The organism is Bacteroidota bacterium (genome assembly GCA_016721765.1).
In the GTDB taxonomy this organism is placed as follows: Bacteria; Bacteroidota; Bacteroidia; order UBA4408; family UBA4408; genus UBA4408.
The window spans coordinates 57,672-115,342 of the sequence record JADKHO010000002.1 but is presented as its reverse complement, the minus strand read 5'-3'; the positions used below and the strand labels follow the sequence as shown (position 1 = coordinate 115,342).

Here is a 57,671-nt window from a genome sequence, read left to right as displayed (position 1 = left end):
AAGTAATGCATCTTTTCGATAAGGAAGGATTTGAATACTTGCCTGGCGAATCTGTTATCATTCCTTCCAACACCGGTATGAAAATAGATTTTCCAGAAGCAACGCTTGACAATCCCACTCAGTGCCTTGCACTTGCAATCGATAATAAAAAAATAAACGATACTTTAAGTTTCCTAAATGAAAAATATCCAAAAGAAGGTGACAACAATTTTTGGCAATTGGATGAGTCGAATTTCTTTTTTCAAAACGATGAAGAAATGGCGCATGTGATCAATAAAATTATAGGTATTTGCCAAAGCACTTCCATCTTTAAAGATACCTTGGCCGATTTGTCGCTTCAGGAATTATTAGTAAAAATTGTTCAATCTCAAACATTGAAGGGGATTCAAGATGAAAAGGATACAAGCAAGAGCACACAATTAATGCAGACAATAACCTTGATTCGTGCGAATATTTCCAACAAAATGGATTTGAAATTAATTGCGAAACAAATCGGATTGAGCACCTCATCGCTCTATCGTATGTTTAAAAACGAATTGGGAATTAGCCCGATAGAATTTATAATGTTGGAGAAAATTAAAGTTGCCAAACAGTATTTAAAAAACAAAGATATCTACATCAAAAATGTTTCTTACGAGGCAGGATTTGAGGACAGCAATTATTTTATCCGCATTTTTAAACACTACGAAGGAATTACTCCCAAGCAATACCAGCAATTGTTGCAGCATAATTGAATGGCTATTCCTCCAAAAATGTTAGGGGTTCCAAATTGGCTAGTTCATCCGGTGTAAACATCCTCGATTGTGTAATAAAGCGCAAGCCCATTGGTATCTCTAACGAAAAACTGGATCCTCTCCCGGGTAAAACATGTATGCTTAGGCAGGTGTATTTCCAATATTCGAATTGATCTTTACTCATCCAAAATTCGCAATCATCAACCGTTCCAAGGCATACATCGCTGTTGCCAATAATAAAATCACCTTTTTCAAAACACATGGGCTGGGAACCATCACAGCAACCGCCACTTTGATGAAACATCAATTGGCCAAATTTTAGTTTGAGATTCCGAATTACTTCAATGGCTTCAGGTGTAGCCGTTACACGTGCAATCATACTGGAGGTATAAAAACAAACCGAACGAATTTTCTTCGAATCGGTTTGTTTATTGTTTATGTGCTTAAAAGAAACCTAGTTTCTTCTTGTCATAAGAGATCAACATATTTTTTGTTTGACGGTAATGGCCCAACATCATCAAGTGATTTTCTCTTCCGAAACCTGATTTTTTATATCCGCCGAAAGGCGCATGAGCCGGATAAGCATGGTAACAATTTACCCATACACGACCTGCTTGAATAGCACGTGGTACCTGATACAATTCATGTGCATCTCTGGTCCATACTCCTGCTCCTAATCCATACAAAGTATCGTTAGCAATGGCAATGGCTTCCTCTGTTGTTTTAAAAGTAGTAACGCAAACCACCGGTCCAAAAATTTCTTCTTGAAAGATGCGCATTTTATTATTCCCTTTAAATAAGGTAGGTTGGATGTAATAGCCACCTGCTAACTCTCCTTCCATTTTTTGAACTGCGCCACCGCAAAGCAATTCAGCTCCTTCTTCCTTTCCTAATTTTAAATAGGATTGAATTTTTTCATACTGATCGTTTGAAGCTTGTGCACCCATCATCGTTGTCATTTCTAATGGATTCCCCATTTTAATAGCTTTGGTGCGTTCAATCACCTTGCTCATAAACTTCTCGTAAATGGATTCATGCACTAAAATGCGCGATGGACAAGTACACACCTCTCCTTGATTCACTGCGAAAAGTACTGCGCCTTCTATGGCTTTATCAAAAAAATCATCATCCGCATCCGCAACCGATGGAAAGAAAATATTCGGAGATTTTCCACCTAACTCCATGGTTACAGGAATTAAATTCTCAGATGCATATTGCATAATTAATCTTCCTGTTGTTGTTTCACCTGTAAAGGAAACCTTTGATATACGCGGCGATTGAGCCAATGGCTTGCCTGCTTCCGGACCAAATCCTGTTATAATATTTACAACACCTGCCGGAATTACATCTTGCAATAATTCCATCAAACACATAATGGAGGTAGGTGTTTGCTCTGCCGGTTTCATCACCACACAACATCCTGCAGCCAATGCGGGCGCTAGTTTCCAAACAGCCATCAGTAAAGGAAAATTCCAAGGTATAATTTGTCCAACTACACCTAAGGGTTCATGCATCACAATGCTCACAGTGTTTGAATCATGCTCTGATATAGTTCCCTCCTCGGCTCTAATTACACCTGCAAAATAGCGGAAATGATCAATGCACAAAGGCAAATCCACATGCACCGATTCGCGCAGGGGTTTTCCATTATCAATCGTTTCAATTACAGCGAGCGTCTGTAAATTGGCTTCCATCACATCTGCTATTTTATTTAAAATACTCGATCGAAAGGCAGCTGAAGTTTTGCTCCAGGTTGCGAATGCAATATGGGCTGCATCCAAAGCTAACTCCACATCTTCCTTACCCGATCGTGCAGCTTTTGTAAAGACTTTGCCGTCGATAGGACTGATGTTTTCGAAATACTCCTTTTTAACCGGAGCTACAAATTTTCCGCCTATGAAATTATCATAAAACGGTTTAAATGAAGGTTTTTGATTTGACATTTGAATGGGTTTTAATTTGTGAATTGCAATACTATTTTTTTACTGCATTTAACAATAGCACGAATCATTCAAATGATAGCATTCAGAATAATATCTCAAAACTGGCCAAACATAAATTATACAAACTGCAAGCTGCATATTCACGGTCAGGCTTCATTACTAGTGTTCAAATAGCTTAGGTTCTAATTTGAAAAGAATCTTAACTTAGTTTAGTTTTTAGATTTGCTTTCAACATTACAAAATATAAAATCATGAAAAAAAATTTCTTCTTCACTACTGCGCTCATCTGTTCGTTTTTCATTGGGTTTTCGGTCAATAAACTCATCAACACTTCCCCCGAAGCAATGCCCAAGCGGGTAACCGGAATTGGCGGCGTATTTTTTAAAAGCAAAAATCCTGCTTTGATGCGCGAATGGTATAAAACACATCTTGGCTTAAATACCAATAAATATGGAACCACATTTGAATGGTATCAAGGTGCAGATTCAACTAAAAAGGGCTATACCCAATGGAGCCTCTTTTCAGAAAAGACCAGCTACTTTGAACCCTGCAAAAAAGATTTCATGATTAATTACCGTGTCGAAAACATGCTTTCATTGGTTGAAAATTTGAAGAAAGAAGGCGTTACCATTACCGATACCATTGAGTCTTTTAACTACGGTAAGTTTGTTCACATCCTAGATATGGAAGGAAATAAAATTGAACTGTGGGAGCCTAATGATATTGAATATGGCAAATTTGAAGGCGGTACAACAAAATAAAATATATGATTTATATCAGCCTGATTTAACGTTCGAATAGTAACCTTTGATAAAAAGAAATTATGAATCAAACACATGTTCATTTACTAATTACCCACTTACCTATTTTTGGTTCGTTTTTAGGAGCCCTTGTCCTATTGCATGGATTATATTCCAAGAGCAACTCCACGATTACGGCCGCTTACAATGTTTTTATTTTAGCTGCAATTGGTGCCGGTATAGCCTACTTTACAGGCGAAGCTGCTGAAGAATCTGTTGAACATCTTCAAGGAATATCAAAGCGTTTAATTCATGAACATGAAGAATCAGCGCTTGTTTCTTTAATAGGATTAATTGTGCTGGGAGTTGCGGCACTCATAGGCTTGTTTTTAAACATAAGTAAAGCTCCTTTGAGCGGTGCTTTTTCAAAAGTTGTGCTTGTTATTGCATTACTAAGTTTTGTGCTCATTGCCCGAACCGGTTATATGGGTGGCCAAATTCGTCATAGTGAAGTAAGCGGCAATACAATTGAAGCTGCACCATTACAAGATGCGCAAGAGGAACATGAGGATTAATTTTTGCCATGCTTCTGCCAAGCAACTTATTTCACAGCACTAATTACAATGGAGTGATTGCAATCATTTCTTAGTATGATGCAAGTCAGAAAACAAAACAAATGTGTCATCTATTTTCGTATAAAAATCTATTAAAATGAATCATCAACAGTTATATGAAGAGTTAGGTAAATTGCTTTACGCCATTAGCAATGCAGATGGTGAAATTCACGACAAGGAAATTTCTTCCGTGCACAGTATAGTAATGAAAGATTTTGTCCCTTACGAAGAGCAAACCGACAAAGCCGGAATCAACGATGCATTTTATACTGAATTTGAAGTAGAAGCGCTTACTGAAGAAGATGCAGATGTTGAAAATGCTTTTGCATCCTTTATCGATTTTTTGAAAAAAAATGCAAAAGAAGTTAATCCAACTTTGAAATTATCGGTTATGGCTGCGGCTCAGCATGTGGCTGAATCCTACAAGGGAATAAACCGTGTTGAAAAATATTACCTCACTAAATTAAAGCAGGAATTGGATAGTATTTGATTTTATAGCAATCGCTGGAATACAATTATCTTCTTACCAATTTCCCTGTCCATACCTGAGCAGGAGTTTCAATGTATAGGAAGTAAAATCCGCAAGAAATTGCGGCTAAATTAAGTTTGGTATTTTCTTCTTCTGCAAAACTTTCTAGCGTGAGTTCACCCAATGAATTAAAAATACGGATGATTGATTTCTTTGGTGAGCGAATCGTTAACTCAGCTTCAGTGGGATTGGGATATACTTCAATTTCATTAAATGTCAGGGGTTTATAAAGCGATGTTATCTTAATACTGTTTGAAGTATCTGAATAACAGCCATCTTTTACCACCTGTACCGAGTAATTGCCTGTTTTATTTACACTATAACTCGCACCAATTGCTGCATTGATAGGAATTCCGTTCAACATCCATACATTTCCTGTCGCGAAATTTGAAAACAATGTATTTTCATAAAGATGAATCACAGGTGTCTGAATGGCTGGCTGAACATGAAGTTGCACCTGAGTGGACAATGCTTGTGCAGCAGCATCAATAATGCTTACAGTATAATTCGCGCTCACCGAAGGTGCAAGCGAAATTACCGGCCCTGAATTGCCATTGCTCCAAGTGTAGCTAATTGGCTCGGTTCCACCAAGTACATGCACAAAAGCCTGCACACTATCCCCAGCACAAATTGGACTTTTATTGTAGGTTATTGCCTCTACATAGGGAAACAAATTCATTTCTAAAATGGCACGTTTCCATACTCCGCCACCATTTTCAATATGTCCTCCAGAACCCAAATATACATTGGTTTGATTATTAGTAATCGCTGTAATGTTATAATTCATCAATCCTAAATTTTCCTTCCTCCAGGTTTGGCCCTCGTCCCGAGAAATTGATAATCCATGTTCAGCAATACCAGCCAAAACATTCGGTCCCATAGTATGAATACTCAATATTCGGGCATTACTTATACCAATATTTAAGGGAAACCAGCTTGCCCCGAAATCAACAGATTTATATAGCCCAAAATTTCTCGTACCAGCATATAAATTATTTTCAAATCGAGCGAGAGATAAAATGCTAGTATCCGGTAAACCGATGGAAACAGATTTCCAGTTTTTTCCATAATCCGAAGACAGTAACATACCGCTAGAATTTGAAGCCGCAAATAAGAGGGAATCTATAAACTCTAATGCATTTATATTTTTCAGAGCAGGAGCTGTTGTATCTTGCTTCCAATATATTCCTGAGTTGCTTGAACTATAAAATCCATTCCCTTTGCTGGCTGCAAATACAAGTGTATCCTTCATAGCAAAAGCACTAACCGCATCTGATCCCGATGGCATGGAATATCTATATTCCCAATTAGCACCAAAATCCCGAGATAAATAAATGGCTCCATTATCCGCTGCAATCACAAGTGAATCATTGGCAATGAGACAATTCATATTACGAAGAAAATAATTCCAGTGTAACCCATTGTCTGTAGAGTTATGAACCAAGTAACCGGTTGCTGCAACCATTTTATCTTTATTGCAAACAAGTGATTTAATAGTCAAGTTATAGGTGTGTAAACCCGTATTTTGAATCCCACCCAAATTACTAAAACCATCGCTGCTTCCCACAAATACAGTTGAACCATTAGTGGCAATGCAACTTAAGTTCATAAAACCGCCACTGCCACAAAATGTCCAACTCCCTCCATTGTTATTCGAAACATAAATGCCATTCCAGTACGAAATTATATAAACAGCAGTTCCAACAAATACCATACTACCTAAGTATTGAGGAAGGCCGTTCATTGCCGATGTCCAGGTAGTCCCATTGTCTTGAGAAATAGATAAAAATCCACCGGAGCTTCCCTCTCCTGCAAAAAGGCGATTGCCATCTGCTCCTAAAACACTTATCGTTTTATTGTTGAAACCAAGGTAACTCCAGTTTGCGCCCTTATCATAGGATACATAAAGTCCATCCCAAGTACCGGCATACAAATTTATTCCATTATTTGCCATGCAATTAACATCCAAGTTCTGTAATCCGTTACTCAAGTTCCAGGAATTCCCCTTGTCAATTGTATAGTACACATCCGTTTCAGAGGTCGCGTTGTTCCGCACAGATGCTACAATGTTTGTTCCGATAGCCTGCAAAACATTCACACTACAATTTGCCGGTAATCCATTGTTTATTGCGCTGTAAGATGTGCCCCAATTATTCGAAAGAAACATTCCATTATACTTCCCGATAAATAAGGTTGAATCCAGAAATATAAGTGTGTTAATGCCGAAATTTCCTCCTGAAGCGTACATCCAACTGGCACCATTATTATTTGACAAATAAACTTGTTGCCCTATTAAAGCTGCAATTGTATTATTGCTAACCGCAATTTTAGAAACCTCCATGGAAATGAACTGAGAGGAAAGATAAGGTCCGGGAACCGACTTCCATTGCGCCTGCAAGCAATTTACATAAAATGATAAGCTAAAAAATAGAGCTAAAAACCCATTCTTCAATAAAGACCTTTCCAAATGAATACCATTGTTTTAGTCCGCAATAGCGGAAGGTTATTTTTCCAAACGTATAATCTTAAATCCAGTCTCTCCCAGTATTTTTAATAGATACATTCCATGCGGCAGATGCTACAACGATAAGCGGTATTCACCATCATCTGCTACTTCTTTAACTTCAAAAACTTTTTGCCCTTGCGTATCCATTACTTCTATAGCGATAATAACGTTATGCTCATACCTGATGGTAAAAATACCACTTTCTGATGGATTTTGGTAAACATTTACCTGGCTCCTATTCCCATCCTCTGTTTGCGTTACCATGACTCTGGCAACTGTATTCAATTTCCACTGATAGCTCAAATCTGCTCCTGTATTGATTGATAAAGAAATGCTTCCTCCTGCACAAACACTTGTTGCCGTTGAACTAATACTTGCTGTCGGTAAAGGATTCACTGTAATGCTTGCAGATGGACTAGTTGCTAAACAACCATTTCCATCAGTACTACTGTTGGTATAATTGGTACTTGCCCCTGTGTAAGGATTTGCAGCACTCCAACTACCACCCGCTGGTGTTCCACTTAACGCAATTGCTGTACCACTGCAGCCGCTAACATTTGAAAAATAGTGGTCGGACCACTAGCAGTCCGATCACTAATTAGCCGTTATGAATTTTTATTTGCGTAGTCAAATAACTTCATATATATTTGTAGCCAAATAACTTCATAATGAATTTAAGAAGAGATGTTTTTCAAGCAATAGCCGATCCTACGAGAAGATCGATTTTATTGCTATTAGCTGCTCAATCTATGACAGCCGGGGCAATCGCAGCCAATTTCGAAACGGCTCGTCCTACTATTTCCAAGCACATTCAAATACTTACGGAATGCGAACTTCTGCGGCAGGAACAATCCGGCCGCGAAATTTATTATCATTTTAATCCCGCCAAAATGAAGGAAGTTGCTGAATGGCTCACACCCTTTGCCAAATTGTGGGACGACAGGTTTAATAAATTAGAAAACCTGATGAAAAAATATAAATCAAAAAAATAAGCATGGAACTTAAAACTAAAATAAGGGCTAAGGAAGGTAAACAGGAATTATTTATTACGCGCGAATTTGATTTGCCTCTGCCCCTACTCTTTAAAGCCTACACCGAAGCTGAATTATTAGAGCAATGGATGGGCACCAAAGTGTTGCAACTCGAAAATAAAAAATTTGGCTGCTATCGATTTGAAACCACGGATCCTATGGGAAATAAACATGGTTTCAACGGCGTTATTCATGCGTTTTTACCAGAACAAAAAATCATCCGCACCTTTGAAATGGAAAATGCTAACATGGGTCCGCAACTAGAGTTTTTGGAATTTGAATCTAGCCCCAACGACCGCAGCATGCTCACCATGCACTTGGTATTTAAATCGATTGCTATCCGAGATCAACTGCTTAAACTGCCTTTTGCACAAGGTATTAATATGGCACATAATCGACTTCAAGAATTCGCAAATCAAAAAAAAGATTAGCATGGACAAAAAAGCTAACCTAATTTATTGGATTACAACTTGCTGGTCGGCATTAGGAATGCTATCTACCGGAATAGTTCAAGTTTTAAATCTTCCTGAAGAGGTACAAAAAATGGCACTACTAGGATTTCCCGCTTATTTTATCAGGTTGATTGGAATCTGGAAAATTGCCGGTGTGATTGTTATCTTGCTTCCGAAATTGGTCTTGATAAAGGAATGGGCCTATGCAGGATTTTTTTTCACCATGACTGGAGCTTTAGTTGCGCACTTTGTAAATGGAGATGCAGCAAAAGAATTTTTTGGTCCAAGCTTATTACTTGTATTGACAATGCTCTCCTGGTATTTTCGCCCGGCAGATAGAAAAATTAAACACTAAATTAAAAACCCAAATTACATGAATCCAAAAGTTGATTTTTACTTTAATAAAGACGGAAAGTGGCAAGAAGAGATAAAAAAAATGCGCACAATTGCTTTGGATTGTCAACTCACCGAAGAATTAAAATGGGGCGTTCCCTCCTATTCCCATAAGCATGGTAATATTGTTTTAATACATGTCTTTAAAGAGTATTGCGCCTATTTGTTTTTTAAAGGTGTTTTACTTAAGGACAGCAAGAAAATATTAATTCAGCAAACGCCCCAGGTACAGTCTGCGCGCCAGCTTCGTTTCTCCTCTTTAGCAGAAATTGTGAAGCTTGAAAAAACAATAAAAGCCTATATTTTTGAAGCCATTGAAGTTGAAAAAGCTGGTTTAAAAGTGCCTTTTAAGAAAACGGAAGATTTCCCAATGCCTGAAGAATTTGAACTGGAGTTAAAACGAAATCCAAACTTAAAAAAAGCATTCAAAGCTTTAACTCCCGGGCGTCAGCGTGGCTACCTGCTTTATTTTGCAGCAGCCAAACAAATCAAAACAAAAATTGCACGAATTGAAAAATACATTCCAATAATTCTTTCCGGGAAAGGATTGGATGATTGATGCCTTTGAAAAATTGAAATTAATTTTGCTAATTTTAAATTCATTAGCAATCATTAAACTGTCTTACTGTTTACTCCAACCTAAACTATGAGCAAATTAAGCCACAAAGAGAACCAATTCCTACCAGCACAAATTGAATCTTTCTTGAGTGTTTTAAGCACACGCTTTAATAAAAATCCCAATCGTCACAAAGGAATAGATTGGAAAGCAGTTGAAAAAAAACTGCGTGCTGCCCCCGAAAAATTAGGATCGCTAAGTGAAATGGAAAGGACCGGTGGTGAGCCGGATGTAATTGCTGACGTAAAAGATACCGGTGTTTTTCATTTTTATGATTGCTCTCCTGAAAGTCCAAGTGGGCGCAGAAGTTTTTGCTACGACCGCAAAGCCTTGGAAGAAAGAAAGGAACATAAACCCAAAAATAATGTTATCGATTGCGCGGATGAAATGGGTGTGGAACTTTTAAACGAAGAACAGTACCGCCATCTTCAACAATTTGGGAAATTTGATACCAAAACTTCCAGTTGGCTTAAAACGCCCGATGCTATCCGAAAACTGGATGGTGCACTCTTTGGCGATTATCGTTACGGCACTGTTTTCGTTTACCACAACGGCGTTCAGTCTTATTATGCAGCTCGTGGGTTTCGCGCCAGACTTGTTGTGTAAACTAATTCATAGAACCTAACGAGCATAGAATTTCAAAACTTCGGTCTACTTTTAAGATTTATTTTAATTCAAAACCGCTTGTATTAGTGTTTTTTTTGATGCGCAAAGTGGCTTTTCGAACCTACTTACATTAGCTGACTACATCTTATATGAATGAAATAATGTTAATCACAAAAATTAATTTTCATTGCGTTATTCTTCACTAGCTTTTAAATAGCAGTAAAAAGGGGAATCAAATAAATTGATCCATATACCTCTACTGCTTTAAAACAAATGAATAAATTAGCGAAAATTTTATTCCTATTCACTTAACATAAATTACGATGTCGCTAAAATTCAAAATTCAGCAAATTACCCTTATGATTAGTATACTCACCACTTTTAGTGCTTTTTCGCAATCATCTGATAAAACTGCTCGTTCTATTTATCAGGTTGGTTTAAACGTTCCGGTTGACTATGCAAAAGTAACTCCGCAAGCTATTGAAGCCTATGCGCAACAAACGATGCAAGAAGTAAATTCATTACTCAACACCATTAAGGAGCAAAAGACTCCCGGTTTTTCTAATGTGTTTGAGGCTATGGATGAAATTTATAACCGCATCAATACAACCAGCAACAATTGTTTCATGATGTATTGGGTATCGAGTGATTCGGTGATTCGTGCCAACGGTTTAGCCGGATATCAATTGCTGGATTCCCTCTCTACTGCCATGCTTTCGGACAAAGGTATTTACACCAAAATGCTGGCATTCAAATCGGCTGAAGCTTATAAACAACTTAGCGGAAGTAAGAAAAGTTTAGTGGATGAAATGATTCTCAATTTTGAACAATCGGGTGTAAACTTAGCTGCCGATAAATTAACCCAGTATAAAAATTTGAGTAAAGAAATTAGTGAACTCTCGACCGATTATTCCAACAACATGAATACCTCCAAAGATATTTTAGCACTGGATGAAAAGGGAATGGAAGGGCTTCCTGAGGAGTTTAAAAAGAGCTATAAAGTTGCAGAGGGCAAATACGAAATTCCAATTATTAATTCTACCAGCGAAACGGTTTTGGGTAATGCCTCAAGTGAAGAAACGCGTAAAGCCTACTACTTTAAATTTTATAACCGAGCTGCAGATAAAAATTTGGCCATATTAGATAAGCTGGTAAGAAAGCGGGATGAATTGGCTAAAATAATGGGATACCCATCTTATGCTGCTTACACTCTTGTGCCTAAAATGGCAAAGGACCCTAAAACAGTTTGGGGATTTATTAATGATTTGATTGCGCGCTCAGGCGAAAAAGCTAAAGCAGATATTGTTCAATTGCAAAATGAGAAAAAGGCAGAACTTAATAATAATGGAGCTGTAAGCTTAGAAGCTTGGGATATCTCCTATTTTAAAAATCAAATTTTAAAGAAACAATATCAAGTAAACTACGAAGAACTGCGAGCTTACTTACCAATGGACCAATGTTTGAAGGGTATGTTTGAAATTTATCAAAAGCTCTTGGGACTTGAATTTCGAAAAGTAAATAAGCCATCGGTGTGGAATGAAGAAGTGGAAATGTATGAAGTATATGAAGGCGATAAACTAAAAGGTCGTTTTTATCTTGATTTATTCCCACGTCCCAATAAGGAAACATGGTTTTATGGCGTAAACATCGTTTCCGGAAAAGCTACTTCAAAAGGTTACGAAATTCCAGTATCCATGCTTCTTGGAAATTTTTCGCGACCTACCGAAACGCTTCCTTCACTGCTTAGCTTTAAAGAATTAAATACCTTATTTCATGAGTTTGGACACATTGTAAATATGATGTCTTACAACGGAGATTACACTGCACAAGCCAATTCCAAAGCCGATTTTACTGAAGCTATGTCGCAGTTATTTGAAAACTGGATTTGGAATTACGACATTCTAAGTTCTTTTGCAAAGCATTATAAGACGGGCGAAGTGTTTCCCAAAGCAACTTTTGAGAATATGTTGAAAGGAAAAAATGTGGCTTCCGGTATTGCTGCTATTCAATCTTTACAGCGTTGTTTATACGATATGAATTTGTATGATAAATACAATGCTGCGGCTCCTGTATCTACCGATCAGTTATGGAAAGACCTGGATAAACAATTGGGAATAATGAATTTTTATGTGGAGAATACGCATCCACAGGCCAGTTGGATTCATATAAACACACATCCGGTTTACTACTACGGCTATCTTTGGTCGCGCGTGTATGCACAAGATATGTTTACAGCATTTGAGAAAAACGGATTGCGCGACGCTAAAACAGGAATGAATTACCGCAAATTAATTCTTGCCAATGGCACTCAAAGAGATGTTGTAAAAGCGGTGGAAGAATTTTTAGGAAGACCTTCTGATAACAAAGCTTATATTAAAAGTTTGGGCTTGGATTAAAACCTAATCAATAAACGCTTGGATATGGAAGTTTATAAGGACGATATTTTAATTAAAGATGCATTAAATCTATTATTTAATCGTTTCAAAATCCCGCAAGACGCCTACTCAGCAAAATATTTTTCAATCAGTGTAGGGCGCTTTCCAATTTATTTACCCAATATTCCGTCACGTATTAAAGTGGCTAAGCTTCACGATATACACCATGTGCTAACAGGCTATCCTGCCAATTGGCGTGGTGAAGCCGAAATTGGTGCCTGGGAAATTGCAAGTGGTTGTCAAAACTATTTTGTGGCTTGGTTCCTAAATTTCGGAGCAGTTTTCGTGGGTTTATTTATGCATCCTGGTGCTGTATTAAAAGCATTTAAGCGCGGCCGAAATACCCAAACCAACTTGTATCATAATTTCGAATATGAGCCGCTTTTAACGATGACAGTTAAAGAGTTGAGAGCGAAAATTGGCTTAGCAGAAATTGAATCGCTTTAAGGAAGCGATTGTGAAAAGCCTGCATTTTCTTTTGGGCTATAGTCATTGATTTTGAAGAAGTAATTAAGCTTCTTTTTGAATAATTATTCGGAAAAATTTTGTACTTTCATGTGCTAATCCAAAAACAAAATATCAGATGAAAAAATCTTTACTTTTTATTTCTCTCATTCTGCTAACCGCAGTGAGCATGAATGCCCAACAAGTATATAAATCAGGTGGTTTAAGCGGGAGTACATTTTTATTCAGCCAACCATCGTACTGTGCTAAAAGTCAATGTATATTTCTACCATCAGATCTAACGAATGTGCATTCCGGAAACATTATAACCTTATATTACAAATACGGTAATGTTACAGCAGGGCAAACTTTATACAACTATTCCATTAAAATGGGACAAACAACTGCAACTGCATACACAGGCGGCAATACTTTTTTTACAGGGTTAACAACTGTTTTGAGTGAAGCAGCGTATTCAATTCCACAAGGAACATCAGGCAGTTGGTTTCCTATTAGTTTAACGACGCCCTTTGTATACGATTCAACTCAAACCTTAATTATACAATTTACTTTTGATTCGGTATTAGTTAATTCTTGGCTCACACTAGGAACCAACAATAACTTGGGTAGAAAAATTATTTCTCCGGATGTGAATGCAATAACAGGAAGTGCGTCAAGCGGTACTTGGCAGGACATGGGTTTTGATTTGGCTCCACTATCCGTTTCAACTCTTGCTGAAAGTCCAATTGAATTTTCATTTTTTCCAAATCCTTGTAAAGGGAAGCTAAACTTGGTTGTTCCTGAAAACAAATCAGTTGCTGATGCTTCATTTATTTTAATGAACTCAATGGGAGGTGAAGTTATGCGAATGAAAGTTCAAAGCGGAAAAACTGCTGCTTTCGATCTAACTCAATATGCACGCGGCATCTATTTTTTAAAAGAAATTTCTTCTATAAATACGCGTATTCAAAAAATTATTTTGGAATAATTTTAGGGCACGACAGGTTTTTCGGAAGGCTGCAAAATTTATTTCCTGCTTGCTAACCCCTCTAACCACGATGCCCTGCTTCGTGCGGTTTATAATTGATTGAGCTTTGCTTGGCATCATAACACATCCATTTTTAAAGGACTATTGTCATTAGTGCTAAGCAAGTTGATATTAATTCGTTAAATGACGAAAAAGTCCAATTTATCATCAGCCATGATTTTTATTATTTCTTCACAAAAATTAAAGGATTGCAGCAAACAGCGCAAACAAGAGTAGACTAATTTTCAGGCACATTAAAAATAAATCCAACCCCAAAAATATTTTCAATGCTTAAGCTCGGATCATCTTTGAGGTATTTGCGAATTTTTGTAATGAACACATCCAGACTCCTACCAAAAAAATAATCATTCACTCCCCATATTTCTTTTAGCAGATCTTCTCTCCTGATCACACGATTGCGATGATTGGATAGGTAGCGAAGGATGTTACTTTCCTTTTCAGTGATGCGTTTTTTTGTAGCATTAAGGCTTAGTGACTGATTCACAAAATCAAATTTATATGCTCCAATAAAAATTACTTCGCTTGCAACTTCAACTGTGTTCTCAGGAATCCTGCGCACAATTGCTTTAATTTTCCAGAGTAATTCCTCTTCGTCAAATGGCTTGGTGATATAATCATCTGCGCCAATTGTGTAGCCCTTCAGTTTATCTGCTTTTAATGATTTAGCCGTAATGAAAATAAGCGGTATGCTTTTGTCCTTTTCACGGATGCCTTTTGCAATAGCAAAGCCATCCATTTTTGGAAGCATTACATCCAATAAACACAAATCAAAAGTTCCGGCTGAAAAAGCTTTCAAGGCCTGCTCCCCATCTTTGCAAAGTTTTACTTCAAAACCTTCCCCTTCCAAGTAATCGAGTAATAGGATTCCCAAATTGAGATCATCTTCAGCAAGTAATATTTTCAATTTGTCTTTATACATAAGGCAATGTAATTGTAAATGTGGTGCCTGCGCCCTTCGCACTTTCAACTTCAATTTTGCCTTGGTGCAGCTCCAAAATATTTTTAATGTAGCTCAAGCCGAGCCCGAAACCTTTTACATCATGCACATCTCCTGTGGGTACACGGAAAAACTTCTCGAATATCTTATTGTGATATTCCTTTTCGATTCCAATTCCTTTGTCTGAAATAACTACCTGTAAATTGTGCCCCGCGTTAGTTGTGTTAAGCTGAATCTCGGGATTAGCTTTAGAATATTTTATTGCATTATCGATTAAATTGCTCAATGCGTTTGTGAGGTGGATTTCATCGCAAAGTACTCTGAATCGTTCAGCCTTCAATGCTAATTTCAAGGTTCCATTTTTATGCTCGACCTGTATGCCGATGTGTTTTATGGAGTCAGTAATAAGTTGGTGAAAATCAAGTTCTTTTTTTTGTAGGCGAATCTCCCCTCTTTCCAGGGCTGTCATGCTTAAGACCTGGTCGACCTGCAACTTTAATTTTTCGTTTTCTTCGAGAATAATCTCTGAATAGTGTTTTATTTTTTCTTCGCTATGGATGTTTGCATCCTTCACCATCATCTTCCCTGCCAGCGCAATATTGGTGAGCGGAGTTTTAAACTCGTGCGTCATATTATTTAAATAATCTGTTGTGTGTTCCGATATTTCCTTCTCCTTTTTAAGCGATAGAATGATGCGGTAAAATAGAAAGAGCACCACTAGAATGAGCAGGATTGAAACAATAAAAAGTGATTTCAACTCTGCCTTAATAAATCCCCTTTTTTCAGGAAGGACAAGCCTTAGCTCGAAACCGGTCTTCTTAGATAGCTCAACCAACCCTTTTTCGTAACAGGCTGGTTGACCCGGATATGGAATTACAGAGGAGAGTTCGTTGCTTGCTGCTTTTTGTGCAGTTGATTTTATGACTTCAAATGAATAGTCAACATGAAAGTTGTAAAAATTCATGTAGTACTTAAAGATGGAGTCAATTTTATGCTTTTCATTTTCACCAACTGATCTTTCGATTTGCCTGCAGGTTTGGGTGTCAGTTAACAGTGCTTCGGTGGTACGTGCTAAAACCATATTTGCTTTCTCACTAAATAATTTTTCTTTGATACTAGCTGTTTCAAAGATCCAGTTTAGCTGTATGATCAGCAAGCATAGCAATGCCAGAGAAGAAATGGCAATAAATAAATTGTTTCGGTTGGGCATCATTAGAGCGTTTCAAAATTAGCTAATTTTCAAGGAGAAAAAGGACTTTAACAAATCATTAACAGCTCAATAACTACTCACTAACAAAATAGGAAAAAGCAGCCGCTACATTTGTGGCATAACTAAAACCAAGAATTAATTCCTATGAAAATGAAAAGCCATGATTTGATTTTAATAGTTACCCTCCTTGCTATCCTTGCGGCATGTAACATTAGTAAGAAAAATACTAAAACAGAAACGACTCCTTCAACGTCAAAAGCTCCTTCTTCAAGCTCCGAAAATTTTGTTTTTGTAAAACCTGCCACTGGAATTTATCCGCCCGAAGAAAAGGATCTAGCTGCAATCCAACAACAATTTAACGATGTTACACTGAGCAAATTGAAACAAGGTCATTTCCTTTATTCTAAAGGATCCTGCATTAATTGCCATAGCGCTTTCAGCATATATGAACGCAGTGAATCCAAGTGGAAAACAATTATTGATGAAATGGCGAAAAGAGCCTTTTTATCGTCCGAACAAAAAGATGCAGTGTATAAATACGTACTGGCTATGAAGGCCGGTCAATCCAAATAAACCGTTAACTGAAAAAACTATGAAAACAAAACTTTTTGTATCGCTTTTACTTTTCTTGTTTATTGCAGCTGTAGCACAAGACAGCATTTTCAATGCTTCAGGAGGATCGAATTCGAAGAATCAAAAAGAAATCCATGAGAAGGCAAGCAATGAAAGTAAATTCGTTTACAGAGGAAGATTCAATCCTGCTGCCCAAAAAGAAATCCTTGAAACAGCAAGCTATGTGAGTGATATTTCTCCTGAACTTTGGACAAGGCTGTCCATGCCGCGTAAGGAACGCTTCAGATTGGATTCGTTGAGAAAAATTGTTTACCCATTGGGCTATTACCTCTATCCTATTGGTGGATATAACAGTGCAGTGGAATATGTTTCCGTTGAAATTTCCTCTACCCACAAAGACTTGGTCTTAACTGCAAGCAACGTATGCGATCAATTAACAACATTACAAAAAAGCATTTTATTCAAAGCGGAATTTGGAGAAGAGTTATCCGTAAAAATTAAATTCCGCTTAAAGAATTTGAATAGCCGACAACAAAATTCAAACCCAATAATTACAGGATCAACAACAGTGACCGTTATCCCAAATAGTGAAGCAAGCTTTCCTGGAGGATATAGCAGAATGAGCCGATACATCAATGACCATGTCAGAGCTGCCGCTTCAACAAAAAATGTATTTGATAGCTTGCAAGGTGCTGTTTTAAATTTTACTGTTAATCCACGAGGACAATTAACGCATGTTTCATTGATTGGAGTAAGCAACAAAAGCGAGGCTGCACAAATAATCCTGAAGGTATTCTCAGGCATGCCGCTCTGGAATCCGGCAAGCAACAAAGGCCAAAATGTAGCACAAAAATTTAGTATTCCTCTTGGGAATATTGGATGTTAAATTCCTAAATACATCACCTACAAAGCTCAGTACCCACGAAGCTTTGCTTCGTTAGGTTTATAACTTGTAGAGCTCTGCTCGGCATAATAGCACCTTGTTTCTCGCGCAAGTCTGCGACTTGTGCGTGTATGTAAATCTTTTTTCAAAGATTATATTGATTTTTTCAAGAAGTTCAAGATCACTCTTTCACTTAACTCCAGCAGATTCTTATAGATGTTATTGGAATTATTTTTTGGATTACTACTTGGTTTCATTAAGCTTTACTAGATTTAATTACAATAACGCACAAGTCGCAGACTCGCGCGAGAGGGAATCGGACCGACCGAATATCGAACCAAAACAATGCTGATATTGATATTTTGATGAGGGTAAAAAATTGAATAGAAGCGAATTAGGAATTTGCTTTGAAGATATTCGAAACCAGTTTAAGATAGGTACCAGGATAAATTTGAGATAAAAAGAGGCTGCTCAAAATTATGAGAAAGCCTCTTTTTTTAAATTTTAAAATCTCTTATTTCAACATGAACTTTGTTCTGTAAATAGTTCCATTAACCAGCGCTTCAGCCATATAAACTCCGGGTGCCAATGCAACTTCAGGTTTGATGGTTAGGATCGCTTCTTCTTTGGTGATGATCTCTGCGCGATATACTTTTTCACCGACCATATTATAGATAGCAACCTGAACTTTTTGGTTCGCTGCTTCTATGCCCTGAAGTTCTATCGAATATTGTTCTCCTAATCCAACCGGGTTAGGATAAACACTCAGGCTCAATAAACCTGCTGCTGATTCTACACCCTCCTGTGCAAAGGCGGAGTAACGTGGAACCGTAGCTCCTGTAGTAAAAGTACAAGCAGGGCCTTCTGCACTCCATTGACCCGCATAGTAAGCCACTTTTATTGTGTAGGTCGCATTTGGAAGCAGGTTTTGCTGTCCGCAGCACACCAGTGTTCTGGAAAGATTAAAAGTGTTGTTTGCATTGAAGTTGTAGAAGGTTTTGTTATAAGCAACTCCCCCTACATTCTGAATATGAAATGCATACTGGGCTGCAGCTGGAATAACCAAGCCTCCAACAGTATTCAGTGCGTATACTGTAGCATTGAACTGGCCTGTTCCAAGTGTCACACCGCAAAGTGCAGGCACATTGGCTTGTGGTGCTGCAGGAGTGGTGATCGTACATGCTAGGCCATAGTTTAACCAAACCCCACCCACATAAGCTTTCACTCTCACGCTGTAAGTTGTTGCGTATTTTGGTCCACCCGGTGCAACGTTGTTCGGTATCCAGATCATGCGATAATCTGTATTTGCATTATTCCTGTAAACCGTGTTCAGGTAACCCGGTGCACTGATTTCATACTGGTAATTGGTGGCTCCGTTAACAACTGTGGTGAAGAACTGATCGTTCATCGAGGTTAAGGTAATACCACAGCTTGTAAGGCTCGTTGTCGGCGGGGTTGCTGATAGATCCAGTTTACAGCTTGCCCCATAGTTACCCCATTCTCCTGCACGGTTACCAAAGTTCACTCCTGTTTTTCCAACCAAAGCACGTGTCTGAACTTCATAGCTATAACCAAAGCGGGGACGCTCAACCAGCGGTGAAGCTTGGTAAGCCCACAGCAGTCTGTAATCCAGGTTAGCATTATTGCGCTGGAAAGTTTGGTTATAATCATAACCTATTCCTGGAGTATCTTCCACTATTTTATACATATAGTCGTTTGCTCCGGATACTGAATCTGTAAAGAACCTGTCGTTCAGGTCAGTGATCAAATAATCACATGGGCCTGCAACAGTTGAGGGGTTATTACGCAAGTTAATGGAAGGGAATGGCCCAAGTGTTACAGGGCAGGATACTCCGTAAGGGCTCCAAACTCCGTCTTTATAATAAGCCACAGAAATGTTATAAGTATAACCATAAATTACTCCCGGTGCCCATTTCAAACGGTAATCAATATTGCCATTATTTCGGTAATGTTCAAAGTTGTAACTGGCCTGTCCACCTGTTCCCACTATTTTATAGCGGTAGTTGGTAGCACCCGCAATCGGCTGAACAAATAGCTGATCATACATACTCGGTATGGTCGTACAGGAAGCAACAGCTAAACCCGTAACTGTAACTTCCTTCACCCTGATTTCATCAATATAAAGGCTGGCCTGGTTGGCAGTACTATAGGCATGGAAACCAAAGTAATAAGTTCCTGAAAAAGCAGGTAAGAAATTAGAGGTTGAATCTAAAACATAAGCTACATTCTGAATATTAGTTTTTGTATAAATAGATGAACTCAGCATCATCGTTGCTACATCTGGAGAATTTCCTGAAAATATTTCGAGCCGCTCAGTATTGGAAACATTGGTGCCCCGATACCAGAAAGAAAGACGGTACAATCTACCGGCCTGGAGATTTAGCGGTGCGGTGTAAAACCAATCATCTTTCGGGCTTATTCCATCTGCATTGGCATCGATAGCCATGTGATTGTTCCCGCTTTTAGGAGCTGTTGAGGAAGTTTCCCACTGTTTCACATCTGGTGGATAATTATCATTGCTGATGCTCATCCCGCAAAACAGTGCCGGGGGAACAGCATCTTCAAATCCATACATATAGGGTGCCCCATGTTGAGGTGTAAAGGGAGCGATGTTGCCAGGGTCGAAAGTTACTGCGATCGTATCAGAATAAGCGGTACATCCATTCAGGTCGGTATCGCTTACGCGGAAAGTGCCCGGTTGGGTAACGACTATACTTTGAGTTGTTTCAAGAGTTGACCAGAGAATCGATGTACCCGGAGAGGATGTGAGTGTTACACTTCCACCCCTGCAAAGTTGAATAGGCCCATTCATTATAACGACAGGTATAGGCGGGCCGGGATTTATATTTACAGTTACTGTTATGCTTATGCAGCTTGTAGTTCCACATGGCCCGGTATATCTTACGAAATAAGTGGTAGTAACGGGTGGCGTAACAGAAATGCTGCTACCAGTGCCCACTAATGTTCCGCCACAGGAACCGGTGAACCATTGTGCTGTTCCGCCCGGGCCGGGATTACCACCGTTTACCGTGAGCGTTGTACTAGCACCGGTACAAATGTTTGTCGTTCCGGAGATCAACGTTGGAGGGGATTGGTTTGAAACAACAAGTACCTGGAAGGTACAACTGGCTGTATTTCCTGAAAGGTCGGTTGCCGTCAGGGTTATGGGGTGACTTCCTGGCCCAAGTACTGTTCCGGGCGCAGGAATTTGTGTAATGCTTGCGATTCCACAATTATCTGATGCCTGTGCTCCATTAAGTGCCGCCTGTAGCGTAAAGTTCGCAGCGCCCCAACTCGCATTCAGACCGTTATTGGGAATACTGATTGAATAGTTTACACTGCTTCCGGGAGCAGGATTAGTAAAGTTCTGACATACTTGCACACTACAACTTTTCACAGGTACACAACCAGTTCCGTCATCTTCAAAAGGATTAAAGCAAACCTGCACCGAAGCTGGATAATTGCCGAAACTGTATTGTTGTGAAAATTGCAGGAATGGTGTATTGGTATAACAAATGCCATACTGCGGATAGTTTGTATATGCAAGGCCATTAACCCTTAGTGCCCGCATAGGTTCGGGAGCCCCCCCCAAGAACCCGTCAGTGCAGTTAGTTCCGGATGAGCTGCTGTTTACAGTGAGATTCAAATTCACAGCAGTTGATGAAGTATAATCTGCGAGAATATGCTGGCAGGTGTTGTTTATGGTAACATTTGGTGGGCAGGTAATCACCGGAGGAGTCACATCCACAACATTCACCAAGAAGGTACAGGGTGTAGAGTTCCCTGAAGGATCAGTGGCAATCAAAGTAACTGCCTGGGTGCCCACGCCAAGGACAGTTCCCGGAGGTGGTGACTGTGTAAGCGTTACCGGCCCGCAATTATCGGTTGCAATCGGTACGACAGCCGAAGCCTGGAGTGTGAACGTTACTGTACCCCAGCTTGCATTTAGCCCATTATTGGGAATGCTCAAAGTATAGGTCAGACTATTTCCGGGAGCAGGAGTGGTAAAATTCTGACATACCTGCACACTGCAACTTTTCACAGGCACACAACCTGTTCCATCATCTTCATAAGGATTAAAACAAACCTGTACAGTGGAAGGATAATTCCCAAGATTATATTGCTGCGTAAATTGTAGGAACGGTGGATTGGTATAACAGATGCCATACTGTGGATAGTTGGTATATGCAAGGCCATTAACCCGCACTGCCCACATAGGTTCGGGGGCTCCCCCCAGGAATCCGTCAGTGCAAGTAGTTCCGGATGAGCCACTATTAACGGTCATGGAAAGATTTACAGTCGCGCCAAGGGTATAATTTCCCAACACAGCCTGGCACAAGTTATTCGCATTAAGCGTGGTATTAAGCGGACAAGTAAGCGTTGGAGGAGTAACATCCACTACGGTAATGTCGAAATCGCAGGTATCTGTTCCGGAGGCATCACCAGCGATAAGCGTGACAGTAGTTGTTCCGAGATTGAAAGTACTCCCGCTTCCGTCCCCGATGCCACTTCCTATGGTAGCACCGCTGAAGGAATAGATTACAAATGGAGGAGGTATCCCGTTGAGTGTTGGGGAATAATTTACAACAGCATTGCAACTTGCATTTGCATTCACAACAGTATCATTCGGGCAAGTGATGAACCCGATTTGAACTGATTGCATGGAAAGCGCGGTATTACTTACCAGCAGTGAACCATGAAAAAAAAGTAGAAGGAAGAAATTCAGGTAATGCTTCATAAGAGTAGAGATTAAATGAATGCAGGCACTTTTGAATTTCATCAAACTTACAAAATTTGATGGATAAGTAAAATTTAATTGCGCCAGATTTTTGTTGTCAATCTTGTGAGGAAAAAGGAGAGATTTATTATTGATTAACAGGCACATCTGTGCACTTTGGTGATCCCATATATAAAGAGTAAAAGGAAAATAGAAAACAGCGAATTCGATTTATAAGAAAAATCAGATTTGGTGAAAAGAAAAGTCGAACTCCAAGGCTAAATCAAGCCGTACTTCTATCCCTCAACAATGGCAATTTTCCGCAAAAAGAAAAACCGAACAACTCTCTGAAATATTTGAGTTGTCCGGTTTAGTGGAGCCAAAAGGACAAAAGTCGAACTTTTTAAAGGAAGATTTGAAAAGTTTAGAGCAATAAAAAACTACTCTAAATTAAATAAGTATAGTTGTACTAAGAAGCATTACCGCTCTTTTACCACCTTCCTAATGAAAACATCCATGCCATCATAAATTGATTCAATCATTGTGAGATTAGCAATTAATTGATCTTCTCTATTCAGTGAGACTGTAGTTAAGATTATTAAATATTGTAATTCTACTTTAATCCCTTCAGATACAATTTTACTTTCTTCAAAAATTGATACTTCTTACTTATCGAAACATAAGTTTAAGTATGATGAATAAAAATCATAAAATGATTTTATTCTCGTAAAACGAGTTTTAAAATTAACTTTGAAATAAGAAAACTTATACACCCAATGAATATTTTAGAGCATTTTAGACTCAATGAAGAAAAGGAAGAATATGAAAAGGTAATTGCAAACATTGATGCCGGTGTAACTTTTAAGGGAACTAATCTCTGGGTGCTGGTGTTTGCAATTTTTATTGCTTCTCTAGGATTGAATGTGAACTCTACTGCTGTTATTATTGGTGCAATGCTGGTTTCTCCATTGATGGGTCCTATTATGGGACTTGGTATGGGAATGGCAATTAATGATTTAAGTCTTTTGAAAAAGGCTTTGTATAATTATTTATTTGCAGGCGCAGTTGGCCTCGCTACCTCTACTTTTTATTTTTTAATTTCTCCTATTAATGATGCCCACTCAGAAATACTAGCAAGGACTTCTCCAACTATTTACGATGTTTTAATTGCTTTTTTTGGAGGATTAGCTGGAATACTTGCTACTTCAAGTAGGCAGAAAGGTAATGTAATACCAGGAGTTGCCATTGCTACCGCTTTGATGCCACCACTTTGTACAGCAGGGTATGGATTAGCTACTTTGCAATTTAGTTTCTTCTTTGGTGCATTTTATTTGTTTATCATAAATACGGTGTTTATTGCACTTGCAACACTTATTACTGCAAGACTTTTGAAATTTCCATTTAAACATTTGCCTGAAAAACAGGATGAGATAAAGGCAAAAAGAGTAGTCTGGGTAATTACGATTATTACTGTACTACCAAGTATTTATTTGGGTTATGATATAGTTCAACAAAATAAATTTATAGCAAGAGCAAATAAATTTATTGAAAATGAGGCTGTTTTTCCAAATGATTATTTGCTGAAAAGGAATATCGATACAAAACATAAGACCATAACATTAATCTATGGTGGGCAATATATTGAAGCTGCTCAAATAAATTTATTAAAGAATAAACTACCGAATTATAGTATTGATACTGCAGCATTAAAAATCCAACAAGGCTTTGCATACCTTAAAGAAAATAAAGTGGATGAAGATGGTAATCAATTGCTGCTCAAGGAAAGGGAAAAACAAATTCAGATACTATTATTAAAAATGGATAGTTTAAATAATCAACGTATATTGAGCAAACAGATTTTTAAGGAAGTAAAGACCCAATACCCAATTATACAATCGGTCATATTGCAACCGGTGTCGAATGTTAGCGATAGTCTTCAAAATATTGTTTGGTTGGCTATTGTAAAATCATCCGGTGAGATGGATGAAAAGGAAAAGATTAAAATCCAAAAATGGATGTTAGTTCGCTTGAAGATAACTAATATGAAGGTAATTTTTGAAGAGTGAAAGAAAGAGAAAAAATAGATAATGCACTAAGTGGTTTTTATTTCTATTCCGGAATTGGTTGGCATTTATTACCACCCAATGAGCGCAAATATTTTGAGGAAAATTCAAAAAAAATTCTCTTGAAAAAAGGAAAAATATTATTTAAGCAAGGGAGTTTTCCAAATGGAGTTTATGTTTTAAGAACGGGTAAATTAAAAGTCTATCAACAAAACTACGATGGCTCAATACAAATACTTTTTATTTATGCGGCTAACGAAGTTTTTGGATATCGCCCAATACTTAGTAATGAATACCAACCTCTAAATGTAGCTGCTATTGAAAATTGTGAATTACTTTTTCTTGAGCGAACTTTTTTTCTTGAATTACTAAAAAAATCTCTTTCACTTTCGAATCAACTTCTTGTGAGTCTAAGCCATGAATTTACTGTGCTTACCAACCGCTTAAATGTATTTGCTCAAAGAGGAATTAAGGAAAGACTCGCACTTGCGCTTCTAATTTTAAATGAAAAATTTAGAACTGCTGAAAATAAGGATGGCATTTCAGAAATTAAAATGAACAGAACAGATTTAGCAAATTATGTTGGAACCTCTCTTGAAAATTTAGGTCGCACGCTTACTACATTTAAAGAAAAAAAAATCATTAGTACGAAAGGAAAAATCATTTTTATAGAGCATTTTGAAAATTTATTTGCTCTTACCGCCCTATAATAAATTTCATTATTTCAACATTCTACCAAAAGTTTGACATCCGTCAAATTTATCCCAATCACTTGCCTTTACATTTGTTAAGTGAGTTTAGAAACCTATTTCTAAACCTTCAAAAAATCAACACCATTTGGAATAATGACAAAATTTAAAAGTGAGAATATCTTAAAAAAAATAAGAACCCGTACGCTTGAGCTTGAAGATTATAAAGTTATCACAAGTTTACAGCTACTCTGCTTTCCTGAAATGATACCTTGGAAGTTAGAACAATTTAAAAACATAGTTGAAATATTTCCGGAAGGGCAGATTTGCATTGAATATAATGGCGATATAATTGCCTCCTCCTGTTCCCTCTTAATCGACAGCAGCAAATATTCAGATTCATCAAGCTGGCATGAACTTACCGACAATGGATATATTAACAATCACCAAAAGGATGGAGATACACTTTATGGGATGGAGATTATGGTACACCCGGATTTTAGAAATATGAAACTCGCGAGAAGAATGTACGAGATACGCAAAAAAACGGCTGTTCAATTAAATGCAAAAAAGATTTCTATTGGAGGTAGAATTCCAAATTACCATAAGCATCAAAATGAAATGAATGTTTATGATTATGTGAATGCTGTGACTGATAAAAAGATATTTGATCCGGTGCTTACAACACAATTAGCAAATGGCTTTTCTCTAAAAAAAGTATTACCCAATTACCTTCCAAATGATAAGGAGTCTTGTGGTTACGCTACCTATCTCGAATGGACAAATTTTCAATACAGTGATTTATTGGAACACAATGGGTCACGATACGTCAGGGTTGCCGCTGTGCAATACCAGATGCGTACAATTAATAATTTCGAGGAATTTGCTACACATTGCGAATATTTTGTTGATGTGGCATCTGATTACCGCAGCGATTTTGTTGTATTCCCTGAAATGATTACCATGCAATTGCTCTCGTTTATGCCAAATGAACAGCCTGCTAAATCAGCAAGACGTTTAAGTGAATTTACCGATGAATATGTAAAACTCTTCAATCACCTATCTGTCAAATACAACATTAACATTGTTGCCGGATCACATCTAAATGTAGAACATGATGACCTATATAATATATCTTATTTATTCCGAAGAGATGGAACCATTGGAAAGCAATATAAAATTCAAATTACTCCTCATGAGAAAAAATGGTGGGGTGTAAAGGGTGGAAATAAAATTGAAGTTTTTGATACCGACTGTGGAAAAATTGCCATTGCAATTTGTTACGATGTTCAATTCCCTGAACTTGTTAGGATTGCTGCAGTGAAAGGAGCTCAAATTCTTTTTGTTCCTTACAATACAGATGAACGCAGAGGATATTTAAGGGTTAGGTATTGCGCTCAAGCCAGGGCAATTGAAAATCAAATGTATGTTGCAATTACAGGTTGTGTTGGCAACCTTCCAAGAGTAGAAAATTTAGACATACATTTTTCACAATCCGCAATATTCACTCCTTCAGATGTGGAGTTTTCCCGAGAAGGAATTGCGACAGAAGCAACGCCTAATACTGAAACAATTATTTACCAAGATTTAGATTTGCAATTACTCAAAAGAAACCGAGAATATGGTACTGTGCAGCCATGGAATGATCTCAGAAGTGACTTATATGAAGTAATTCAAAAACACAATGAATCAAGCGGTATTTCTGTTACTCCCGGAGGAAAAGTAAAACCTAATAATCAGATAAGTGTAATTAACCGATAAGATGAAATACCATGAAAAATTTTAAACTAAATACCATTCTTGTGCCTACTGACTTTTCAGAAACTGCTCAAAATGCATTAATTCATGCGATTTCACTTTCAAAAAAGTCTTTTGCAAAAGTTGTACTTCTTCATGTTGTCGAATCTCCTGTTTTTGTTTCACCGATAGACATGCTTTCCACGGGTTATATCATTACCCAAATGAACGATGATTCAAAGGCAAACCTCAAATTCATGTCTGATAAACTTGTGAAAGAACATAATATTGAAATAGAAATCGCATCGTATAGTGGTAATGTTTTCGATAATATAATTCAAGCCGTATATACTTATGATGCAGATTTAATTGTAATGGGTTCAAATGGCACAACTGGACTAAAGGAATGGTTATTTGGAAGCACCGCATTTAATGTTGTAGATACCGCACTAGTACCGGTATTAACTTTTAGTTTAAATTCCAATAAATGCAATTTCAAAAAAATAGTCTTCCCCTTTAATGACAATCTCCTCACCCTTAAAAAAATTGAACAAGTGATGGTTCTTGCAAAAATAGTTAATGCAACAATATTGCTTTTTGGGTATACTGATAGTCACTTAATTTCAAATATGTCGATTATGAGGATAAAAGGAAATAACCTACAAAAAATATTTGCAGATGAGGGTATTTCAAGTTCTTTAACCCTTTCACATGGAGATAATTATGCTGATGAGATTCTGAAATTTGCGAACTCTGAATATGCAGATATTATAACTGTTGTTGCAAGCAAAAACCATGGCACTGACAAGGATTTTAAATTAAAACCGGATAGAAAATTGGTAAACCATTCAGGAATCCCTGTACTATGTGTACCTGTTCAAGAATGAAGATACTTTATCGTAATTAATCTGCACGCACTAAACATTAAAATATATAATGATCTCATAGAGTTAGTATGCAAGAACTGCAAAATTCTCCTACAATATAATGTAATGATACTACAAGCAGCTGTTGTTTTATAAAAATGCCCCGATTTAGATTACAACAACCTGTTTTGCTAAATTACATTAACTTGTGGAAACGAAAGTACGAATGCTAAAGCAAAGGAAGATAGCTATGAATTTACTTTAGATAGAGCAGTTAAGGGTATACTCAAAAGCGCAGGAAAACAGTTCAAGGAAATAAAGAACAGTACCAATTCAATAAATATACTCTACTTCAATTTAGATGTATATTTGACGAAAATTCAAAATGGATATTTTTCACTTAATTTCCTTAATAATTGTAATATCAGCAGCGTTTGCTTACTTGAATTTTCGTTTTTTGAAATTGCCAGCCTCCATTGGTTTGATGCTTATGTCTCTTGGGCTCTCGATACTTGTATTAGTAGTTGGGAATTTCTTTCCTTCAATCAAGCAAAAAATTGCAACAGAGTTATTGGGAATCAATTTTAGTGATTTGTTACTTGAAGGTCTGTTGAGTTTCATGCTCTTTGCAGGTGCAATACATGTAAAATTCGCTGATTTAAAATCGGAAAAGCTGAACATTCTACTTTTATCAACTGTCAGCGTTTTAATAAGCACATTCGTAATTGGCTTTTCAACGTTTTACTTATTTAATTTTTTAGGAATTAAAGTTCAAATAATTCATTCACTCTTATTTGGAGCTTTAATTTCACCAACTGATCCAATTGCTGTTTTGAGTATTCTTAAAAGTGCTGGTGTTTCAAAATCATTGGAAACAAAAATGGCGGGAGAATCACTTTTTAATGATGGAGTTGCCGTTGTTGTGTTCATTACAATTCTTCAATTTGCTGTGCCAAATGCAAACATTACCATTTCTAACGTTTTGCTGCTGTTTGGACAGGAAGCTTTGGGAGGCCTAATTTTAGGACTTGCAATTGGATGGATAAGCTTTAAACTTATAGCGAGTATTGATAATTACCAAGTTGAAGTTTTAATTACATTGGCCATGGTTATGGGAGGCTACACACTGGCACATTACCTACATGTATCAGGTCCCTTGGCAATGGTTGCAGCAGGAATTATTACGGGCAATAAAGCAAGAGATTTTGGTATGTCAAAAATTACTACTGAATACGTGGATAAATTTTGGGAACTCGTTGATGAAATTTTGAACGCAATACTTTTTGTTATCATGGGACTTGAACTCTTGCTGATTAAATCAAATGCAACTTTGATTTTTGCGTCCTTGCTCATGGTTATTATAAGCATTATCACCAGGTATTTTTCAATTTTTATTCCTGCATTTTTTGTTCATATCAACGAAAAAATGAATCAGAAGGTTTTAATTATTCTCACCTGGGGAGGACTGAGAGGTGGTATTTCAATTGCCCTAGCGCTATCTATTCAGCCCAATATGGATAAAGATATTTGGGTAACCGCTACTTATATTATTGTATGTTTTTCAATTCTTGTTCAAGGTCTAACGGTTGGCAAATTAGCCCAAAAATTAAAGTAAGCTTATCCAATGAGATTTATTCAGGTAATAAAAAGAATTCATCAAATTATTGAATGGACACAATTACGTCTCAATAAGAAACAATTCATTTTGTTATCGAGCGTTCTTGTTGGCCTTTCCGTCGGACTAGCTGCAATTGTTTTAAAAACATTCGTTCATTATATTTTTGTGGCTGCTACCTATAATCATTTTGGGCATAACAAATATATTTTTATTGCACTACCTACCTTGGGGATATTCCTAACAGTGTGGTTGGTGCAGAGAATATTTAAAGGGAAATTAGATAAAGGTATTTCTCAAATTCATTATTCAATTGCAAAAAAATCAAGTTTTGTTCCCAAAGAACAAATGTATGCTCAAATTTTAACGAGTTCATTAACTGTTGGCTTTGGTGGGTCTGCAGGGCTAGAGGCACCCATTGTGATAACTGGTGCTGCCTTTGGGGCAAATTATTCTAAAACTTATCATCTTAATTATAAAGAACGTACCTTATTGCTAGCATGCGGAATTGCTGCCGGTATCGGGGCAGCATTTAATGCTCCTATTGCAGGAGTCCTCTTCGCCCTTGAGGTTTTACTTATTGATATTAGTATTTCAGCATTTACACCACTCATTATTTCTGCAGCAACCGGTGCTCTTATTTCTGAAATTATTCTTCAAGATAATATTTTATTATCCTTCAAGTTGCAGCAACCTTTTAATTATAACAATGTTCCGTTTTATATTCTTTTAGGCTTGCTTGCCGGTTTAATTTCAGTGTATCATTCCAGAGTTTTTAGCAAAATAGAAGGCTTATTTAGTAAATCTATTAACTCAGTTTATTTAAATGTAGCAATTGGTGGAATCGCTTTAGCATTTTTACTTTTTATTTTTCCATCTCTTTTTGGCGAAGGCTATCAAAGCATTAAAATGCTTGCAATGCAAAAACCGCAGAATTTATTGGACCATAGTTTTTTTCAAAATTATAAAAGCAATGAATGGTTTGTTTTAGTAATGGTTGGAGTTTTAATATTTGTAAAAGCCATAGCAACTGCCTTAACCTTAGGAAGTGGCGGAAATGGTGGAAATTTTGCCCCAGCTCTTTTTGTTGGTTCCTACCTGGGATTCTTTGTTTCACACCTTTTAAATCTCTTGCACCTAACTAATTTGCCTGAAAGCAATTTCACACTTGTTGGCATGGCCGGAATACTCAGTGGTCTTTATCATGCTCCACTTACCGCAATATTCTTAATCGCAGAGATAACAGGAGGATACACTTTAATGATTCCGTTAATGATTGTTTCTTCCATCAGTTATGCAATTTCAAAATACTTTGAAACCTATTCAATGGATACTAAAAAGCTAGGTCAAAGCGGGAAAATTTTCACATATGACAGAGATCATAATATTTTAACAACTATTCGAACAACGAATTTGGTCGAAACCAATTTTCAAAAAATAAATCCCGATGACACTTTGGGCCATTTAGTTGAAATTATCTCTAAATCTAAAAGGAATATTTTCCCTGTTACCAATGATAAAAATAAATTGTTAGGTATTATCATTCTTGATAATATCCGCGATATAATGTTTAAGAATGATATGTACTCTAAAGTAACAGCCAAAGAATTAATGACCAACCCACCGGCACTGCTATCGTCTACTCAAACAATGGAATCGGTAATGAAAAAATTCGATGAAACCGGAGCTTGGAATTTGCCGGTTATTGACAATGGTTTATACATTGGTTTCATTTCTAAGTCGAGTGTGTTTTCAAGCTACAGAGCAAAATTAAAAGCAGGAACCATTGCCTAATTTTAGTAAAAGGTTAAACAAATGTTTTCAATAGAGAACTTGCAAGTTTACATAAAAGGACAATAAAGAACTATACTGGGAAATGTGGGGAAAACACACAAAACAAAAACCGTAAATAACTAATAAATAGCTACTTACGGTTAAAGGTTGTGGAGCCAACCGGACTAAAATCGAACTTAATCAGTTCTGATTTAATTCTTTTAACAAGTATAAATTCTTCAATATAGTAAGGTATCAATGCGCGAATAAACATGAGAATAAGAAAAAACAAAAAGAGAATAATTACTTTTCGCACTCATTCTGTTTTTGTAGGCTTCATGGATGAAATATCGAACCATTTTCCATAAAATATTATGGTTATTGCTGCTTTGAAATTATTTATAACATCTTAAAAGAAATAAACCATTTTATCCAAAAATATATATTCACCAAGGGTGTTTGTTAGTAAAGGAGAAAATGATTTTATTTTTCAACCGAAAATTTTCCACTTGCAAAATGCTTTCCTGAAATACTTTCAATTTTGAAGAAGTAATAGCCGGAATTCAATTTTTGAGTTGATACTTTGGATGAAAGTTTTTGAATTTCTTTTGTATGAACCAACTGCCCAATTGAATTGTAAATAGTAAGACATAACTTATCTTGTTGCAGAATTTCTCCCAAAAATTGGAATTGAATTTCGTCTACAGCTGGATTTGGAAAAACCATCCAATTTTGTTGGTTATTGGCATAAGTATTTTGAATTCCAATAATATTTCCTGTAGAATCTATAGCTGTGATTGAAAAGCCATGAAGCGTATGAAAATAGGTATCATAGGATCCTAGTAAAATTATTCTATTATCTTGAGTAACTTTAGTAGCGATTGCGCATTCAATAGGATAATTGTGAATGGATCTTTCCCATATGGTGTGGTATAAAGAATCCAAGAGCACCACGACCATTTCTGATTCAAAAAAATTTTTAATTCTTTTTCCGCAAACAACAAAATTCTTATTTGGTAACCGCTCAATCATTGTCACAAAATCAAAAAGAGAATCATTTATCACCTTAAAGGGTAGAGGTTGTCCATTTTGATTAATTTCTGTAAGTATGTATTCTGCTTGAGTGTTCTGGTTAGGCAGACCTGGCCAATATGTGAGTATTGAAATCAGGGTATCATTATTCTTCCAAAATGCATTTTTCTTGAATGCAGATCGATATACATAGCAAGTAGGGTAAATTCCAATTGTACTATTGCCATTTGAGTCAAGGAAGCTTATGGAGGAACCTCCACCGTATCTTATTGAAGATATCAGCAAATTGCCATTAATTTCTTCTTTAACTTCTGCAGGGGTATTATATTCGCCTAGGTTTTTTGCCCATTTGATATTGAAAAGTGAGTCAACCCTGATGTTTCTTTCACGGGGCGAGTATGGATTTTTACAAAAAACAGAACTTAGCAGGAGGTCACCATCCTTCAGAAGTGTAATTTGTCTTATAGTAGTTACTGAATCTTTAAATTCCTTTTTCCAAAGTAGGTTTCCTGAATCGTTAATTTTTGCAACCACTCCATATTGAGGGAGTGAGTCCGGTAGGAATGTCCCACCGATATAATAGTTTCCATTACCAGCGGGAACAATACAGTAAAAGGTGGATAAAATAGTATCATAGTCAGACTTTGTCCATAAAGTATCACCTTGTTGGTTGAGCCGTATGAGCTGAAAAAATGCACTTCGGTTTTCAATTGCTTGACGCGCTAATAAAAATCCACTATCCGATAGCGCGACAATATCGCTTTGGAAATTATCGCTGGCACCGGAATAGTATCGCTGAAATAAAGATTGGGACTCACAGTTTAAAGAAGCTGAGAATAAGAAACAAAATATGAATTTTACAATATCTTTCATTGTGTGTTTCCGTTTGAGTCTGTCTTCAAGAATATAATTTTTGTGAAAGGACCATAATTTGTAGTTGTACCAACAATTGCAAAACCGCCATCTTTCAAAGCAATCATTGCACTTCCACTTTCAGAGAATTCACCTTCGAAACGTTTTATCCATAAAATGTTTCCTAATGTATCAGTCTTAATTAATTTGAAAGAATTTTGTTTGTTTTCCCAGTTCGAATTTGGTTTACTATCTCTCAATAACAAGGCATAGCCCTCTAAGCCGGGAGTTGTCACTTCTGCCATAATTGCACCATAAGCATATGCCACGTCTTTTTTCCAAATTGTATTTCCCAGAGAATCCGTGAGTATAATACCATAGTGGTAGTGCATTAGTGAGTCTTGCCAATAGGCATTAATGAGATAATTTGAATTAGACAAAGCAATCACTGTAAGCGGGGTGCCGTCAACAAAAGTTTTCCAAGGACCACCAATACCTTCATATTTAGTAATAAAGGAAGAATCTGTAACATCTGAAGTACCAACAGTCACATATCCACCATCATTTGATTTTATGAAAGAGTTAACCCCACAACTACCTTCATTCAGGTAGTGATAAAGAATCAAGTTATCCGAAGTATCCATTTTAAAATAAGACCCATGAGGGTCAGAAGGGCAGCAATCTGTTCCTCTTTGGCTAACCACATAGCCTAAGCCATGGAGTTCAAAGTAGGTGCCTAAATATTGTTCTCCACCCCATACCTTTTCTTTTAAAAAAGCACCTGTTGAATCTAAGAGAAAGTATCTAGCTGCGTCATCTTCCCTGCTAGTAATTGCAAAGCCATGATTTTTCGTTTGTATTATGAAGCTTGGAGATGAAAAGTTTGTTGAAGTAAGGATAGTATTTTTAACCAACCGTGTCCAAAGTGTATCTCCATATTTATCAAATCGAATTACATTGATTCCGAATGCTGAACCTGCACAGACAGCATAGCCACTATCATGACAAAGACAAAAATAGGTGCCGGAGATATTACCACCACCACCGATTGTCCGCAGAAATTTAATTTGAGCGTTAGTGTTCAGTGAATTTAATAGAAAAGCAAGGCAGAATATTATTTTGCGCACTTTTAGAGAGTTTGTTACTATAAAGATATTAAAAAGATTCAGCTACAAACCCAAGAAAAAGAATTGTAGTGAGAAGCTATTGATGAAATATCAAACCATTTTATAGAAGATATAGGGGTTATTGCTGCTTAAAATTCACATTTGAAGATTTAAGGAGATTAACTTATCCCTATATTTAAGTCCTTTCCGTTTAACTTTATTCTTAGAAATTACCTCCCCCACTCGTCCGCGTTTGCAACGCATAACTACTTAACATTTTACAAGTTCTACTTACCTTTTGTCATTCACGTTTCTAACGCGAATGAAAAGTGCGGATTATTTAATTATGCTTAATTTTTTTGTCAGGGTACTTTTGCCAAAATCAACTCCAATAAGATAAAGTCCTTTTGTAATTGAATTTAATGGAATGTGAACACTTGAGTTTCCTGATGGCAATTCAGTAAGCTGATTAATTACAACTTGTCCCAAACTATTAAACAGCCTGATAGTGCAAATTCCTTTTTGTTCGATGTTTATCAAAATCTCAATATTATCAGTAGCCGGATTAGGATAAATCAAAAAATCAAAAGCATTTAATGAGGGCAAACTAACCGGAAGATAGCGATAATTATGTTCTTCGTAATCGTAATTCCCCATTGAGTCACCATTCCCGTAATAATATGTTGCAACCCTACCATTTGAGTAATAGGTATAAGCAGTACTGTTTCCTCCACCACCGTAATATATAAACTGCCTTCTTAACAGTTGGTTATTATTATTATAGATCCATGTTTCTTCAGACTCAGATTCCAAATTTGCAGGGGGGCCATACCATTCCATATGACGTATGAGCCTTCCAACTGTATCATAGCTATACTCATGTGAATATTTAGTAGTCCACAAATTTGTTGATTGGTCTTTGAGCTGTTTAATAATTAATGAATCCTTACCGCTTATATTTTTATAAGAAAGATCGCGTTGATATTGAATTCCTAAGTGATTTACTAAAAGTGTTTCCGGTAAGTTGCCACCATTCCCATAATAATAATTGAATTCCCATTGCTGAACCCAGACACCTGAAGATAAAATAGTTGGAATCATTCGAGATAGTTTATTGTCACTATCATAAGCATAGTCATACTTTATCCCTTTGGAAATGTTATTAATTAAATCATGGTCTATGAAGGTCATTGAAAGTAGACTATCAAAATCAGTGTAAATCCAACTTGTGTCTTGCTCCCTATTAATTGTTGAATTTGAATAATGAGTTTTTAATCCTTTCCCATTATAAGCGAATCTCTCATTAAGGAAATAGTTTCTAACACCGTTGACTTCATTCCACACTCGATATTTTATCTTTCTTTTATCAATATCATATTCTGAACTTTTAAACCAGGAATTGTTTTGTGTAGGATTATTGTTGTTGTAATAATTACCAACACCTTTATAAAATAAACCATCTGTGCCAATAGAATCTTTAATAATACTGTATTTTTCAAAACCCCAATCAGTACTGTCAATTCTAATAGAATCGATAGGAGTATAATAGGTTATTTGGGCTGTTAGTTTGGTGCAAAAAAATAATAAAAATAGTAGTGCATTACGCGTAACAAAGCCAATAAAACTTTTGAGAATATAATATTTTGAGAGCATTTGCATTTTTGGTATGTATTCAAAAGTAGTCAAAAATGGTTGATTTGAAGTAGCTTACAAGAAACACAGTTCACTAAAGAACGAGAAACAGAAACAAAATGAAGAAAAGCAAAGCGGGAATAATCGTTAATGCTCTCATTCCCGTTTCTTTGTGTGGGCTCTGTTGACGAAATATTGAACCATTTTATAGAAGATATATGGGTAATTGCTGATTTACGTTCATATTTGAAAATATAATGTAAAATATACAGGCCTTTAAATTACCAAGTTGTTTTGCCTATTTAATTCATGCGTCAAGTATAAATATTGTTTCAAAAAAACGATATTATTCTGAGTCATTATTATATTTTTACAAAAAGCCATCTATTTGTTGACTTTGAAAAATAAGAAAATAACTTTTTAGAATTACATTAAATCTGTAGTTTTAAAAGCACAAATTGAGATAAAACAGAAATGTTCAAATTCTCTTAATTTATCATTATCAATGAGATGCCGTCTTTTAAAATCAAAGTAAGTGGTATAAAAAAAATGTAAACTAAAAAAATAATTTTGGAACGTACATACCATCTATCTTTGTAAAATCAAAAGCAACACAGATGAAAAATTTTATACAGCAACTTTTCGATGACGATTTTCTTCAAACAAAAAAACATAAAGGAACGGAAACATATTTTTTAACAACGCCTTGCAGATTTGTTTACGAAGAATCTATAGTTAAGAACTTAATTAATCATTATCTCGCAGAGGAAGAAATTGGTGGAATATTCTGGGCAGAGCCAAAAGTGATTGGGAATGAGAAGGTATATTTAATCCGTCATGTGAAGTACTTGAGAAATGCCATTGAGGATAAGGAACATAGAGATGAAGACGGAAGAATATTAACAAAGAAAAATGCCTACATTCCAGATGCGAAGGAATATTTTGAAGAATTAAAAAAAATATTCGCCTCCAACAATTTGCCGTTAAAATTTCACTCACATCCTACAAAGGGAAATGGTTCTATTGAGGATATTATGATGCAGTTATTGCATACCGAAACATCAATTCAAGACCAAAAGGAATCCCAAGACTCTTATTTGTTTGAAGGTAAAAATATATTAATGCCAAGAGCATTAATTGTGGGTAATGGTGATTTTAAAAATAATATTTTTATTGGTTTATATGACGGCTCTATTGCACCTGTTGAGTTTGAAGAAAGTAAGAGAGCCAAAATTCAGGAAAACATGAACCGTGTTTTTGAGTCTATATCATCATCAAAGTTTTCAGAAAACCAAAAATTTGTTTTAGTTGTTGCGGGTGTATTGACTGCAATCGCCGTTATAAAATACCCTAAAATTGCTTTTCCGGCGCTTTTAGTTTTAAGTGCTTCAGCTCCTTTTTTTCTTACAAATACAGAATCCAGCAATACAAATTACTTTAGTAAGCTTTCTTTTGGGGCGGCAAATATTTGCATCCCTAACCAAAATGATTAAGTTCAAATCCAGGCTATACCCATTTTCAAATAAATGAAATATATCACACTCGATACTTGTGTTTGGTTGGGCCTGATAAAAATAGATCTTCATAATGACAACAATGTCTTTGAGGAAATTTGTTATTGGATCGAAGGCAAACACTTAACGCACATTGTCCCCGAAAATATAATTCGTGAGTGGGATAGAAATAAAGTAAAAAAAACAGTCGAAATCATAAAGCACATAAAATCATTAAACCAAAATGTAATTAGTTCTTTTAGAGGAATCTCCGATATTGTTTCTGCATATCAACCAGATGTTGTTGAGGAAATTATTACAAAAAGAATAGAAAGGGTAGATGCTATATTTAAAACTCATTCCGAAATAGCATATGAAAATCATGATATTTATAATGATGCAATCAAAAGAAATTTCGACTGCTTGGCTCCGAATCACACGGAAGATAGTTTTCGAGATACTGTAAATATTATTACTCTCAGCCATTACCTAAAAGCAAAGGGATATACGGAGTGCTATTTTTCAACTATAAATTATTCAGACTTTAGTGCGGAAAAGCAACGTAAGCATGAGCTTCACCCACAATTGGAAGGTGTTTTTAAAGGTGTAAATCTTCAATATGTTTTTTGTGATGAAGAGCCTTTTGCAGGTAAGCTTATGTTTCTATTAAGACCCTCTCTAGATAACTTTCAAGATTTTCTGAAAGAAAGAAAAAGATTGAAAGAAGTCGAATTATTAGAGGAAATGAAGACCCCTGTTTTTGAAAATATTGAGAGTCCTGATACGGATTTTCTTGAGAATATAAAGCACATTGATATTATTATTTCCAAACAAGCTCCGACACTATTTGAACGCAACATTCTTAAAATGCTTATTCAAAAGCATCAAAGCTATAATCAGTATTTTTTACAAAACGTAGGAAATAATGGGATGGTTTAATTTTCTTAAAGAGGAGGGTTATTTTAACCCTGAAAAAAACCCAGATTCGATTGATACCGGGCAAGGAATTCAAACGCCCTATTGGGAATCAATTACTTATTTAGAAAAACTTTCAATCAAAATAAAGAATGGTGAGAGATTAGAATTGATTGATGAAGTAATTTCCATCATAAAGAATGTTTCAGAGCACCCTAAAGATAATTATAGAACTTGGTATTTGTTCATAAAAATTTTAATTAATCTTCCCAATGAGACTGTTAAAATAGATGTGCTGAAATATCTTCCTGTTTGGTTTTCAGGAAAGTTTGAATCGGTTTTGCAAAGTTCAGAATTGTGTACTAGGTTACTTCCCAAGTTTTTAAATGATAACCCAAGTAAGGACGATGCACTAAAAGCTGAGTTCATCTTACATTTCTTATTTCAGTTAGAAAGGCCGAAAGTCTATAATAAAGGACTAGTTGAAAAAAAAGAACATCGATACAAATCAAAGGTGAAGCTTTATTATTTTAATGATGTCTTTACTAGGCAAAATTTAATACCAAAGCTGGTGAAGAGTTGCTCTAATGATCTAATTTTAAATTTAGCAGATTCAATAAAAAAACTATTATTTGACTACCCAGAGGGTATTTCGGCAAAGGTAAATGACGAAAAAGGTATTTATGATGTAAAGGTTTTTATTGAGGATAAAAATCTTTTGATTTTATCCAACTCAAAGGGGGCCGAAAGTTCATTTTCAAAGTCAGAAATTTCTAATTTCGAAGAATTAGATGAAAGGGAATTAAAACTACGATTTGTTGATGCCCTGAAGGATCAAGGCATTAATTACACACCAACCGAGGGTATTTTTGATGCATTTTCGAGAGTAATTTTTTCTCTGAATAATGATCGAATTTTTTCATTTGGGCAAGTAACCGCTATAAGTAAGCTTGGAAAAAGACATTATAATGATGAGGAAACCCTCAGTGTTTTTGTTCTTCTTTTTCGTGATATATTAAATGAAAAGGTTAGGCAAGACCCTGATAATGTCTCAGCCTTTTTGCGTGTGCTTTGCAAGAGTACTAGTTATCGAATGCCGCTATTCACGAGAATCGTTTTGTATATTATTGGACAAAACTGGCATGAAACAAAATCATTGTTTTGGGAAATAATTGGAGACTCTGATTCTGCGCACATTTTCTCAAAATACAGATTTAGAAAAGAGTTATTTGAATTGCTTGATAAAAATCAGCTTGCCTTCACTTCCAATGAAAAGGAGATATTGGAAAAAATTATAGGACAAGGAGAGCAAGAAGAGGTTCAGGAGAATGATGAAAAGCATTTAGAATATTGGCAGCTAGGATGGTATTCTGCGCTAAAAAATGTGGAACCATTTAGGGAAAAATATGAACTATTATCTCAGCTTCTAAAAGTGACAAAAGAGCATTTTGATGTTTCAGATGAGATAAAGGTTCGAAGTGGCTCTATATCCCCTTTAACATTAGATAACTTACTTAAAAAGACTAATCAGGAAGTCTTCGATTTCCTAACTTCATTTAAACCAAAGGATCGATGGGAAGAACCCAATATTGATGGGTTGGCGGATACATTAGAAAGAGCAATATCTATCGAACCACAAAAATTCGCTGAAGAAATACAGATTTTTCAGGATGTATATTATATCTATTCTTATCACATTTTAAAAGCCTTTGGCAATGCTTGGAAGAACGGATTGAGCTTTAATTGGGAAAGCATTCTTAATTATTGTCTATCCTATATTAAAAGTGATAATTTTTACTCTGAAAACCTCTTACTACCAAATGATGGTTGGAATGTATCTTCAGAATGGGTAGTTGGTTCTATTGCAAATTTACTGACCGAGGGAATGCAAAATGACAAGAATGCATTTGACCTGAAATTATTGCCAGTTGCAAAGAAAATCCTTCAAATACTCGCTGAAAACTTGAAATCAAAGGATAATAGCCAAGAAGAGCTGGATTATCCAACCTATTCTCTCAATTCAACAAGCGGAAAAGTACTAAGGGCCTTACTTGATTATTCCCTTCGAAGAGCAAGAAACCTTTTCAAGCAAAATGATGCCAACAAATGGGAAGGAGAAATAAAACATTTATTTGAAGTGACGTTAAAAAGAGGAATTATAGATGGGCATATTTTAGAGGGAATGTATTTTAATTTGTTCTACTACTTGGACAAGGATTGGATCACTGACCAGGTTATTCAGCACAGTGGCTTTGAGGAGGAGCATTGGCTCCCTTTTTTTAACGGCTATTTATTCGAAATCGCCCCATTTAATAAAGAGATATATGATTTGTTTTACCCTCATTATAACAGGGCAATTGGAAACACATCCTGGATTAATGAGTACTACAATCAGGGTATAATAAGGCATTTAGTATCCTTTTATCTATGGGGATATGAAGACTTATCGGATACAAGTCTAACTGTAAAGTTTTTGAATAATGCTACTACAAAACAAGTTTCAGATTATGTGAGCTTTTATGGACAACTAGATAATTACCCCAAGAGCTTAGATGAATTATCAAGGAAAAATTTCGACCAAATATTATTTGCGCTATGGAAGTATATTTTAAACAAATACACAAATACAACTAAAGAAGAAGAGCAAAGAATTATAGCCGAATTGATCCACTTTGTAGAACTTGTGCCGGAGCTAAATAAAACTTATACGGAACTGCTATTGGAGTCGTGTAAGTTCATTCACTATAATTTTGCAAGTCATGAATTGGTAAAGGGTCTTATTTTCTTGAAAGACAAGGGAAACCCACTAGAAGCAGCAATGTCAATTGGGGCAATTCTCCCGAAAATTAAATTTGAAGATTATATTATTGGAGTTGACCAAGATCAAATTAAGGAACTGGTTGAGTTTCTTTTTAAATTCAACCAAAAAGAAATCGCGATTGCTTTCTGCAATAACATGGCTATTAAACAGCAACTCTTTTTACGAGATGTTTATAAGCAATATACGGCTTAAAGAATTAGCGCAACGAGTTTATTTTATTTCAACACACTAATGTAACGAGAGTATTATTTATTTAAGATTGGGTTTTTCAGTATTCTACCTTGCACTTCTAAGGGATTTTTTGAAAAAGAGTAGAGCCTTCTCCAAGTAATAAAGAAATTCGGGTTGATACTCAACTAAGGCATTTTTTCGGGTATAGAAAGTAATGGGATTAAATTGTTCTTCTGGATATCTCGCACGAACAGCATGGGCTTGAGTTGTTAATGCGCAAAAATAAAAGGTGCAAACCATGAATTGAAATTTTATAAGAAACTTAACGGATTGAACTGCCTGATCATACACCTTCGAATGATCTTCTGTTTGCAATAATTTGATTAAGCTTTCCGTTTCCTCATCAGGGACAAAAGCAAACTTTCTAAATTCAATGAAGCTGTGAAGCTCTCCAATGACACGTTGCTTTTGCTGTTCACTCCTTCTCAGCTTAAAGTAATAGAGTTCCTCTAAACCGTCTAGCAAGTACTCAAGGTCATATTTTGAAAGATTAAGCAAGTTTTTTTCGTTAACTTGATCATGAAACTCTTTTCCCTTTTTTATATACTCGTGATATTCATCAATACTTTTATCCTTTAAAAATGGATGATTTTTAATATCCGGCCTAAGGTTCATAATATCCACCTTTTCCCGAACTAAAGATTCTTCCTTTATTGTAGCCATGCGAAAAATCTTTAATTGATTATGCTGAATTTTATCCTTTAATTCTTTTTCGGAAATAAGTTCGATAAAGAGCGCATAAGCCTTGTTGGCCTTTTCAGAAGCTTGCTGAAAGAAGAAAAAGGATTGAGGGTAAAGCCTTTTTTGATAAAGAAGATAGGATGCTTTGACATCCTTAAGAGCCATGTCAATCAAGCCTTTGTAGTAGTCCTCCATTATTGAAAACTGTCAAGGTACTTTTTCGCTATCCACGCTCGAACAACAGTGTCAGCTTCTACTTTTGTTTTTTTATTCAATTTGCAAATAATAGCCTCAATAAAGCACCAATTGCTTTTCTGACTCAGAATTAAAACCGTTGTGTTGCGCTCTATTCTGCCCAGGCATTTTGATTTTAATGTATTTCTAAGATAAAGGTTGGCATTGCAGATTACAAAATCATTTTCAAGTTTTGTTGGGCTGTTTATGAAGTAGAAATTATTTGTTTTGTTGATTTGTTGTGAAGTTTTAATATTAGCATCATCTCCAATAAGACTGTTGAATAGAGCACTCCCATTCGCAGACAAATAAATATCCATCAAGACGGTAAAAAGAAAAGACAGAACTCCAATTAATATATATACTTTCTGCCGCGACAATTGTGTATTCTTGAATAAATTTCGATGAATGAAAATTGTAATCTTTTCTTGGATTGATACAAGTTCCTTAGTGCTAGGCTTTTTTCTTTTTTTGCCATTTCTGGCTATGTTTTTTCCAATCGATTTATAAAGCTTATCAAGTTTATCCTTGAGTTCTCCATTTTCAGCTAATAGTGAAGAAACTTCATCCAAGCTACTCTCAACATCTTTGGGTTCGAAACCTTTTGAGTTTTCAATATCTTCAATGCCTGAAAGTGCAGCAGAGCTATAAACATCAAACCATCTAACCTTACTTCTTTCAATTGCCTTATCGAGTACGTTCATTTTGTCTACCCATGAAGGAGTTTGCCACAAATTGGCTGCATAAAATCCTTTACCCAGTTGCTCCGTGATTCGCATTTGTTTTTGGTAAAGACTAGAATTACCCAACATCCGTTCTTGCACTCCCATTGCTAATTCAGCCAATGAGACATGCCCTGAATCGATTGAATCTCTGTAAACAGAGGGAATTGCAAGCTTTTGAAACGCTCCCATCAAGCCCTTAGTGCCAATTTCTGAAGCTTTCAATACTTTACTGTTTTGAAAAACATCCATGAGTGTTCCAAACCTTGTGTTTAATTTTTCTTCTATAGTCATCAACCTATCCATACGCCCAGCATATTTACTAATATTATCCATACTTGAAGGAATGCCAATTTTTGAAGCAAATGCCAAGCTACTATCCATTGAATTTAGCTTTGTAGCCCACTCAAGCCCCTTTATTGTTTTATCTGCCATATCCATTTCAATATAAAGATGTAATTCTCTTTAAATCAGAGTCATCTTGTCAGTTTGATAGTACCAATTAATATCCTAATGACAAAATTACTTTTTTTAAAGACTGGTTAGAAAATTGAATCAAGCAAAGATAAAATATAACAGTATGAGATTAACTAATACTCAATTACAAAACTTTATCGGCAGAATAAAACTCAAGCAAGAGGACATGCCGAAATACCGAGACCAGATTAACAACCTAAGGAGTAAGTTAGAAACCAAAATAAAAGAAGACAAGCGAACAGGAATGAAAGTAACCAAATTCATTCTTGCGGGTTCATGGAAGAAAGGAACCATCCTAAAACCGACAGGAGAACACCCTATTGATGTTGACTTGGTTCTTTATGTTGAAGGTGACGAAAGTTTGAAAGACGATTTGAAAAAGCTTCACGACTTTGTTGTACAATATCTTGAAGAAATCTACCCGACTAAGGACATCAAAAGAGATGTGGATGCCGAGGGCAATACTAAATCAATCAAAATAAAATTTACCGGAACGGGACTTGAATTGGATATTGTTCCAGTAGTACCAATGACAACACCAAAGGAATATGTTTGGCAACCCCAGCGAGGTGGTGGCGGTAAACGATATGTTACCAGTGTAACCAAACAGTTGGAATTCTCCCAAGAGAGAAAAGTAAAGAACGCTTCTTACACTTCCATAGTAAGAGCAATAAAATGGTGGAAAAATTACAAGGAGCTAAAACCAATTGATGATGAGTCAGGGCTTTCGTCCTTTGTAATTGAGTTGATAGTTTCCCATCTTGAAATTGAAGAGAAAGTTGAAAGCGAAATTGAAGCAGGCATTATCAGATTTTTTCGCTTCGTTAGCGACCCAAACTTTCCAGTACTCAAATTCAAAAATGCAATTAATTCAGTTCCTGCAAGCTTTGACACACCAATTTATGCAGCAGACCCAACGAACAACGAAAACAATGCTGCAAAAAAATTGGACAAAACAGTTTGGAAAGAAGTAATCAGTGAGGCCAAAGACGCTTTTGATTCGCTTTTTATAGCTCAAGCAAAACCGGGCGAAGGAGAAACCATTGAAGAATGGAAACATGTTTTTGGGCCAACTTTTAATATATCAAACGAACAATAATAAATATGTCAACCACAATTACTAGCACAACAACTTATACGATTGTAGATATTAGAAAAACCTTTGAAGGTTTCAGTGCAGATTTTAGAATGATTGCAACACGGACAGGCAAAAAAAGTATCGGGGAGGTTGAAAACTATCTGAATGATATCATGGCTTGGGCTGAAAACAAATATTTGAAATATGTTGACATCACTTTGATTGATGCGAATAGCAAGCCGCTTAAAGCCGCAAGATATTCTGTTGATGAAAACGGAAAAGCTATTCAAAGCGAGAGAGCAGGTAATAATGACTGGCAGAACATCGCTAATACTAAACTCATGATAATTGCTTCTATGAAGGATAGCTGGCTTAAAATGCCTGAGGAAGGAAGAGCGAAATTTAAGCTTGAAAATAACTTCAAAATAAGCTGGGGTCGATCACAAATAGACAATTCTTACAGTCATCTTTCGAAAGAAGCTGCCCAATTATACGCAAGTAAAGGATACGAGTTAAAAAAAGAAAACTTCAAATAATGGCATCTATCTTTGACAATACGCTTGAACTTCCTAATGCAGGAATTAAAGAGCGAACAGCAAACCTTATTGGCTTTGAAGCAAAGTTTCAAAGGATTTACGGCAACTTAAAACTATTGCTTGACCAAGAGGGATTGAAAGAGTGGAGCAAAAAGCATCACAAAATGGAGTTACCGGTTATCAGTCAACTTACAGAAAGGTATCCTCTCATTATTCTTGCAGGTGATGCAGGGACTGGCAAAACCGTTTCAGCAGAAGCTATTGCAGACAGAATGGTAAGAGAATTGAAAAAGGAAGGTTTTTTTCTTAAACTTAGCACAAGGGTTAGAGGCGAGGGCTTGCACGGACAAATGGGAAACTTAGTCAATGATGCCTTTGCTGAAGTAAAAAAACAAGCAGGCAAAAACCGCTTAGCTTTTTTACTCATTGACGAAGCTGATGCAATTGCAACAACCCGGTCGACAATGCAAATGCACCAAGAAGAAAAAGCTGCTGTAAATACTCTCATTCAAAAGATTGATGAAATAAGAGAGTTAAAAGGTAGAGCGATTATTTTCATGTCCACCAACCGACTTCACTTTATTGACGAAGCTATTATAAGACGAGCAGCCGTAATATTAGAATTTGAAAGACCAACCGAACAAGAACGGAAAGACCTTTTTCAATTGAGTCTTGAAGGAATTGATTTTTCGAAAAAAGAATTGCAAGAACTTGCGGACTTGACAGGTCCAGAGCGGAACAATGAAGTAGGGCATTCTTTTTCAGATGTTCGTTTAAAGATTTTGCCTGAAGCAATCGCTGTATGTTTCCCTGATAGTCCGCTGAATTTTGAAGTTCTTTGTGAGACAATTAAAAATATAAAGCCAAGTCCACAAATTAAATGACAACAAGACTTTCAAATTTAATAGTCGTTATAATTTTCGGTGGGTTCATTCTATACAGGACATTTTTCCCAGCCAATCCGAACGATTCTATTTCCAGCACAATTTTTAATTTATCAATTGAATTAGTTGGAAGTATCCTGTTGTATGGCCTTCTCCAACTCCTTCAAAACATCAAACGCCTTTGGTTCTACATTCAAACTCAATTTCTTTTGAGAGATACAGAAGTTCGATTATCAATTGCTTATCTTTTTACAATCAAAATTGATAACCAGTATTTACTTGTAAAGAATAGAACACGAAATTATTTTCAACCAGTTGGCGGGGCTTACAAAACACTCCCAAATTCAGAAAGAATATTTAAGAAATTAAAAGTTAAGCCAGACCGCCTAATCGAAACAGAGCATGGGATTGCTAAAGGTGATTTAAGAGTTAATGTAAAAGGATTAAATGTGATTGAGTTTTTAGATTGGTTCAACTCAAAGGAGGACAGAGAAACTTCACCTTGGAGAGAATTTTGTGAAGAACTAATTTCAACAAACATTTTACCTTGGCGTCAATTTAGGTTCATTGATTACAAATTTCAAGGATCAGTTCAATCACCAATAATTACACTGGATAGTGGCGGAAAGGGAATGTTTTTATTTGAAATCTATGACCTTGTAATTAATGATGAGCAAAGACCAGTTTTAGAAGAATTACTTAGAAACGGCAATACGGAAAAATATATTTGGGTGGACGACTATCTTATTCAAAGATTAGGACATGACGAGAGATTAAAAAAACAAGTTCACGAAATAGCACCACATACAAAGTGTGCACAGAATTTAAGTTGGAGTGAAAAGTAAATTGACTGGAAGAAACCGTATTAGATTAGAAAGCCATTGATCTAGTATTTCGATGCCATTTGCATACCATTTCGATACCATTTGAATGCTATTTCGATACTATTTTGATACCACTTGGATGCTATAACTAGCTTTTTCATAGTATTTAGATACCATTTCGATACCATTTAAATAGTTTTCTAAGCCTCTACCTTCATAGTAAACTAACAATATTAGGCTACCTACTTTCCTAAATCCCTTAATTTTAATCAATATCGCTTATTTCCAAAGTAGTTCCGAAGGTTTCCTATATGTATTCTAATGATGAATTTTAATTTATAGAGTATTCCACCGATTTCTTGAGAAATTATTTGGGTTAACATGTGAATTACCTGCCATTGTTAATTTACAAACTAAATATTTCATAGATTATCTAGAATATTACTCATTATCACAAGGCTATAACCTCATAAAAACTCATATTTACAAGAAATAACTCAAAATAACTTATTATTTCAAGAAAATAACTCATAATAACTCAAAATAACTTATTATTTCAAGGAAATAACTGATAATAACTGATTTTATCAGATTATTTCTTCTTTATAACAAATTTATTCCGCGATTTTAAGCTCAAAAGCTGATAAATTCCGAATTTCAAAATGGTTTTTCCATGAAATATTTAAAGAACTTGGAAAAAATACTTTCTACCTCAATTATTCGTATTTTTATTTCAGGTGTTTAAGCAAAAATTTCAAAAACTAAAACAGATTATAAAATTGCAGTTGCAAAAATGAATGTCATAAAATTTGAAAACCATTTTGATGAATCTGACAAAATTTAGGCATCAATTTTTTCAACAAAAATTCACTTTTTTCGACCTTTTTCAAAACTGCGAAAATTGAACTTTTTCTCCTCTCCTTTTTCCAAATCTGACAACTTTTTGGGATTCAAAAAACAACCAAAATTGCCAAAATATCCACAAGAACTATACTCCTATTGACTTGTAGAGGTTTTGAAAATAATTGAAAAATCCGTAAAAATACGGATGGGAAATTCAAATTAAATATATTACATTACACTCACAATATATATCATACAAAAATCAAATTAATTTATTTTCCAAAAACTGAATTGATTTTCATTTTTTTACAAAGTAAAAGTAGGGCACATTATTGAGTTTATTTAGAAGTACCAAATATTCAATATTTAATACTTCGCACATTTAAAGGTCTCATTTCAGTTATATACTTTGGTCTATTGCGCTTTTTTTATTTAAAGAAAACCCTCAAACAGAATTAACTTCAAATTTTTAATTATTAATCGTATACCAAATTAAACATTGCAAATTGCTAATTAAACAATTATGTTATGATTAAAAAACGGCTTCTTTTTTACACCAATTTATACCTAATTTTATACAACTTATCTGGTTTTTCACAAACTCCAATATTTAATTGGGGTCAACCAATTGGAGGCAGCCATGATGAAATTGCAAATGATATAGTTATTCCAGATTCATCAGAATATTATTGTGTTTCAAACTGCCCTTTATTTGTAATTGGAAAATCTGCCTCTGATGATGGAAATATATGCGGATTACCAGTACTTGGTAATCAGGCACTGGCATTAAATTTTAATACTAATGGTTTTTATAGTTCTTGCTGGCAATATGGTGGTAGCGGTTTTGACGAGTTTAAAAAAGGCAAGTATCTAAAAGTTGGTAATGGTTATAATAAACTATATCTTGGTCAGACAACCTCCAATGATGGGGATGTAAGTGGCAATCATGGTGGAGCAGACGCATGGTTGGTAAGAATTAAATTTAATTCAATTATTAACCAAAAATGTATCGGAGGCAAAGGAGTTGAAGGAGGGCTTGATTTTATTGAGATGCCTGACAGAGGATTTATTATTTGCGGGGCATCATCTTCAGATACTATTGACGGAATTCCAACAAATAACCATGGCGGCTTTGATGGATGGATCACACGTACCGACTCCTTGGGTAATATTATTTGGAGCAAGCAATATGGTGGCAGTTCAGGAGAATATGTGAATTCTATTGTACGTACAAGTGATGGTAATTTCGTATGTGCTGGGTATACTTCGTCAACTGATTCTGCTTTCTCTGTCAACCATGGAACTGATGATTACTGGATTTTTAAAATTGACACCCTTGGAACATTAATTTGGCAAAAAATCTATGGGGGAACTGGAAGCGATTTTGCATATAAAGTTTTGGAGTTAAATAGTAATGCAATCTATGTTTCTGGATATACACGCTCATTTGACGGTGATGTTGTTGGAAATCATAGCACGCCGGGAAACGAAGATGTTTGGGTTCTGAAACTCGATTCATTAGGTAATTTTATTTGGAAGAAATGTTACGGAGGATCTGGTTTTGAGTATAGCTATACTATGACTCAAACGATTGATAATAATATTGTTATTACTTCATCAGGTGCTAGTCTCGATGGAGATTTAGCTGGATTAATTGGTTATAGAGGAATTTGGATCTTTAAAATTGATTCTTCTGGAACTATTCTTTGGTCAAGGCAATCCGGTAATAATGGTTCAATGCTTTTGCCTAATTCTGTTGTTTCTTATGATTCAAAAACTTTTTTCTTTACGGGGCATCCCTTGTCAAGTGGAGGGGATATTACATCTTTTTATGGTGGATTTAATGATATTTGGATGGCATCCATTACTGATACATCACATGCATTGGGTTACCCCAAAAATTATGAATCTACCTTAGTTTATGCCTACCCAAACCCTGTTTCTGATAAATTAAATTTGCAACTAAGTTCTTCTGAATCCTTCTGGTTTAAATTATTCGACTCCAGAAGTAAATTATTATTAGAATCTAAAACACAAAATGAAAGTGAGTTTGCTATTGACCTCTCAGATTATCCATCTGGAATTTATTTCCTTAAAATTCTAACAACAAATCAATCAATAATTAAAAAAATAATTAAAACGACCCAACCATGAAAACTAAAAATCTGCCCATCTTGAAAATGAAACCCCAGTTCAATCTCAAGATTTTTATTTTATTGTTCTTGCTAGCATCAAAAATCACTAACGCGCAATTAACAGTTTCATCAGCTGATCCTGGAAGAGGATTGTACGTTAATAACTTTTTCAACTGGATTAATAGTTCTTTGGGTGTGGACAGAAATAACTCTATTTTAGGAGTTGTAGCAAACGAAGATGCATTACTTAATTATTGTAAGCAAAACCATATTACGCATATCGTCCTTTATGATGTTGACGATGTAATAGGCAACATGAATGGCATAATTAATCCTGCTACATCAGCTACAGAAACAGTTAGTACTAGGTATTGCAACTTTCTTGCTAGGGCCCGTTCAACTTACGGGATTTCCCGAATTGGGGTAGCTGGTTCAAGTGCAACGTTTTTTTCAAATGTTGCTTCCCGCCCATCAACGCCTCCTATTATTATAAGTGATCCTGCCGAAAGAACTTCTTTTTCATCGATAGTACCACTATTAGAGAACACATATGTGCCAACGGATCCTGATTTCGGGTTATCTGAATATCTGAAATTTTTTGTACGTGCAACAAATACCTTAGAAAATGTAAGTTCACAAACTTCTTCAATAACTTGTCCTGCCGATCAAATTGATGCTTATGTAATTGAATTAGAATTTTGGAATAACAATGTTCAAGATGGCAGCTGCGCTATCTTAGAAAGTAAGGATTTTTTATATTCGAAACTCCAAAACTTACTTACTGCTATAAATGCTATAAGAGAAACATACAATGACTCCCATGCACGTCAATTATATGTAGAGGTTTACCTTGGGAACTTGGACGCACATAATGATGTTAATGGCTACACTTATAATTCAACTACGCATCAATGCGAACCCAATAATGCTGATAACGTAAATGATTTTGCTCAAAGTATTGTTAATTACCTTACTAATCAAGATCCAATCAGCACAACTGTACAAGTATCGAATAGAAACTTCGCTGCTTATTACAACCCCAATCCAGAAAAATCATATAAACAATATAGGCCGCATGACTATTATGATGAGAGGCTTTTGTTATTTAACAATCAAAACGACCCATTAACTAAACCAAGTGAATACCATCCACTTTTCAGTGCGGGTTCAAAAGCTCTTAATCCGAATAGTGGAGGAAATTATTTTGGGTATTGGTTTAAAAATCTGACTTTCCCTGGTGATGGCGTTTATATCCCAGATTTAACTTACCCCAATATCCCATTAGTTGAAAGAAATATTTTTAGAGCAGAAAAGTGTTTCTATGATGGCTTTTTATTGGATAATTTTAGCAATCCCAAAATAATTATCCGGCCAGGTGGCTTTCAATGGTTTGCCTCTGAGTATATGGTTGGTATTTTAGATAACGCAAGAATTTTTAACAGTAATAGCCCAGTTTGTAGTACCGGAGCATTAACTCCAGTTGCTTTTACTTATCAGGGCCCTTTAGAATCAGGGATCTCATGGCAATTCAAGGTTGTTAATAATTCAACTGGACTCCCGGTTTTTACGATGGACAATTCCTCTTCAGCTACTGGAACAGGAACATATACCAATAATTTATTTGTGGATCTCAATGGCGGAGGTTGCAACTTAGCAGTCGGAAATTACACAGCTGAACTCTCTTTGGATTATGAATTCAATGGTACATTTTCCGCAGACTATATTTATCAATCACCTGTCAATGTAGTTTCAACGCAAACGGTAGAAATGATAAGCCCCAGCGGTCAAGGAACTTCTGTTTGTGAAGGGGGCGCGGTCATTTTAAAGGCAAATTCAAACACTTCAGGAACATATCAATGGTATAATAGTTCGGGTTTTCTGAGTGGTGAAACAAGCCAATATTTAAGTATTACCACCCCTGGAGTGAATACATATTATTGTCAAATTGGAGGAACAGGCTGTGCAGGACAGTCCAATAATTTGACAGTAACTGTAAAAGCTAAACCAGTAGTTACTATTACATCTGCACCTTCAACTTTGGCCAATCATAAATGTGAAGCTATTTTAACTGCAGGGGTTACACCAGCATCTGGTACAGAAACTTATAAATGGTTTGAAGGAACTGCAAGTAATTCAATATCAGTTTTGAATGATGCGGAATATTCTGTAATTGTAACCGATAACGGTTGCTCTACAAAATCAACTTTTACTTATTTGAAATTTCAAACAAGTAGTGCATCCACTATTGGATGCCTCACTCCTCCCCAAAGTTCAGCTACAGTTATTGCAACAAATGGAACATTTGTAGGTGCTCCATATACATACTCATGGAATACCACTCCACCTCAAACAAATGCGACAGCAACCAACTTACCTCCGGGAACCTACACATGTCGAATTACGAATTCAAATGGTTGCTTTAAAGATAAAAATGTTGTTGTTACTGCATTAACACCTCCATCAATAGGCTCAACTATTTCTCCCGCATCGACAGTATGTTCAGGGCAAAGTATTACATTAAACGGTACTGGAGGAGATACCTATTCTTGGAGTAATGGTGTTATAGATGGTGTATCGTTTCCAATTTTTACAACTCAAAATTATTCTGTAACAGGAACTGATGCTGATGGGTGTGAAAATATCTCAAGCCTTACGATAACAGTTAATTCAATTCCCTTTGTTTCAATTGCAGGGCTTTCTAATGTGTATTGTAAAAATTCAGCTATTGTTACCTTAACAGGTAATCCAGCAGGTGGAACTTTTACAATTGATGGGAATAATGCTACCTCCTTAGATCCAGCTTTTCTTACATCAGGAACTCATATAGTAGTTTATTCATACAATGACGGAACATGCAGTAATACTGCTACCAAGACTGTACAAATTAATGATATTCCTTTAGTTTCGATTACAGGACTTATTAATGAATATTGTAAAAATGCAACTCCTGTTACCCTAATAGGTTCTCCTTCCGGTGGATCTTTTACAATTGATGGAAATAGTTCCAACTCCCTAGACCCCTCTAATCTTACAACAGGAAACCATAATATAGTTTATTCATACAATGATGGAACATGCAGTAATACAGTTTCCCAAACTGTGCAAATTAATGATCTTCCAGTAGTTTCAATCACAGGGCTTTCTAATTCATATTGTAAAAATGCAAGTGTCTTTACCTTAGCAGGTTCTCCTTCTGGTGGAACTTTTACAATTGATGGAAACAATTCTAGCTCCCTAGACCCCTCTACCCTTACAACCGGAAACCATAATATTGTTTATTCATACAATGATGGAACATGCAGTAATACAGCTTCCAAAACTGTACAAATTAATGAGCTTCCAGTAGTTTCAATCACTGGGCTTTCTAATTCATATTGTAAAAATGCAAGTGTCTTTACCTTAGCAGGTTCTCCTTCTGGTGGAACTTTTACAATTGATGGGAACAGTGCTACCTTCTTTGACCCCTCTTCTCTTTCAACAGGAAACCATAATGTAGATTATTTATACAATGATGGGACATGTAGCAATTCAGCTACCAAGACTGTTCAAATTAATGCCCTTCCAATAGTTTCAATTGCAGGGCTTGCTAATGAATATTGTAAAAATGCAGCTGCGTTAACCTTAGGTGGCTCTCCTACAGGTGGGACTTTTAGTATTGATGGGAACAATGCTACCTCCATAGATCCCGCCTCACTTACAGTAGGAACTCATAATGTAGTTTATTTATATTATGATGGGACTTGTGACAATAGCGCTCAGCAAAATGTCCTAATTAATGATTTACCCACGGTTTCAATATCCCAAAGTGTTCCATCACCATTTTGTGAAAGCAGTAATCCTTTAGTTTTAAATGGGGGAGCTCCTGTTGGTGGGGCATATTCAGGAACAAGTGTGTCTTTAAATATCTCAAATTATGAATTAACGCCATTGATTGGAACATCATCATACCCGATAACATACACTTATACGGATCCTACTACAACCTGTTCAAATATTGCTACACAAACAATTAATTATAATATTTTAACTCCTCAAATCAATATAAACGCCTCAATAACAAACTCATTAGGTGAAATTCCATGTGAGGGGAGTCTTACAAATAGTATAGATATCTCTTGTCTTGATTGTCCAACAGTAGCTGGGTACAATTTTTTTATATATTCAAATTTAGGTACTACAGCAACTTTATTAGGAACTCTTCCAGCGGCTCAAAATGCTTCCTTTCAGCTACCAAGTATTGGATGTGGATCAATGGATGGAATTTATGCTGTACTATCAGACGCTCCATTTAATGACTGTTTTGAAGAGAGTACCTCTAATTCGATCCCGGTTGCAGTAATTGTTGGAAGTGGGCATTTTGAAAATGTTTTTTTAAGTACAGTAAATGCAACTTGCTCTAATTCAGGAAACGGAAGCATTTCTATAAGTAATATTCCTTCAGATTTTATTAATATTAATACTTATTCGCTGAGTGGTCCAAATACTTCTTTAAGCACAACGTTAATTACAAGTGGTAGTTTTACAATAGGAAATTTGTCTACCGGAAATTACACTTTAAATATACCTTATAAAAACAGTTCTGGAATAACAAATCAAATTGATGTTGATTTATCAATATATTCTCAAAATGTTAATCCTGTTCCTAATATTATTCGAACCCCTGACTCTCCATGCAATAATCTACTAAGCACAAGTTTGTATTCAAATCATGAATGGAGATTAAGTGGAAGCTCAACAAATTTATTTTCGTCTACGACTTCATCATCGTATTCTCCAACATCACCAGGAAATTATACAGTAATGGTGACAGACGGAAATGGTTGTAAAGGAACGTCGGTTTCTAAAAAAGTTATAGTTGGACTAGTTCCTTTAATCACAACAGGATCAGACATTACATGTGAGATAAATAACAATTTATATACAGCAACTGTTTCTAATTATAGTAGTAGCGAATTTACCAGTTCATGGACAGTTCCCACTGGTGTTACTAAGACACAATCTGGAAACACAATAACAATTACAAATTGGGGTACTGCTGCAACAACTGGAGGCACTATAAGCTGCACAGTAACAAATGCCTGCGGTCAAAACGCAACAACAAACTTTTCAGTAAAAGGCTGTTGCTCAAGCCCTACAACTGCTGACTTGAATAATAAAAACTATACAAGCTCACCTGTAAGTTCGATTACCGGTACAATCAATTTAAACGGAACTCTTAATATATCAAAAACAGGTAACACTCCAACAATTGTAGAATTTGATGGAGCCAATGTTTCCATAAGCAAAGGTTCAAAAATATTAGTAGCATCAGGTTGCACTCTTAAAATAAATAACTCTTCTTATCTCCATGCTTGCAGCAGTGATTTATGGGATGGAATAGTTTTGGAAGATGGTGCAAGAATTGAAATTAATGATTCAAGAATCGATGATGCCTATACTGCGGTATATTGCAATAAAACTTCATCCTATTCTATCATCTCCTCTATTTTTAATAATAACAATACTGCTGTTTTTATACATGGTACGGGTATAAACAGCTTGGTTGATGGTTATGTCAGAAATTCAGTATTTACTGCACGCTCGCTTACTGGGAGCCCCACTATTGACGATTTGAAAAGCACAAATAATTCAATCAATCTAAGCCACTATACGAAATCCACAAGGAAAGGCTATGTTGGAATTGATGTTGAGAATATTGGCAAAGGCACTACCCCACTTTATAATTTAAAAATTGGAGATGAAAGTTATTCCTATGCCAATGGAGGGAACGTGTTTGATAACCATGACTATGGCGTAAGAATAAAAAACAGTAATGTGGAAGTGGTGAACAACAAGTTTCAAGAAATGGAAGGATATGACAAACCACCTGTATCAAGAGGGATTGGTGTGTGGGCATCTCAAGATGGAAGTTTACCAAACCACTATAGTATTAAAGTTGGTGGATATGCGACAAATGAAAAAAACACCTTCACCGATTGTGGAATCGGAACATTAATTAATGCGTTTGAAAATGCTATTGTTGTCAAAAACTTAATTACTAAAACCGCTGGAGTGGGTTCCTATTCTGCCACAAACTATAATGGTCGTATGGGAATAAAATTCACCAACTCAGGTATAAGTAATTACGATTGCAGCACCAATACTATAAGTAATATTTACAAAGGTATTGAATGGGTGCAAAGTGAAGCAAAGCATGTGACTTGTAATTTTAGCCATAATAATATCAGCACTAGCGTAGGAACAGAAGATTGCTATTCAGCTATTTCACTATTGGGTCCACAGAACTATGATGTTACATCCTCTACCATTTATATTGAAAGCAATACAATTACCAATGTTTGGAATGGGATAAGGGCAGAAAATTTTGGTGCTACACAAGATTTCAGCATCAGAGGAAATACAGATATCCTAATTCGTAAAAATTCAGGCGGGACTGCAATACAGTCTGGAATTTTTGTCCAACGTTGTATGGACGTCAAAATAACGGATAATTCCAGTATACGCAGTAGCTCACATAATTTTCTTAATATGATTGGAATCTATCTTAGTAATTCAAATCGCGCTAAAATTGATTGCAATACCATTTCTTCTATCGGTACGTGTATAGCACTAAATGGTTATTCTAGTGGAAGAGCAGATGGTGTGGTGCATAAAAATGTTCTATCAGATTACAAAATTGGTTTAAACATTTACCCTAACGCTCAAGCCAATAGTGTTGGAAGTATTACAAATTCGGCAGATAATCAATGGAACAATTCTGGAGGACGTCTTGACATTCAGTGTCTGAGCACTCAATCACTGGATATTTACCTGAACTCAACTGCTAGCCCTTATAAACCAAATGCTGTTTATGGATATGCTGGTTATTCGTATTCAACTGCAAGTGCAAACAGCAATGCAACGTGCAATAGCACAGGAACATCCATTGGAGTGTCAAAAATATTAACATCTGAGGATATTGTTCTGCTTAGAATGCTAGCTGAAGGATTAATTGATTATACTGTATTAGCACCAGAAACAAAATGGCTTTATGCAGGCATCGCATACAATATGCTAATGAAAGATAGCACACTTAACCCAAGCGATACAATATTGGGCAATTTTCTTGATTCCTTGCAAAATACAAATATTGGTAAGTTCTATGCTATTGATGAAGCAATAGATGCTACTAATTGGTCGCAAGCAGAATCGGATAACCAAAGCATTAGCACTCAAAACCACATTGAAGTCAATTTAAAAAAATACAACAATTATTATCTTGCATACCGCATTGATAACACCCTTGCAACTGATAGTACATGGCTAGCTGATATGGTAAGCGACCTTGGGCCTATTGCCGCTGAGTGTTACAGTACAGGAGGGCCAGCTACACCATCATCAAGAATGCTCCTTTCCTATTTTACCAATCAGGTATTTATTGAAGGTGATGATTGCTATAAAACCCCACTGGATAGCATAATTGCAGATTCTGCAAATTCTGTTTGTGACCGCATTAAGCAGTATAGCGTTCCGGCAAGTGCCAGTGTAACATATACATGGACTGTACCAAGTGGGGCAAGCTTCACCCAAAGTTCCAACACTATTGATGTAAATTGGGGAAGTACAATTTCAACGGGTGGCACAATTACCTGCTCTGTGATGGATACTTTGGGTAATAGTTCTTATGCTTCTTATACTGAAGACAGCCTTACTACAGCGCCCAGTTGCCCAACAGTTACCGCCAATAATACAAGTTGTGTTACAGCTACAAGTTTAAGCTGGACAGCATCTGGTTGTGCAGCAGGTTATCAGGTTACTTTATGGACTGGAACCGGAACACCGAATTATGTTCTTTATATGCAGGACATAGGTTATACAAGTACTTTCGCATTACCTGTTTTAAGCCCAACAACAACTTATTACTACCAAATTGTACCCTATGATTATCACGATTCTGTGTATAGCGCTTGTAGCACCAACTCTTTTACATCAGGCGCTTCTCAGGCTGTATCCCCTACTCT

The 57,671-nt window shown here is 36.0% G+C and carries 42 protein-coding genes (2 of these 42 cut by a window edge); 29 read left to right on the top strand and 13 right to left on the bottom strand.

The window, feature by feature from the left end; genetic code table 11:
- Positions 1 to 734, top strand: the 3' portion of a protein-coding gene (locus IPP32_08875) for an AraC family transcriptional regulator (GenBank protein MBL0048189.1). 187 nt of this gene lie to the left of the window's left edge; the window shows 734 of its 921 coding nt (coding positions 188-921); its start codon lies off the left edge, out of view; the stop codon is at positions 732 to 734.
- Positions 735 to 738: 4 nt separating this feature from the next.
- Here the strand turns inward: IPP32_08875 and IPP32_08870 are convergent, their stop codons facing one another.
- Both IPP32_08870 and IPP32_08865 read right to left on the bottom strand, forming a co-directional pair.
- Positions 739 to 1,113, bottom strand: coding sequence for a DUF779 domain-containing protein (locus IPP32_08870; GenBank protein MBL0048188.1), 375 nt, complete (start codon positions 1,111 to 1,113; stop codon positions 739 to 741).
- Between the two features lie 64 nt (positions 1,114 to 1,177).
- The gene (locus IPP32_08865; protein ID MBL0048187.1) at positions 1,178 to 2,677 is read right to left on the bottom strand and encodes an aldehyde dehydrogenase; all 1,500 of its coding nucleotides are present in this window, start codon (positions 2,675 to 2,677) and stop codon (positions 1,178 to 1,180) included.
- A gap of 344 nt (positions 2,678 to 3,021) precedes the next feature.
- Between IPP32_08865 and IPP32_08860 the strand changes: the two genes are divergently transcribed.
- From IPP32_08860 to IPP32_08850, 3 genes are all read left to right on the top strand, one after another.
- The gene (locus IPP32_08860; GenBank protein MBL0048186.1) at positions 3,022 to 3,438 is read left to right on the top strand and encodes a VOC family protein; all 417 of its coding nucleotides are present in this window, start codon (positions 3,022 to 3,024) and stop codon (positions 3,436 to 3,438) included.
- Between the two features lie 62 nt (positions 3,439 to 3,500).
- Positions 3,501 to 3,992 (top strand): hypothetical protein, encoded by a 492-nt coding sequence (locus IPP32_08855; GenBank protein MBL0048185.1) that lies wholly within the window; start codon positions 3,501 to 3,503, stop codon positions 3,990 to 3,992.
- A gap of 136 nt (positions 3,993 to 4,128) precedes the next feature.
- The gene (locus IPP32_08850) at positions 4,129 to 4,521 is read left to right on the top strand and encodes a hypothetical protein (protein MBL0048184.1); all 393 of its coding nucleotides are present in this window, start codon (positions 4,129 to 4,131) and stop codon (positions 4,519 to 4,521) included.
- A 25-nt stretch (positions 4,522 to 4,546) separates the two neighbouring features.
- Here the strand turns inward: IPP32_08850 and IPP32_08845 are convergent, their stop codons facing one another.
- Together IPP32_08845 and IPP32_08840 are read right to left on the bottom strand one after the other, a co-directional pair.
- Positions 4,547 to 6,901 (bottom strand): T9SS type A sorting domain-containing protein, encoded by a 2,355-nt coding sequence (locus tag IPP32_08845; protein MBL0048183.1) that lies wholly within the window; start codon positions 6,899 to 6,901, stop codon positions 4,547 to 4,549.
- A gap of 237 nt (positions 6,902 to 7,138) precedes the next feature.
- On the bottom strand, positions 7,139 to 7,462 hold the full coding sequence (locus tag IPP32_08840; protein ID MBL0048182.1) for a T9SS type A sorting domain-containing protein: 324 nt from the start codon (positions 7,460 to 7,462) through the stop codon (positions 7,139 to 7,141).
- Positions 7,463 to 7,734: 272 nt separating this feature from the next.
- Here IPP32_08840 and IPP32_08835 point away from each other — a divergent pair, with 272 nt between their 5' ends.
- From IPP32_08835 to IPP32_08800, 8 genes are all read left to right on the top strand, one after another.
- Complete coding sequence (locus IPP32_08835; protein ID MBL0048181.1) at positions 7,735 to 8,058, top strand: winged helix-turn-helix transcriptional regulator; 324 nt, start codon at positions 7,735 to 7,737, stop codon at positions 8,056 to 8,058.
- Positions 8,059 to 8,060: 2 nt separating this feature from the next.
- A complete protein-coding gene (locus tag IPP32_08830; protein ID MBL0048180.1) occupies positions 8,061 to 8,528 on the top strand; it encodes an SRPBCC domain-containing protein in 468 nt (155 codons plus the stop codon).
- A gap of 1 nt (position 8,529) precedes the next feature.
- Positions 8,530 to 8,904 (top strand): DoxX family protein, encoded by a 375-nt coding sequence (locus IPP32_08825; protein MBL0048179.1) that lies wholly within the window; start codon positions 8,530 to 8,532, stop codon positions 8,902 to 8,904.
- Between the two features lie 18 nt (positions 8,905 to 8,922).
- Positions 8,923 to 9,501, top strand: a complete 579-nt coding sequence (locus IPP32_08820) for a YdeI/OmpD-associated family protein (protein ID MBL0048178.1) — start codon at positions 8,923 to 8,925, stop codon at positions 9,499 to 9,501.
- A gap of 87 nt (positions 9,502 to 9,588) precedes the next feature.
- On the top strand, positions 9,589 to 10,164 hold the full coding sequence (locus IPP32_08815; protein MBL0048177.1) for a DUF4256 domain-containing protein: 576 nt from the start codon (positions 9,589 to 9,591) through the stop codon (positions 10,162 to 10,164).
- A 323-nt stretch (positions 10,165 to 10,487) separates the two neighbouring features.
- Positions 10,488 to 12,560 (top strand): Zn-dependent oligopeptidase, encoded by a 2,073-nt coding sequence (locus IPP32_08810; protein ID MBL0048176.1) that lies wholly within the window; start codon positions 10,488 to 10,490, stop codon positions 12,558 to 12,560.
- Between the two features lie 24 nt (positions 12,561 to 12,584).
- Entirely contained in the window at positions 12,585 to 13,046 is a 462-nt protein-coding gene (locus IPP32_08805; protein ID MBL0048175.1) for a hypothetical protein, read from the top strand.
- A gap of 136 nt (positions 13,047 to 13,182) precedes the next feature.
- Positions 13,183 to 14,031 (top strand): T9SS type A sorting domain-containing protein, encoded by an 849-nt coding sequence (locus IPP32_08800; GenBank protein ID MBL0048174.1) that lies wholly within the window; start codon positions 13,183 to 13,185, stop codon positions 14,029 to 14,031.
- 277 nt (positions 14,032 to 14,308) lie between these two features.
- Here IPP32_08800 and IPP32_08795 read toward each other — a convergent pair whose 3' ends face one another.
- Both IPP32_08795 and IPP32_08790 read right to left on the bottom strand, forming a co-directional pair.
- Positions 14,309 to 15,010: a response regulator transcription factor gene (locus tag IPP32_08795; GenBank protein ID MBL0048173.1), complete on the bottom strand. Its 702-nt coding sequence runs from the start codon at positions 15,008 to 15,010 to the stop codon at positions 14,309 to 14,311.
- Complete coding sequence (locus IPP32_08790) at positions 15,003 to 16,241, bottom strand: HAMP domain-containing histidine kinase (GenBank protein MBL0048172.1); 1,239 nt, start codon at positions 16,239 to 16,241, stop codon at positions 15,003 to 15,005. The genes IPP32_08795 and IPP32_08790 overlap by 8 nt, the downstream gene beginning before the upstream one ends.
- A 141-nt stretch (positions 16,242 to 16,382) precedes the next feature.
- Here IPP32_08790 and IPP32_08785 point away from each other — a divergent pair, with 141 nt between their 5' ends.
- Both IPP32_08785 and IPP32_08780 read left to right on the top strand, forming a co-directional pair.
- Complete coding sequence (locus tag IPP32_08785) at positions 16,383 to 16,811, top strand: hypothetical protein (protein ID MBL0048171.1); 429 nt, start codon at positions 16,383 to 16,385, stop codon at positions 16,809 to 16,811.
- Positions 16,812 to 16,830: 19 nt separating this feature from the next.
- Positions 16,831 to 17,697 (top strand): hypothetical protein, encoded by an 867-nt coding sequence (locus IPP32_08780; protein MBL0048170.1) that lies wholly within the window; start codon positions 16,831 to 16,833, stop codon positions 17,695 to 17,697.
- 511 nt (positions 17,698 to 18,208) lie between these two features.
- Here IPP32_08780 and IPP32_08775 read toward each other — a convergent pair.
- The gene (locus IPP32_08775; protein ID MBL0048169.1) at positions 18,209 to 22,453 is read right to left on the bottom strand and encodes an HYR domain-containing protein; all 4,245 of its coding nucleotides are present in this window, start codon (positions 22,451 to 22,453) and stop codon (positions 18,209 to 18,211) included.
- 755 nt (positions 22,454 to 23,208) lie between these two features.
- On the opposite strand from IPP32_08775, the gene IPP32_08770 reads away from it, so the two are divergent.
- The 6 genes from IPP32_08770 to IPP32_08745 all read left to right on the top strand — a co-directional run bounded on the left by IPP32_08770 (position 23,209) and on the right by IPP32_08745 (position 31,196).
- The gene (locus IPP32_08770; protein MBL0048168.1) at positions 23,209 to 24,498 is read left to right on the top strand and encodes a DUF389 domain-containing protein; all 1,290 of its coding nucleotides are present in this window, start codon (positions 23,209 to 23,211) and stop codon (positions 24,496 to 24,498) included.
- Positions 24,495 to 25,205 carry a Crp/Fnr family transcriptional regulator gene (locus IPP32_08765; GenBank protein MBL0048167.1) on the top strand — a complete coding sequence of 237 codons (711 nt, stop codon included), beginning with the start codon at positions 24,495 to 24,497 and terminating at the stop codon, positions 25,203 to 25,205. Before IPP32_08770 ends, IPP32_08765 begins: the two co-directional genes overlap by 4 nt.
- A 135-nt stretch (positions 25,206 to 25,340) precedes the next feature.
- Positions 25,341 to 26,945 carry a GNAT family N-acetyltransferase gene (locus tag IPP32_08760; protein ID MBL0048166.1) on the top strand — a complete coding sequence of 535 codons (1,605 nt, stop codon included), beginning with the start codon at positions 25,341 to 25,343 and terminating at the stop codon, positions 26,943 to 26,945.
- 11 nt (positions 26,946 to 26,956) lie between these two features.
- Positions 26,957 to 27,808 carry a universal stress protein gene (locus IPP32_08755; GenBank protein ID MBL0048165.1) on the top strand — a complete coding sequence of 284 codons (852 nt, stop codon included), beginning with the start codon at positions 26,957 to 26,959 and terminating at the stop codon, positions 27,806 to 27,808.
- Between the two features lie 364 nt (positions 27,809 to 28,172).
- Positions 28,173 to 29,402 (top strand): sodium:proton antiporter, encoded by a 1,230-nt coding sequence (locus IPP32_08750; GenBank protein ID MBL0048164.1) that lies wholly within the window; start codon positions 28,173 to 28,175, stop codon positions 29,400 to 29,402.
- Between the two features lie 9 nt (positions 29,403 to 29,411).
- Complete coding sequence (locus tag IPP32_08745) at positions 29,412 to 31,196, top strand: chloride channel protein (GenBank protein MBL0048163.1); 1,785 nt, start codon at positions 29,412 to 29,414, stop codon at positions 31,194 to 31,196.
- Positions 31,197 to 31,326: 130 nt separating this feature from the next.
- Here IPP32_08745 and IPP32_08740 read toward each other — a convergent pair whose 3' ends face one another.
- From IPP32_08740 to IPP32_08725, 4 genes are all read right to left on the bottom strand, one after another.
- Positions 31,327 to 31,491, bottom strand: a complete 165-nt coding sequence (locus IPP32_08740) for a hypothetical protein (protein ID MBL0048162.1) — start codon at positions 31,489 to 31,491, stop codon at positions 31,327 to 31,329.
- 167 nt (positions 31,492 to 31,658) lie between these two features.
- On the bottom strand, positions 31,659 to 33,080 hold the full coding sequence (locus IPP32_08735) for a T9SS type A sorting domain-containing protein (GenBank protein ID MBL0048161.1): 1,422 nt from the start codon (positions 33,078 to 33,080) through the stop codon (positions 31,659 to 31,661).
- Positions 33,077 to 34,186, bottom strand: a complete 1,110-nt coding sequence (locus tag IPP32_08730) for a hypothetical protein (GenBank protein ID MBL0048160.1) — start codon at positions 34,184 to 34,186, stop codon at positions 33,077 to 33,079. The genes IPP32_08735 and IPP32_08730 overlap by 4 nt, the downstream gene beginning before the upstream one ends.
- 315 nt (positions 34,187 to 34,501) lie before the next feature.
- Complete coding sequence (locus tag IPP32_08725; GenBank protein ID MBL0048159.1) at positions 34,502 to 35,818, bottom strand: T9SS type A sorting domain-containing protein; 1,317 nt, start codon at positions 35,816 to 35,818, stop codon at positions 34,502 to 34,504.
- Positions 35,819 to 36,414: 596 nt separating this feature from the next.
- Here IPP32_08725 and IPP32_08720 point away from each other — a divergent pair.
- The 3 genes from IPP32_08720 to IPP32_08710 are packed head-to-tail and all read left to right on the top strand — an operon-like array spanning position 36,415 to position 41,218.
- Positions 36,415 to 37,290: a hypothetical protein gene (locus tag IPP32_08720; protein ID MBL0048158.1), complete on the top strand. Its 876-nt coding sequence runs from the start codon at positions 36,415 to 36,417 to the stop codon at positions 37,288 to 37,290.
- Positions 37,291 to 37,323: 33 nt separating this feature from the next.
- On the top strand, positions 37,324 to 38,229 hold the full coding sequence (locus IPP32_08715) for a DUF4935 domain-containing protein (protein ID MBL0048157.1): 906 nt from the start codon (positions 37,324 to 37,326) through the stop codon (positions 38,227 to 38,229).
- Positions 38,216 to 41,218 carry a hypothetical protein gene (locus IPP32_08710; GenBank protein MBL0048156.1) on the top strand — a complete coding sequence of 1,001 codons (3,003 nt, stop codon included), beginning with the start codon at positions 38,216 to 38,218 and terminating at the stop codon, positions 41,216 to 41,218. The genes IPP32_08715 and IPP32_08710 overlap by 14 nt, the downstream gene beginning before the upstream one ends.
- An 84-nt stretch (positions 41,219 to 41,302) precedes the next feature.
- Here the strand turns inward: IPP32_08710 and IPP32_08705 are convergent, their stop codons facing one another.
- Together IPP32_08705 and IPP32_08700 are read right to left on the bottom strand one after the other, a co-directional pair.
- Positions 41,303 to 42,133 (bottom strand): hypothetical protein, encoded by an 831-nt coding sequence (locus IPP32_08705; GenBank protein ID MBL0048155.1) that lies wholly within the window; start codon positions 42,131 to 42,133, stop codon positions 41,303 to 41,305.
- Positions 42,133 to 43,329 (bottom strand): hypothetical protein, encoded by a 1,197-nt coding sequence (locus tag IPP32_08700; protein MBL0048154.1) that lies wholly within the window; start codon positions 43,327 to 43,329, stop codon positions 42,133 to 42,135. The genes IPP32_08705 and IPP32_08700 overlap by 1 nt, the downstream gene beginning before the upstream one ends.
- A 145-nt stretch (positions 43,330 to 43,474) precedes the next feature.
- Between IPP32_08700 and IPP32_08695 the strand changes: the two genes are divergently transcribed.
- The 6 genes from IPP32_08695 to IPP32_08670 form a co-directional block, all read left to right on the top strand.
- Positions 43,475 to 44,470 (top strand): nucleotidyltransferase, encoded by a 996-nt coding sequence (locus tag IPP32_08695; GenBank protein MBL0048153.1) that lies wholly within the window; start codon positions 43,475 to 43,477, stop codon positions 44,468 to 44,470.
- Positions 44,471 to 44,475: 5 nt separating this feature from the next.
- Entirely contained in the window at positions 44,476 to 44,985 is a 510-nt protein-coding gene (locus IPP32_08690; protein ID MBL0048152.1) for a hypothetical protein, read from the top strand.
- Positions 44,985 to 45,869, top strand: coding sequence for an AAA family ATPase (locus tag IPP32_08685; GenBank protein MBL0048151.1), 885 nt, complete (start codon positions 44,985 to 44,987; stop codon positions 45,867 to 45,869). The genes IPP32_08690 and IPP32_08685 overlap by 1 nt, the downstream gene beginning before the upstream one ends.
- Complete coding sequence (locus IPP32_08680; protein MBL0048150.1) at positions 45,866 to 46,714, top strand: hypothetical protein; 849 nt, start codon at positions 45,866 to 45,868, stop codon at positions 46,712 to 46,714. Before IPP32_08685 ends, IPP32_08680 begins: the two co-directional genes overlap by 4 nt.
- Before the next feature lie 1,350 nt (positions 46,715 to 48,064).
- A complete protein-coding gene (locus tag IPP32_08675; GenBank protein ID MBL0048149.1) occupies positions 48,065 to 49,690 on the top strand; it encodes a T9SS type A sorting domain-containing protein in 1,626 nt (541 codons plus the stop codon).
- Positions 49,687 to 57,671 carry the 5' portion of a T9SS type A sorting domain-containing protein gene (locus IPP32_08670; protein ID MBL0048148.1) on the top strand. The gene runs 2,056 nt beyond the window's last position, so 7,985 of the gene's 10,041 nt are visible here — the first part of the coding sequence; it begins with the start codon at positions 49,687 to 49,689; the stop codon falls past the right edge of the window. Before IPP32_08675 ends, IPP32_08670 begins: the two co-directional genes overlap by 4 nt.

Excerpts from the sequence above, each read along its gene's own strand:
- IPP32_08775 (MBL0048169.1), bottom strand. The coding sequence starts at position 22,453 with ATGAAGCATTACCTGAATTTCTTCCTTCTACTTTTTTTTCATGGTTCA.
- IPP32_08735 (MBL0048161.1), bottom strand. The coding sequence starts at position 33,080 with ATGAAAGATATTGTAAAATTCATATTTTGTTTCTTATTCTCAGCTTCT.
- IPP32_08815 (MBL0048177.1), top strand. The coding sequence starts at position 9,589 with ATGAGCAAATTAAGCCACAAAGAGAACCAATTCCTACCAGCACAAATT.
- IPP32_08780 (MBL0048170.1), top strand. The coding sequence starts at position 16,831 with ATGAAAACAAAACTTTTTGTATCGCTTTTACTTTTCTTGTTTATTGCA.
- IPP32_08860 (MBL0048186.1), top strand. The coding sequence starts at position 3,022 with ATGCCCAAGCGGGTAACCGGAATTGGCGGCGTATTTTTTAAAAGCAAA.
- IPP32_08695 (MBL0048153.1), top strand. The coding sequence starts at position 43,475 with ATGAGATTAACTAATACTCAATTACAAAACTTTATCGGCAGAATAAAA.
- IPP32_08745 (MBL0048163.1), top strand. The coding sequence starts at position 29,412 with ATGAGATTTATTCAGGTAATAAAAAGAATTCATCAAATTATTGAATGG.
- IPP32_08685 (MBL0048151.1), top strand. The coding sequence starts at position 44,985 with ATGGCATCTATCTTTGACAATACGCTTGAACTTCCTAATGCAGGAATT.
- IPP32_08705 (MBL0048155.1), bottom strand. The coding sequence starts at position 42,133 with ATGGAGGACTACTACAAAGGCTTGATTGACATGGCTCTTAAGGATGTC.
- IPP32_08855 (MBL0048185.1), top strand. The coding sequence starts at position 3,501 with ATGAATCAAACACATGTTCATTTACTAATTACCCACTTACCTATTTTT.
- IPP32_08680 (MBL0048150.1), top strand. The coding sequence starts at position 45,866 with ATGACAACAAGACTTTCAAATTTAATAGTCGTTATAATTTTCGGTGGG.
- IPP32_08845 (MBL0048183.1), bottom strand. The coding sequence starts at position 6,901 with ATGGAGGTTTCTAAAATTGCGGTTAGCAATAATACAATTGCAGCTTTA.
- IPP32_08805 (MBL0048175.1), top strand. The coding sequence starts at position 12,585 with ATGGAAGTTTATAAGGACGATATTTTAATTAAAGATGCATTAAATCTA.
- IPP32_08820 (MBL0048178.1), top strand. The coding sequence starts at position 8,923 with ATGAATCCAAAAGTTGATTTTTACTTTAATAAAGACGGAAAGTGGCAA.
- IPP32_08770 (MBL0048168.1), top strand. The coding sequence starts at position 23,209 with ATGAATATTTTAGAGCATTTTAGACTCAATGAAGAAAAGGAAGAATAT.
- IPP32_08710 (MBL0048156.1), top strand. The coding sequence starts at position 38,216 with ATGGGATGGTTTAATTTTCTTAAAGAGGAGGGTTATTTTAACCCTGAA.
- IPP32_08755 (MBL0048165.1), top strand. The coding sequence starts at position 26,957 with ATGAAAAATTTTAAACTAAATACCATTCTTGTGCCTACTGACTTTTCA.
- IPP32_08785 (MBL0048171.1), top strand. The coding sequence starts at position 16,383 with ATGAAAATGAAAAGCCATGATTTGATTTTAATAGTTACCCTCCTTGCT.
- IPP32_08750 (MBL0048164.1), top strand. The coding sequence starts at position 28,173 with ATGGATATTTTTCACTTAATTTCCTTAATAATTGTAATATCAGCAGCG.
- IPP32_08675 (MBL0048149.1), top strand. The coding sequence starts at position 48,065 with ATGATTAAAAAACGGCTTCTTTTTTACACCAATTTATACCTAATTTTA.
- IPP32_08835 (MBL0048181.1), top strand. The coding sequence starts at position 7,735 with ATGAATTTAAGAAGAGATGTTTTTCAAGCAATAGCCGATCCTACGAGA.
- IPP32_08865 (MBL0048187.1), bottom strand. The coding sequence starts at position 2,677 with ATGTCAAATCAAAAACCTTCATTTAAACCGTTTTATGATAATTTCATA.
- IPP32_08800 (MBL0048174.1), top strand. The coding sequence starts at position 13,183 with ATGAAAAAATCTTTACTTTTTATTTCTCTCATTCTGCTAACCGCAGTG.
- IPP32_08720 (MBL0048158.1), top strand. The coding sequence starts at position 36,415 with ATGAAAAATTTTATACAGCAACTTTTCGATGACGATTTTCTTCAAACA.
- IPP32_08715 (MBL0048157.1), top strand. The coding sequence starts at position 37,324 with ATGAAATATATCACACTCGATACTTGTGTTTGGTTGGGCCTGATAAAA.
- IPP32_08725 (MBL0048159.1), bottom strand. The coding sequence starts at position 35,818 with ATGCTCTCAAAATATTATATTCTCAAAAGTTTTATTGGCTTTGTTACG.
- IPP32_08690 (MBL0048152.1), top strand. The coding sequence starts at position 44,476 with ATGTCAACCACAATTACTAGCACAACAACTTATACGATTGTAGATATT.
- IPP32_08760 (MBL0048166.1), top strand. The coding sequence starts at position 25,341 with ATGACAAAATTTAAAAGTGAGAATATCTTAAAAAAAATAAGAACCCGT.
- IPP32_08795 (MBL0048173.1), bottom strand. The coding sequence starts at position 15,010 with ATGTATAAAGACAAATTGAAAATATTACTTGCTGAAGATGATCTCAAT.
- IPP32_08700 (MBL0048154.1), bottom strand. The coding sequence starts at position 43,329 with ATGGCAGATAAAACAATAAAGGGGCTTGAGTGGGCTACAAAGCTAAAT.
- IPP32_08870 (MBL0048188.1), bottom strand. The coding sequence starts at position 1,113 with ATGATTGCACGTGTAACGGCTACACCTGAAGCCATTGAAGTAATTCGG.
- IPP32_08790 (MBL0048172.1), bottom strand. The coding sequence starts at position 16,241 with ATGATGCCCAACCGAAACAATTTATTTATTGCCATTTCTTCTCTGGCA.
- IPP32_08850 (MBL0048184.1), top strand. The coding sequence starts at position 4,129 with ATGAATCATCAACAGTTATATGAAGAGTTAGGTAAATTGCTTTACGCC.
- IPP32_08830 (MBL0048180.1), top strand. The coding sequence starts at position 8,061 with ATGGAACTTAAAACTAAAATAAGGGCTAAGGAAGGTAAACAGGAATTA.
- IPP32_08810 (MBL0048176.1), top strand. The coding sequence starts at position 10,488 with ATGTCGCTAAAATTCAAAATTCAGCAAATTACCCTTATGATTAGTATA.
- IPP32_08825 (MBL0048179.1), top strand. The coding sequence starts at position 8,530 with ATGGACAAAAAAGCTAACCTAATTTATTGGATTACAACTTGCTGGTCG.